At 71.9% G+C, this 55016-nt stretch carries 55 protein-coding genes and 1 tRNA gene (1 of these 56 running past the window's edge); 17 read left to right on the plus strand and 39 right to left on the minus strand.

The genetic code is table 11. The features are described from left to right. Together Q7A36_RS17415 and Q7A36_RS17420 are read right to left on the minus strand one after the other, a co-directional pair. Positions 1–77, minus strand: a tRNA-Arg gene (locus Q7A36_RS17415). A 74-nt stretch (positions 78–151) separates the two neighbouring features. Further along, a complete protein-coding gene (locus Q7A36_RS17420) occupies positions 152–1306 on the minus strand; it encodes a patatin-like phospholipase family protein (protein WP_305105000.1) in 1155 nt (384 codons plus the stop codon). Between the two features lie 117 nt (positions 1307–1423). Here Q7A36_RS17420 and gtdA point away from each other — a divergent pair, with 117 nt between their 5' ends. Both gtdA and Q7A36_RS17430 read left to right on the plus strand, forming a co-directional pair. Next, positions 1424–2491 carry a gentisate 1,2-dioxygenase gene (gtdA, locus tag Q7A36_RS17425; RefSeq protein ID WP_305105001.1) on the plus strand — a complete coding sequence of 356 codons (1068 nt, stop codon included), beginning with the start codon at positions 1424–1426 and terminating at the stop codon, positions 2489–2491. Positions 2492–2545: 54 nt separating this feature from the next. Further along, positions 2546–3118: a cupin domain-containing protein gene (locus Q7A36_RS17430; protein ID WP_305105002.1), complete on the plus strand. Its 573-nt coding sequence runs from the start codon at positions 2546–2548 to the stop codon at positions 3116–3118. A gap of 26 nt (positions 3119–3144) precedes the next feature. Here the strand turns inward: Q7A36_RS17430 and Q7A36_RS17435 are convergent, their stop codons facing one another. The 9 genes from Q7A36_RS17435 to Q7A36_RS17475 all read right to left on the minus strand — a co-directional run bounded on the left by Q7A36_RS17435 (position 3145) and on the right by Q7A36_RS17475 (position 11776). After that, positions 3145–3525: a hypothetical protein gene (locus Q7A36_RS17435; protein WP_305105003.1), complete on the minus strand. Its 381-nt coding sequence runs from the start codon at positions 3523–3525 to the stop codon at positions 3145–3147. Beyond that, positions 3497–4057 carry a GFA family protein gene (locus tag Q7A36_RS17440; protein WP_305105004.1) on the minus strand — a complete coding sequence of 187 codons (561 nt, stop codon included), beginning with the start codon at positions 4055–4057 and terminating at the stop codon, positions 3497–3499. The genes Q7A36_RS17435 and Q7A36_RS17440 overlap by 29 nt, the downstream gene beginning before the upstream one ends. A 286-nt stretch (positions 4058–4343) precedes the next feature. Continuing rightward, positions 4344–5441: an amidohydrolase family protein gene (locus Q7A36_RS17445; protein WP_305105005.1), complete on the minus strand. Its 1098-nt coding sequence runs from the start codon at positions 5439–5441 to the stop codon at positions 4344–4346. After that, positions 5438–6505 (minus strand): amidohydrolase family protein, encoded by a 1068-nt coding sequence (locus tag Q7A36_RS17450; RefSeq protein ID WP_305105006.1) that lies wholly within the window; start codon positions 6503–6505, stop codon positions 5438–5440. Before Q7A36_RS17450 ends, Q7A36_RS17445 begins: the two co-directional genes overlap by 4 nt. Beyond that, on the minus strand, positions 6502–7809 hold the full coding sequence (locus tag Q7A36_RS17455) for an extracellular solute-binding protein (protein WP_305105007.1): 1308 nt from the start codon (positions 7807–7809) through the stop codon (positions 6502–6504). The genes Q7A36_RS17450 and Q7A36_RS17455 overlap by 4 nt, the downstream gene beginning before the upstream one ends. 23 nt (positions 7810–7832) lie before the next feature. Continuing rightward, complete coding sequence (locus tag Q7A36_RS17460) at positions 7833–8681, minus strand: carbohydrate ABC transporter permease (RefSeq protein WP_305105008.1); 849 nt, start codon at positions 8679–8681, stop codon at positions 7833–7835. After that, positions 8681–9619, minus strand: a complete 939-nt coding sequence (locus Q7A36_RS17465) for a carbohydrate ABC transporter permease (RefSeq protein WP_305105009.1) — start codon at positions 9617–9619, stop codon at positions 8681–8683. The genes Q7A36_RS17460 and Q7A36_RS17465 overlap by 1 nt, the downstream gene beginning before the upstream one ends. 186 nt (positions 9620–9805) lie before the next feature. Continuing rightward, positions 9806–10219 carry a Rieske (2Fe-2S) protein gene (locus Q7A36_RS17470; protein ID WP_305105010.1) on the minus strand — a complete coding sequence of 138 codons (414 nt, stop codon included), beginning with the start codon at positions 10217–10219 and terminating at the stop codon, positions 9806–9808. 576 nt (positions 10220–10795) lie between these two features. Beyond that, on the minus strand, positions 10796–11776 hold the full coding sequence (locus tag Q7A36_RS17475) for a Bug family tripartite tricarboxylate transporter substrate binding protein (RefSeq protein WP_305105011.1): 981 nt from the start codon (positions 11774–11776) through the stop codon (positions 10796–10798). Between the two features lie 122 nt (positions 11777–11898). Between Q7A36_RS17475 and Q7A36_RS17480 the strand changes: the two genes are divergently transcribed. Both Q7A36_RS17480 and Q7A36_RS17485 read left to right on the plus strand, forming a co-directional pair. After that, positions 11899–12885 carry a magnesium transporter CorA family protein gene (locus Q7A36_RS17480; RefSeq protein WP_305105012.1) on the plus strand — a complete coding sequence of 329 codons (987 nt, stop codon included), beginning with the start codon at positions 11899–11901 and terminating at the stop codon, positions 12883–12885. Between the two features lie 189 nt (positions 12886–13074). Beyond that, a complete protein-coding gene (locus Q7A36_RS17485) occupies positions 13075–14040 on the plus strand; it encodes an acetamidase/formamidase family protein (protein WP_305105013.1) in 966 nt (321 codons plus the stop codon). 164 nt (positions 14041–14204) lie between these two features. Here the strand turns inward: Q7A36_RS17485 and Q7A36_RS17490 are convergent, their stop codons facing one another. From Q7A36_RS17490 to Q7A36_RS17500, 3 genes are all read right to left on the minus strand, one after another. Next, complete coding sequence (locus Q7A36_RS17490) at positions 14205–15248, minus strand: SDR family oxidoreductase (protein ID WP_305105014.1); 1044 nt, start codon at positions 15246–15248, stop codon at positions 14205–14207. Positions 15249–15445: 197 nt separating this feature from the next. Further along, positions 15446–16189 carry a superoxide dismutase gene (locus Q7A36_RS17495; protein WP_305105015.1) on the minus strand — a complete coding sequence of 248 codons (744 nt, stop codon included), beginning with the start codon at positions 16187–16189 and terminating at the stop codon, positions 15446–15448. A 141-nt stretch (positions 16190–16330) separates the two neighbouring features. Next, the gene (locus Q7A36_RS17500) at positions 16331–17401 is read right to left on the minus strand and encodes an ABC transporter ATP-binding protein (protein ID WP_305105016.1); all 1071 of its coding nucleotides are present in this window, start codon (positions 17399–17401) and stop codon (positions 16331–16333) included. Between the two features lie 121 nt (positions 17402–17522). On the opposite strand from Q7A36_RS17500, the gene Q7A36_RS17505 reads away from it, so the two are divergent. From Q7A36_RS17505 to Q7A36_RS17530, 6 genes are all read left to right on the plus strand, one after another. Next, a complete protein-coding gene (locus Q7A36_RS17505) occupies positions 17523–17870 on the plus strand; it encodes a hypothetical protein (protein WP_305105017.1) in 348 nt (115 codons plus the stop codon). Between the two features lie 20 nt (positions 17871–17890). Beyond that, positions 17891–18325, plus strand: a complete 435-nt coding sequence (locus Q7A36_RS17510; RefSeq protein ID WP_305105018.1) for a phage holin family protein — start codon at positions 17891–17893, stop codon at positions 18323–18325. Positions 18326–18944: 619 nt separating this feature from the next. After that, positions 18945–20741: a histidine kinase famiy protein gene (locus Q7A36_RS17515; RefSeq protein WP_305105019.1), complete on the plus strand. Its 1797-nt coding sequence runs from the start codon at positions 18945–18947 to the stop codon at positions 20739–20741. 72 nt (positions 20742–20813) lie between these two features. Further along, positions 20814–21872 (plus strand): enoyl-CoA hydratase/isomerase family protein, encoded by a 1059-nt coding sequence (locus Q7A36_RS17520; RefSeq protein WP_305105020.1) that lies wholly within the window; start codon positions 20814–20816, stop codon positions 21870–21872. Next, positions 21869–22252: an acyl-CoA thioesterase gene (locus Q7A36_RS17525; RefSeq protein WP_305105021.1), complete on the plus strand. Its 384-nt coding sequence runs from the start codon at positions 21869–21871 to the stop codon at positions 22250–22252. Before Q7A36_RS17520 ends, Q7A36_RS17525 begins: the two co-directional genes overlap by 4 nt. Before the next feature lie 302 nt (positions 22253–22554). Then, the gene (locus tag Q7A36_RS17530; protein WP_305105022.1) at positions 22555–23481 is read left to right on the plus strand and encodes a hypothetical protein; all 927 of its coding nucleotides are present in this window, start codon (positions 22555–22557) and stop codon (positions 23479–23481) included. 142 nt (positions 23482–23623) lie between these two features. Here the strand turns inward: Q7A36_RS17530 and Q7A36_RS17535 are convergent, their stop codons facing one another. The 6 genes from Q7A36_RS17535 to Q7A36_RS17560 form a co-directional block, all read right to left on the minus strand. After that, on the minus strand, positions 23624–24082 hold the full coding sequence (locus Q7A36_RS17535; RefSeq protein WP_305105023.1) for a hypothetical protein: 459 nt from the start codon (positions 24080–24082) through the stop codon (positions 23624–23626). Between the two features lie 211 nt (positions 24083–24293). Continuing rightward, complete coding sequence (locus Q7A36_RS17540) at positions 24294–24743, minus strand: PAS domain-containing protein (RefSeq protein ID WP_305105024.1); 450 nt, start codon at positions 24741–24743, stop codon at positions 24294–24296. 533 nt (positions 24744–25276) lie between these two features. Further along, positions 25277–26191, minus strand: coding sequence for an EamA family transporter (locus Q7A36_RS17545; RefSeq protein ID WP_305105025.1), 915 nt, complete (start codon positions 26189–26191; stop codon positions 25277–25279). Between the two features lie 34 nt (positions 26192–26225). Further along, a complete protein-coding gene (locus Q7A36_RS17550) occupies positions 26226–27209 on the minus strand; it encodes a Bug family tripartite tricarboxylate transporter substrate binding protein (RefSeq protein ID WP_305105026.1) in 984 nt (327 codons plus the stop codon). Further along, positions 27209–28204: a Bug family tripartite tricarboxylate transporter substrate binding protein gene (locus Q7A36_RS17555; protein WP_305105027.1), complete on the minus strand. Its 996-nt coding sequence runs from the start codon at positions 28202–28204 to the stop codon at positions 27209–27211. Before Q7A36_RS17555 ends, Q7A36_RS17550 begins: the two co-directional genes overlap by 1 nt. Positions 28205–28287: 83 nt before the next feature. Next, positions 28288–29364 carry a DUF6817 domain-containing protein gene (locus tag Q7A36_RS17560; RefSeq protein ID WP_305105028.1) on the minus strand — a complete coding sequence of 359 codons (1077 nt, stop codon included), beginning with the start codon at positions 29362–29364 and terminating at the stop codon, positions 28288–28290. Between the two features lie 227 nt (positions 29365–29591). Between Q7A36_RS17560 and hemA the strand changes: the two genes are divergently transcribed. Beyond that, positions 29592–30866 carry a 5-aminolevulinate synthase gene (gene hemA / locus Q7A36_RS17565; RefSeq protein WP_370655675.1) on the plus strand — a complete coding sequence of 425 codons (1275 nt, stop codon included), beginning with the start codon at positions 29592–29594 and terminating at the stop codon, positions 30864–30866. A gap of 5 nt (positions 30867–30871) precedes the next feature. Here hemA and Q7A36_RS17570 read toward each other — a convergent pair whose 3' ends face one another. The 15 genes from Q7A36_RS17570 to Q7A36_RS17640 all read right to left on the minus strand — a co-directional run bounded on the left by Q7A36_RS17570 (position 30872) and on the right by Q7A36_RS17640 (position 45304). Next, a complete protein-coding gene (locus Q7A36_RS17570; RefSeq protein WP_305105029.1) occupies positions 30872–31234 on the minus strand; it encodes a hypothetical protein in 363 nt (120 codons plus the stop codon). 74 nt (positions 31235–31308) lie between these two features. Beyond that, positions 31309–31530 carry a hypothetical protein gene (locus Q7A36_RS17575; protein ID WP_305105030.1) on the minus strand — a complete coding sequence of 74 codons (222 nt, stop codon included), beginning with the start codon at positions 31528–31530 and terminating at the stop codon, positions 31309–31311. 6 nt (positions 31531–31536) lie between these two features. Then, on the minus strand, positions 31537–32706 hold the full coding sequence (locus Q7A36_RS17580; RefSeq protein ID WP_305105031.1) for an acyl-CoA dehydrogenase family protein: 1170 nt from the start codon (positions 32704–32706) through the stop codon (positions 31537–31539). A gap of 1 nt (position 32707) precedes the next feature. Then, a complete protein-coding gene (locus tag Q7A36_RS17585) occupies positions 32708–33556 on the minus strand; it encodes an enoyl-CoA hydratase/isomerase family protein (protein ID WP_305105032.1) in 849 nt (282 codons plus the stop codon). After that, entirely contained in the window at positions 33553–34626 is a 1074-nt protein-coding gene (locus Q7A36_RS17590; protein ID WP_305105033.1) for an acyl-CoA dehydrogenase family protein, read from the minus strand. Before Q7A36_RS17590 ends, Q7A36_RS17585 begins: the two co-directional genes overlap by 4 nt. 142 nt (positions 34627–34768) lie before the next feature. Further along, complete coding sequence (locus Q7A36_RS17595) at positions 34769–35404, minus strand: 3-oxoacid CoA-transferase subunit B (RefSeq protein WP_305105034.1); 636 nt, start codon at positions 35402–35404, stop codon at positions 34769–34771. 79 nt (positions 35405–35483) lie between these two features. After that, positions 35484–36179, minus strand: a complete 696-nt coding sequence (locus tag Q7A36_RS17600) for a 3-oxoacid CoA-transferase subunit A (protein ID WP_305105035.1) — start codon at positions 36177–36179, stop codon at positions 35484–35486. Positions 36180–36240: 61 nt separating this feature from the next. After that, entirely contained in the window at positions 36241–37074 is an 834-nt protein-coding gene (locus Q7A36_RS17605; protein ID WP_305105036.1) for an isocitrate lyase/PEP mutase family protein, read from the minus strand. Further along, positions 37071–37646: a 3'-5' exonuclease gene (locus Q7A36_RS17610; RefSeq protein ID WP_305105037.1), complete on the minus strand. Its 576-nt coding sequence runs from the start codon at positions 37644–37646 to the stop codon at positions 37071–37073. The genes Q7A36_RS17605 and Q7A36_RS17610 overlap by 4 nt, the downstream gene beginning before the upstream one ends. A 4-nt stretch (positions 37647–37650) precedes the next feature. After that, positions 37651–38508 carry a MaoC family dehydratase gene (locus Q7A36_RS17615; protein WP_305105038.1) on the minus strand — a complete coding sequence of 286 codons (858 nt, stop codon included), beginning with the start codon at positions 38506–38508 and terminating at the stop codon, positions 37651–37653. Between the two features lie 2 nt (positions 38509–38510). Next, a complete protein-coding gene (locus Q7A36_RS17620; protein ID WP_305105039.1) occupies positions 38511–40640 on the minus strand; it encodes an acetate--CoA ligase family protein in 2130 nt (709 codons plus the stop codon). 106 nt (positions 40641–40746) lie between these two features. Next, entirely contained in the window at positions 40747–40998 is a 252-nt protein-coding gene (locus Q7A36_RS17625; RefSeq protein ID WP_305105040.1) for a hypothetical protein, read from the minus strand. A gap of 382 nt (positions 40999–41380) precedes the next feature. After that, a complete protein-coding gene (locus Q7A36_RS17630) occupies positions 41381–42862 on the minus strand; it encodes a lytic transglycosylase domain-containing protein (RefSeq protein ID WP_305105041.1) in 1482 nt (493 codons plus the stop codon). A 592-nt stretch (positions 42863–43454) separates the two neighbouring features. Then, on the minus strand, positions 43455–44426 hold the full coding sequence (locus Q7A36_RS17635; RefSeq protein WP_305105042.1) for a tetratricopeptide repeat protein: 972 nt from the start codon (positions 44424–44426) through the stop codon (positions 43455–43457). An 11-nt stretch (positions 44427–44437) separates the two neighbouring features. Further along, positions 44438–45304 carry a hypothetical protein gene (locus tag Q7A36_RS17640; RefSeq protein WP_305105043.1) on the minus strand — a complete coding sequence of 289 codons (867 nt, stop codon included), beginning with the start codon at positions 45302–45304 and terminating at the stop codon, positions 44438–44440. A 233-nt stretch (positions 45305–45537) separates the two neighbouring features. Between Q7A36_RS17640 and Q7A36_RS17645 the strand changes: the two genes are divergently transcribed. Then, positions 45538–46389, plus strand: coding sequence for an ABC transporter permease (locus Q7A36_RS17645; protein WP_305105044.1), 852 nt, complete (start codon positions 45538–45540; stop codon positions 46387–46389). 24 nt (positions 46390–46413) lie between these two features. Continuing rightward, positions 46414–47145 (plus strand): ABC transporter ATP-binding protein, encoded by a 732-nt coding sequence (locus Q7A36_RS17650; RefSeq protein ID WP_305105045.1) that lies wholly within the window; start codon positions 46414–46416, stop codon positions 47143–47145. A 31-nt stretch (positions 47146–47176) separates the two neighbouring features. Here the strand turns inward: Q7A36_RS17650 and bla are convergent, their stop codons facing one another. Then, positions 47177–48052 (minus strand): class A beta-lactamase, encoded by an 876-nt coding sequence (gene bla / locus Q7A36_RS17655; protein ID WP_305105046.1) that lies wholly within the window; start codon positions 48050–48052, stop codon positions 47177–47179. 90 nt (positions 48053–48142) lie between these two features. Then, entirely contained in the window at positions 48143–49408 is a 1266-nt protein-coding gene (gene purD / locus Q7A36_RS17660) for a phosphoribosylamine--glycine ligase (RefSeq protein WP_305105047.1), read from the minus strand. Positions 49409–49480: 72 nt separating this feature from the next. Between purD and xseA the strand changes: the two genes are divergently transcribed. From xseA to Q7A36_RS17675, 3 genes are all read left to right on the plus strand, one after another. Then, positions 49481–50947, plus strand: coding sequence for an exodeoxyribonuclease VII large subunit (gene xseA, locus Q7A36_RS17665; RefSeq protein WP_305105048.1), 1467 nt, complete (start codon positions 49481–49483; stop codon positions 50945–50947). 131 nt (positions 50948–51078) lie between these two features. Beyond that, complete coding sequence (locus Q7A36_RS17670; RefSeq protein ID WP_305105049.1) at positions 51079–51870, plus strand: M23 family metallopeptidase; 792 nt, start codon at positions 51079–51081, stop codon at positions 51868–51870. A 51-nt stretch (positions 51871–51921) separates the two neighbouring features. Then, the gene (locus Q7A36_RS17675; RefSeq protein WP_305105050.1) at positions 51922–52674 is read left to right on the plus strand and encodes an SDR family NAD(P)-dependent oxidoreductase; all 753 of its coding nucleotides are present in this window, start codon (positions 51922–51924) and stop codon (positions 52672–52674) included. 134 nt (positions 52675–52808) lie between these two features. Here Q7A36_RS17675 and Q7A36_RS17680 read toward each other — a convergent pair whose 3' ends face one another. Next, on the minus strand, positions 52809–53399 hold the full coding sequence (locus tag Q7A36_RS17680; protein ID WP_305105051.1) for a TetR/AcrR family transcriptional regulator: 591 nt from the start codon (positions 53397–53399) through the stop codon (positions 52809–52811). A 75-nt stretch (positions 53400–53474) separates the two neighbouring features. Between Q7A36_RS17680 and bdcA the strand changes: the two genes are divergently transcribed. Continuing rightward, the gene (gene bdcA / locus Q7A36_RS17685; protein WP_305105052.1) at positions 53475–54188 is read left to right on the plus strand and encodes an SDR family oxidoreductase; all 714 of its coding nucleotides are present in this window, start codon (positions 53475–53477) and stop codon (positions 54186–54188) included. A 105-nt stretch (positions 54189–54293) separates the two neighbouring features. Here bdcA and Q7A36_RS17690 read toward each other — a convergent pair whose 3' ends face one another. Beyond that, on the minus strand, positions 54294–55016 hold the 3' end of the coding sequence (locus tag Q7A36_RS17690) for a TonB-dependent receptor (RefSeq protein WP_305105053.1). 1302 nt of this gene lie beyond the right edge of the window; only the last 723 of its 2025 coding nucleotides appear in the window; its start codon lies beyond the right edge, outside the window; its stop codon occupies positions 54294–54296.

Below are 55016 nucleotides of genomic sequence, written 5' to 3' on the forward strand. Positions count from 1 at the left end.
TGGCGGACCCGATACGATTCGAACGTACGACCTTTGCCTTCGGAGGGCAACGCTCTATCCAGCTGAGCTACGGGTCCGTTGAGGCGCTCTCTAACCTGGCCGGCGGCGCAAAGGAAGCCCCCCTCGCGCCCCCGATCCCACACCCCCACCCTCACTCCCGGTGGATGTCGTGGCTGACGATGCCGGGATCCTCCGGCGGCAAGGCCCGCCATTCCTCCCGCGCCAGGGTCCGGCGCGTATCCTCGTAGCCGCTCTGCCAGTGCTCGCGCATCGTCTCCGGGCCGAACTCGTAGTCCTTCGCCTGCCCCTCATAGGCCTTGGCCTGGTAGACCATCTGCAGGATGGCGAGGCGCGGCAGCCGCGCCAGCCGCGCCTGCATCGCCCGGTCCTCCTCGGTCAGCAGCGCCTCAGGCACCCGGTCCAGCGCCTGCTTCAGCCGGACCTGCCAGCGCCGCAGCCGGGCATAGGCATCCGTGTTCATGCGGGTGCGGGAGGAGTAGCGGATGTCCTTCTCCCGCCCCAGCACCTCCTCCATGTCGCGCGGCAGCGGGCCGAGGGCGGGGAAGAGGTCCACCTGGAAGACCAGCGCGTCGCGGCGGTCCAGCTCGTCCTCCAGCAGGTATTGCAGCGGCGTGTTGGAGACGAGGCCGCCGTCCCAGAACCACTCGCCCTCGATCCGCACCGGCGGCAGGCCGGGCGGCAGGGCGCCGGAGGCCATGACATGCTCGGGCACCAGCGCCAGCCGGGCGCTGTCGAAATACTGGAAATTGCCCGTCATCACGTTCACGGCACCGACCGCCAGGCGCGGATGCCCGCCGGGGCCGTCCAGCAGCGCCCAGTCCACCAGGTCCTCCAGCGTCGCCCGCAGCGGGGCGGTGTCGTAAAAGGCGATGGCATCGGCCGAGCCGCGCGGCGCCAGCCAGGGATTGACCTTGTTCGGCCGGAAGAAACCGGGCGTGCCCAGCGTCAGCGTCGCCAGCGCGCTCTGGATGTTGCGGGTGCGCCGCAGGTCGTCCCCGTCCGGCGCGAAGGGCCAGAGGCGCCGGTCGGTGATGCGGTCCCAGAAGGCGCGCAGCCGCGGCAGCCGGTCCTCCACCCGGTTGCCGGCGATGATCGCGGCATTCACCGCCCCGATCGAGATGCCCGCCAGCACGTCCGGCTCCAGCCCCGCCTCGTGCAGCGCCTGGTAGACGCCGGTCTGGTAGGAGCCGAGGGCGCCGCCCCCCTGCAGCAGCAGGGCGATACGGCCGAAGGCGCAAGGGGCGGGCGATGGCGCCGGCGGCGGGGCGGGCGGGGTGGCGGCCAAGCGGAACCTCCTCGGCAGGATGGGGGCGGCGCAGGATACCGCAGGCGGCAGCGGCCGCGGACCCTCCCCTGTCCGGCCGCGCCCCCCTATGCTGCACACAACCAGGAGGGACGACCCATGGACGGCAGCGTCAGCGCCACCCGCACGCCGAACGACCCGAAGGCCCTGCTGCAGGCGCTCTATGCGGAGATGCGCCCGCACAGCCTCTACCCGCTCTGGGAGGTGCTGGCGAACCTGGTCACGCCGACGCCGCGCTCGGCGGCGCGGGCGCATCGCTGGTCCTACGGCCCGGCACGGGACTACCTGCTGCGCGCCGGCGACCTGATCAGCGCCGAGCAGGCGGAGCGCCGGGTGCTGATCCTCGAGAATCCCGGCCTCGCCGGCACCTCGGCGGTCATCCCGAGCCTCTATGCCGGGCTGCAACTGATCCTGCCGGGGGAGGTCGCGCCCTGCCACCGCCATACCCAATGCGCGCTGCGCTTCGTGATGGAGGGGGACGGCGCCTTCACCGCGGTGGATGGCGAGAAGGCGGTCATGCGGCCCTTCGACCTCGTCCTCACGCCCAACTGGCAATGGCACGACCACGGCAATGCCAGCGGCGCGCCGATGATCTGGCTGGACGGGCTCGATATCCCGACCGTCCGCTTCTACGAGGCGAGCTTCGCCGAGCGCCTCTCCGAACCCGCGCATTCCGAGACCATCCCGGCCGGCGACAGCCTCCGCCGCTATGGCCGCAACCTCCGCCCGATGCGCGGCACCGCCGCCGACCGCCGGCCGCAGCACCAGCCGCTGTTCCACTACCCCTATGCCGAGTGGCGGGAGAGCCTGCTGGCGCTGGCCGCGGCCGAGGCGCCGGACCCGCATCTCGGCCATGCCATGGAGTTCCTGAACCCCGCCGATGGCGGCCCGGTCATGCCGACCATCGCGGCGCATGTCCGCCACCTGCCGGCGGGGTTCGAGACGAAGCCCCGCCGCAGCACGGACGGCACCATCCTCGTCGTGGTCGAGGGCCGCGGCACTGCCCGCGTGGAGGATCAGGAATTCCGGCTGGAGGAGCGCGACGTGCTCGTCGTGCCCTCCTGGCAGGCGCTGGCGCTGCAGGCGGAGAGCCGCATGCTGCTCTTCGGCTACAGCGACCGCGCGGCGCAGGAGAAGCTCGGCCTGTTCCGGGAGGAAAGGCTCTAGCAACCGCCCGTTCCTCCGCCGCGTTGCCCGCCGGACATCACGGGAGGCACGGGCATGGCGGAGCCGATGAAACTGGCGGCGGAGGGCGTGGCGGCGACGCAGTTCGAGATCCCGGGCGCGCGCGGCGACTTCCGCATCCAGATCCTGAACGAGGACGCGGCGCGCGGCGTCGTCACCAGCATCGTCCACATCCCGGCCGGCGGCTTCATCCCCGCGCATTCCCACAAGGCCGGGTCGGAGATGCACTACGTCCTCTCCGGCGACCTGATCGAACGCGGCGAGCGCCTCGGCCCCGGCGCCTTCCTGACGCAGGCCGCCGGCGTGGTGCATGGCCCGCATGAGAGCCAGGGCGGCGCGCAGGTGCTGACGGTGCAGTCCTGGCAGTCGCGCGACGGCGCCTTCGACTTCCACATCGCCGAGGAAGGAGCGCAGCCGGCCGGTGGCGGGCAGCAGGACAAGGCGCAGCAGGACAAGGCGCAGCAGGACGTCGCAGCCCGCGCCCCGCGCGGGGAGGCCGGCGAGACCGGCGCCGCCATCGCCAGCGAGGGCCTGCCCGGCAACGACGAGGGCGCCCGGCCCGAGGGCCGCAAGGCAACGGAGCAGTCCCTCGGCCGCGGCTACGGCTGAGGGCGCCGCGCCGGCCCGGCGGTGTCCTACCCCGGCACACCGGTGCGCGTCCCCGCCCGCCGCAACACGGCGCAGAGGCGCGAGAAGCCCAGCCAGAAGGCGCCATGGCCCGGCGCCTCCTCCGGGTCCGGGCCGGATCGCGGCTCGCCCCGGCGCAGCAGGCCGAGCCGTGCCTCGAACCGCCCGCGCATGTTCTCGAGGAAGGCATCGGTCGCGCCGAGATACTGCTCCAGCAACTCGGTCGCGATCTCGATCTCGAGGCCCGCGCGGCCGGCCTGGGTGAAACGCTTCAGGCCGCGGCTGTCCTGCGCCAGGGCGAGGTGCAGCCGGTGCAGCTCCGCCAGGTGCCGCGCGATGCGCAGCCGCGTCTCGCGCGCCTCATCGGCCGGGATTTCGCTCTCGGGCATCCTCCGTGACCCTTCCGCGGGTCGCGGCAGCCTGCGCCGGGTCGGGTGAAGCCGCGGTTAACCCGTCCCGCGCCCGCAGCGCGTCCAGCACGAGTTGCCAGGTGAAGCCCTCGGGCTGCGTCGCGTAGCGCAGCGTGTCCGCCGCCAGCCCGACCCAGGGCTGCGCGCTGCGCGTGAAGAAATGCACCCGCGGCCGGACCCAGCCGGTCTCGTCCAGCGTCCCGGCCCGCACCGCCACCAGCGTGCCGGGCGCCGCCGTCCCCGGTCGCGCCCCGCCATTGATCCAGCAGCCGCAGGCGGCGCAGACCCAGCGCGTCGAGACCCGCCCGCTATCCGTCCGCCGCTGGTAGGACAGGACCTCCCCACGCAGCAGCCGGAACCCCTCGGCCGGCACCAGCACGGCCAGGCCGAAGGCGCTGCCGCTCAGCCGCTGGCAGTCGCGGCAATGGCAGGCATAGGCCAGGCGCGGGGCCTCGGTGATCTCGTAGCGCAACAGGCCGCACTGGCAGCCGCCGGACTGCGGGAGCCTCATGGCGCGCATCCTCCTCGGCGCGATCCTGCGCCGGCCGCGGCCGGAAGGCGAGCGGCCTGATCCCCGCCCCGGCGGCGGCGAGCCTGCCGCGCAACGTCCCGGCAGGAACATGCGGCATGCTGCCTCTGCGGGGCATCGAGGTGCCGGAGATCGGCCAGAGCCCGGCCGCGGCCCCTATGCCAGGGAGAGCCTGGCCATGCTCGGCGCCGCGGTGGCGAAGGTCGGGCACCGCCGTTTTTCAGGGGTCGGCGGTGCCCGGGGACATGACGGGACGGATGCCCCGGTTTCAGGCGAGCCGATAGACGGCCTCCGCATTGCCGCGGAAGATCGCGCGCCGTTCCGCGTCGCTGAGACGGCAGGGGAAGGCATAGCGCGGGTCGTCGAAATCCCAGTGCGGGTAGTCCGAGGCATAGAGGATCCGGTCCCAGCCGATCCAGGACAGGATGCGCCGCAGGTCCTCCGGGTTCTCCGGCTCCTCCATTGGCTGGGTGGAGACCCAGAGGTTGCGCTTCATATAGGCCGAGGGCGGCTCCTTCAGCATCGGCACCTCGCTCCGCAGCTTCCGCCAATGCGCGTCCAGCCGCCAGGCGAGGCTGGGCAGCCAGGCGAAGCCGCCTTCGATCATGATCACCTTGAGCGTCGGGAAGCGCTCGAAGACGCCTTCCAGCACCATGCTGGTCGCCTGGCACTGCATGGAATGGATCAGGCCGTGATGATCCTCGATATAGTAGGAAGGCCAGCCGGCCGCGGTCGGAGCATGCCCTGCCTCCCCGCCGATATGCATGCCGATCGGCAGCCCGTAATGCGCCGCCGCCTCGAAGATCGGCCAGTAGCGCTGCCGCCCGATCGGCTCCGTGCTGCGGGAGGTCAGTTGGATCTGCGCGAAGGCGGGGTCCTTCACCCGCTTCTCGATCTCGGCGACCGAGGCCTGCGGATCCTCGAAGGGCACGAGGATGGAGGCGCGCAGGCGCTTCTCCTGCGAGGTGAAGGCCGCCACCTGCCAGTCGTTGATGGCCGAGCAGAGCGCGACCGAAAGCTCGATGTTGCGGACCAGGTTGCTCGGCATCAGCGGCTCGAGGATGCCGACCTCGATATCAAAGAGGTCGAGCAGCTGCGACCGCATGAAGTCGAGGTCGGAGCCCGGCGGCGCACCGCCCGGCGGCCAGGCATCGCGCCGCGCCGTGTTGGGCGCCAGGCGCGGATAGGCGATGCGGCTGGCATAGGGCGCGCGCCCGAGCTTGCCGTATTCGGCGATGTGCCGCCGCCAGCGCTCCGACAGGAAGGGATGCAGGTCGGCCTCCGAGCGCAGGGAGGGATGCACGTCGCTGTCGATGATGCGCAGCTTCGCGTCCTGCGCCGTGGCGCGTTCGAGAACTTCGCTCATGGTTCCTCCCTCAGGCGGGGATAGGTGGCCAGCGGGTTGTCCTGCATGGCCTTCTTCAGCACGGCGGGCGGGATGCCGGCGGGCACCGCCTGCATTCCCTCGAACTGCCAGTGCGGATAGTCGGTGGCGAAGAGCAGCATCTCGTCCGAGCCGATCTGCTCGATCACCTGTGCCACCACCTCCGGGTCGGGCGGCGCGTCGAAGGGCTGCATGGTCAGCCGCACCTGGTTGCGGATGATCTCGGGCGGCGGGCGATCGACCCAGGGCACCTCCGGCCGCACCCCGCGCCAGGTCTTCAGGTGGCGCCAGAGGAAGCCCGGCAGCCAGCTCACCCCGGATTCGATCAGCACCACCTTCAGCGCCGGGAAGCGCCCGAAGGTGCCCTCCGTCACCAGGCTGAGCAACTGGTCCTCGAAGACCTGCGATGCCGCGACATAGTCGTGCAGGTGGTGCGAGGGCCAGCCATTGGAGGTCGGCGCGTAGCGATAGGCCAGCCCGGCATGCAGCCCGACCGGCAGGCCGTGCCGCACCGCCGCTTCCCAGACCGGCCAGTAGTAGCGCTTGCCGTAGAGCAGCTCCGCCGCCGCCGGCAGCAGGATCTGGACGAAGCGCCGGTCATGGGCCAGGCGCTCGATCTCCTCCACCGCCAGGTCCGGCGCCTGGGCCGGCACGACGATGGAGGCGCGCAGCCGCTGGTCGCGCGCCAGCCATTCCGCCGCGATCCAGTCGTTCATGGCGCGGCAGATGGCCGCCCCCATGGCATCGCTGAGCGCGACCGCGCCGCCATAGAGCGGGTTGCAGATGGCGTAGCGCAGGCCGAAGGCATCCAGCGCCTGGCGCTGCAGCAGGTCGAGGCTCGTCCCCGCCTTGCCCTGGGGCGGCCGCCAGTCCTCCCGGCAGACCAGCGGGGAACGCGGCGGATAGCTCGCCAGGTCGAAATCGTCGGCACCGCGGCGGGTGAAATGGTCGCGCCAATGCTCGTCCATATAGGGCAGCAGGGTCCTGATCCCCTGCACGCCGGGATGGATGTCGCAGTCCACCGCGCCGGGAGAGATCGCGTTCATCGGCCGATCCCCGCCCGCCGCAAGCCGCGCCGCCAATCGGAGGCCACCTCGTCCAGCGCCTCCTTCGCCGTCTTCTGCCCGAGCAGCGCGGCGGAGACGCCGGCGCGCAGCGGCATGTCCAGCGTGTCCCAGGCGGGATGCGCCGGCGTCGGGATGCCGGTCTCGATCGCCTGCGCCGCCACCGGCGTCCAGCCCAGCTTCGCCGCGAGGTCCGCGTCCCGCAGCACGGAACCGCGCGGCGGCGCATTGGCCCGCTCGGCCGAGCGGCGCAGCCATTCCTTGCTGCAGGCCATGCGGATGAACTCGATGGCCCAGTCCGCATTCTTCGTGTAGCGCGGCACCGACAGGAAATGGCCGTCGATCCAGGTGCGGCTCTGCTCGCGGTCGGTATGGCCGGGGACCACGTCCCAGGCCCAGCGGCCGGCGGTCTTCGAACTCGCGGGGTCGTTGATCAGCGTGCCATAAGGCGCGAAGGTCTGCGCCATGGCGTAGCGGTCCCGCTGGCCGCCGCCGATGATCTCGTCGTATTCCCAGGTCGTCGCCTCCGGCGGCACGACCCGGTGCTTCGCCATCAGGTCGGCGTAGAACTGCAGCGCCTCCACCGCCTTGGGCTGGTTGATGAAGATCTCGCCGGTCCGAAAGTCGCAGAGCTGCCCGCCGGCCGAGTAGAGCCAGGAGGCGAAGCTGGTGTAGCTGCCGGAGCCCTGCTTGCCCATGATCCCGACCGCATAGCGCTCGGGCGGTGCGTTCACCGCCAGGGCGGCCTTGAGGAACTCGGCGAAGGTGCCGGGCGCCCGGGCGAACCCGGCCTGTTCCAGCAGGGCCTTCTGGTAGTGCAGGATGCCGGTGGTGATGCGGTAGGGGATGCCGCAGAGCTTGCCGTCATAGCTCGCGGCACGCTTGCTGCCGCCGAGGAAGTCGTCCCAGTCGAAGCCCGGGTCGCGCGCCTTGATCTTCGCCAGCACCTCCTCGTGGTCCAGGACGTGCGGCGCCATCCACCCGGCCATCTGCACGGACCACTGCGCGACGTCCACGGCGGAGGAGCGGGCGCCGAGCTCCGCCTTCAGCCGGGCGCGCCAGGGATCGGTCGGCAGCAGGGTGAACTCCACCTTGATGCCGGTCTCCTTCTCGAAGGCCGGCGCCACCTCCTCCACCAGGGCGCGCTTCCAGCCGCCCTGGTTGTCGCCGATATAGACCAGCTTCTCCGGCTTGCCCTGGGCGCGCAGCGCCGGCGCCGGCAGGGCAGAGAGCGCCCCGGCCGCCAGCCCGGCGCCCAGGACCTGCCTGCGATTCACGGTGGTCATGGACCTTCCTCCCGAATTGTCCGTCATCCCTTGACCGCGCCCGAGGAAAGCCCGGCGACGAGATGCTTCTGCGCCATGAAGGAGAAGACGATCACCGGCAGGATGACGAGCACGCCGGAGGCCGTCATCGGCCCCCAGTCCACGCCGGAATCGCCGCCGGTGAAGCCCGCCATCAGCACCGGCAGGGTCTGGGTGTCGTTGTTGGTCAGCACCGCGGCGAAGAGGAAATCGTTCCAGGCAAGCTGCAGGCAGAGGATGGCGGAGGCGACCATGCCAGGCCTGGCCAGCGGCAGCACCACGCGCTGGAAGGCCTGCCGGCGGGTTGCGCCATCGATCCAGGCGCATTCCTCCACCTCGGCCGGCAGGTCGTCGAAGAAGCCGCGCATCACCCAGACCACCAGCGGCAGGCTGAAGGTGGTGTAGGCCAGCACCACGCTGAGATGCGTGGTCGTCAGCCCGATATCGCTGAGGATGACATACATCGGCACCAGCACCGCCACGGGCGGCAGCATGCGCATGACCAGAAGGGAGAAGAACAGGGCGCTGCTGCCGCGGAAGGGAAAGCGGGCGAAGGCATAGGCCGCCGGCACTCCGACGCCGAGCGAGAGCAGCACGGCGCTGCCCGAGACGATGAGGGTGTTCAGGAAGGCCTTCAGGAAGTCCTTGCGGAACAGGACATCGGCATAGTTCTCGAAGGTCGGCCACCACAGCCATACCGGCGCGTCCGCGAAAGTCTGCGCCCGGGTCTTGAGCGACAGGCCGAGGATCCAGAGCAGGGGGAAGAGGAAGAAGGCGACCAGCGCCGTAAGCGCCAGGTAGGCCAGCGCGGCGCGGATGCGGCGGGCGCGGCGGGAGCCGGTGACGGCGGCCATCAGCGCGGCCCCCTGCGCCGCAGCACGGCGATGAAGAGCAGGCACATCGCCATGGACATCAGCAGCATCAGCCAGGCCGCGGCGGCACCGAGACCGAAATCGAAGCGGACGAAGCTGGTGAGGTAGGTGTACATGGACAGCAGCATGGTGGCATTGGCGGGACCGCCGCCGGTCATGGCATAGACATTGTCGAAGGCGCGGAACTCGAAGATCGTCCGCAGCAGCAGCGCCACCAGCAGGAAGGGCTGCAGCAGCGGCAGGGTGACGTGGCGGAAGACCTGCCAGCGGCTGGCGCCGTCGATCTCCGCCGCCTCGTGCGGCTCATGCGGGAGGGAGCGGAGGCCGGCGAGCAGGATCAGCGCGACATAGGGCGTGCTGTGCCAGACATTGACCAGCCAGACCGCGACCAGCGCCGTTTCCGGCCTGCCCAGCCAGACGATGTGCGTGCCGAGCCAGTGGTTCACCACGCCATGGTTCGGGTCGAGCAGCAGCTTCCAGCACAGCGCGCCGACGATCGGCGTGACCATCATCGGCAGCACCAGCGCGGTGCGGAAGCCGCGCATGCCCGGCAGGTCGAGGTTCAGCAGCAGCGCGATGCCGAGGCCAAGGCCGAGCTGCGCCGCGACCGCGGCCGCCGTGAAGCCGAAGGTGACGCCGAGGCTGCCCATGAAGATGCGGTCGGACAGCAGGTCCTCGAAATTCGCCAGGCCCACATAGGCGCCATCGAACATGCCCTGCTGCGGCGACCAGCCGGTCAGGCTGAGCCAGAGCGAGAAGAGCAGCGGCAAGCCGAAGACCGCCAGCATCACCAGGAATGTCGGCCCGACCGCGAGCGGCAGGAAGGCGCGGTCGAGCGGCGCACGCCGCAACCCGCGCGCCGCCGGCGCTTCGGACAGGCCGACGAGGGGCCGCGGCGCGGCCCCGCTGATCTCGCTCATGCCTCCTCCCGTCCGGTCACCGGTTGGTCCGGCGCCGTCTGTTTCCGCGACCTGCGGGGACGTTGCTCCCGCGCCCCGCGGGGGCATTGCTCCCGCGTCCTGCGGGGATGTTGCTCCCGCGCCCTGCGGGGGCATTGCTCCCGCGCCCTGCGGGGGCATTGCTCCCGCGCCCTGCGGGCGACGCCCTCAGACCTCCACGACGACGTAGTCCTCCTCGACCGTGACGGAGAGCGTCTCGGCGACATAGGGTCCCTTCACCACGGTCGCACCGGGCGCGACCTCCACCTTGTATTGCCGCGCGTGGATGCGGGCAGGATCGCACCAGGACTGGCCGGTGCGGATGTCGAATTCCCAGCCATGCCAGGGGCAGCGGATGATCTCCCCGGGGCGGTCCAGGCGATAGCGGCCGGGACCATCGGCAGTGACCAGGCCCGTGATCTCACCCTCGCACAGGCCGGCACCTTGGTGTGGGCAGCGGTTGACCAGGGCGAAGAACTCGCCGTCCAGGTTGAAGATGGCGATGGGGCGGCCGCGCACCGTGGTGAGCCGGCGACTGCCAGGCGGCAATTCGGACACGGCGGCCACCACATGCTTGCCCATGCGGATCCTCCCCAGGCGTCTCGTTGCCATCGACCCTAGCGAGCCCTACCGCCCCCCAACAACACGATCCCGTCATGCCCGTCGGCCGCATCACCGGGTCAACGGCCAAGACGCAGCATTGCGCCGGCGCGCCCACCTGCCCGGGGCACTCGGCCTCGACCGCTTCGCGTTGCGACCGGCCTCCGCCACCGGCCCGCTGATGAGGACCTGGTGGCATCCCTCGGCCGCATCCTCGGCGACAGACGCCCTCGCAGGCTGCGGGGTCACCATTGCGCTGCCATACTACGACGCCGGGAGCACGCTCCGGGCAGCCGGGCGGCAAGCGCTCTGCAACCGCCTTCCAAGCCGGCGGGCCGCGCCGTCGAAGGGCACGCCCCCAGGCCGGCCCCCGACAGGCCGGGGATGGGACCGGGGATCCGATCGCCTGGCCTTGAGAGATTCCGTCCCAGGCCCCTGGCTCGGCCGGGACCAAGGCCAGTACAACCGCACCCGGCCGCCGGGCATGGATCGGCTTCCAGACGGTATTCCTGTACCCCACCCCCGGCCCATGCCGCGAGCCGAGGGTCCGATGTCGGATCAATCGTTGCGGATGCCCATGGCCTTCACCATGCCGCCCACCGTGTCGATCTGCCCGGCGACGAAGCGCTCGAACTCCGGCTGCGTCATCTCGCCCGGGACGATGCCGACCGTCGCCAGCCGCTCCTGCACCGCCGGCGTCCTCACTGCCGCCGCGACGACCTCGGCATGCAGCCGCGCCACCACCGGCGCCGGCAGCCCGGCCGGCCCCGACAGGCCGAGCCAGTTCTGCGCCAGGAGGTCCGGCAGCCCCGCCTCGGCGACCGTCGGCACCTCCGGTACGCTGGCCGAGCGCTGCGGCGCGGTGATGGCATGGGCGCGCAGCCGTCCGGCCCGGATGTTCTCGACATTCTCCGGCAGCGTGTCGAAGGAGAGCAGGATGGAGCCGCCGAGCAGATCCGCCTGCATGGGCTGGCTGCCGCGATAGGGCGCGTGGTTCAGCGGAATGCCGGTCTGCTGCGTGAACATGCTGCCGACCACATGCCCGACCGAGCCGGCGCCCGAGGTGCCGTAGGTGACCGGCGCCGGCTGCGACTTCATCCAGGCCATCAGCGACCTGAGGTCGGTGGCGGGCACCGAGGTATTGGTGACAACGACCATATAGGTCGCGCCGATATAGGCGATGTGGGTGAAGGAGGATTGCGGGTCGTAGCCCGGCTTGGCGTAGAGCGGCGGGGAGGTGACGATCGGCGCGGTATTCGAGAGCATGAGGGTGTAACCGTCCGCCGGCTGCTGCGCGACATGCAGTGCCGCCAGCGTCCCGCCGGCGCCGGGCCGGTTGTCCACCACCACCCGCTGGCCGAGCTTCGGCGTCATCGCCTCGGCCAGCACCCGCGCCACGATGTCGGAGGAGCCGCCGGGCGGGAAGACGACGACGATGCGGATCGGCTTCGCCGGCCAGGCATCGGCCGCCGCCGCCGGATGGGCCTGCCCAAGGGCGAGGCAGAGCATTGCCCCGAAACACTGCAGCAGGCGTCGCATGGGCGGCCCTCCTTCCGTCAAAGCTGAACCGGGGGGCGGGGCAGCAAGCCCCGGGCCAGGGGTGACTTGCCCCCGGCGCGCGGCTAGAAGCGCCGGGCCCGTCCGGCCGGGAGGCGCCAGGGATGCTGACCACCTACACCGTCGAGAACGGCCATCTGCTGGTGCGCGAAGGACCACAGGAGGAGGAGGCCCTGCGTCGGGCCGTCTGGATCGACCTGCTGACCCCGACGCCGGCGGAGGAGCAGATGGTCCAGGGCGCCCTCCGGCTCGAGATCCCGACGCGGGAGGAGATGCAGGAGATTGAGAGCTCCTCCCGCCTCTACCGGGAGGACGACGCGCTCTTCCTGACCGCGCCCTTCCTCTACGGCATCGAGGGCGGCGAGATGGGCTCGACCGCCATCACCTTCGTCCTCGCCAATGCCGCGCTGGTGACGGTCCGCTACGCCACGCCCAAAGCCTTCGCGGTCTTCAGCGCGCGCTGCCAGCGCACCCCGATGCTGCTGCTGGCGACGCCGGACGGCGTGATGCTGCACCTCTTCGAGCAGATCGTCGACCGGCTCGCCGATATCCTCGAGCGCATCGCGGCCGAGATGGACCGCGCCAGCCAGGCCGCCTTCCGCACCGCGCGGGCCAAGGTGAAGGCGACCGCCAAGGATGCCGATCTGAAGGACGCGCTGATCACGCTCGGCCAGGTGGGAGAGGTCACGTCGCGGGCGACCGAGACGCTGCTCGGCCTCTCGCGCATCTTCACCTTCCTGACCGCCGAGAAGTCGACGGCGCTGCGCAAGGAGAACCAGCCGCTGGTCAAGTCCCTGGTGCGGGACGTGCGGTCGCTGGTCGAATACGCGAACTTCCTCAACAATAAGGCCAATTTCTTGCTCGACGCGGTGCTCGGCATCATCAATGTCGAGCAGAACGCCATCATCAAGACCTTCACCGTGGCGAGCGTGGCGCTGATGCCGCCGACGCTGATCGCCAGCATCTACGGCATGAATTTCGAGGTCATGCCGGAGCTGAAGCTCGGCCTCGGCTATCCCCTGGCGCTCGTGATGATGGTGATCTCGGCCCTGCTGCCCATCGTCTACTTCAAGCGGAAGGGGTGGCTCTAAGCAGACTTTCGCGGGTTGGGCCACACTTCGTGCGGCCCAATCCTTTGAAGCGAAAGCCTGCTTAGGGTTTTGTTGCAGCGCAAACCCCGAGAGGTTTGCTTAGGGGCACCGCCGCCCGGGACCGCCCCCTTGCGGCCCCGGCCGCCGCCTTGCATGCATGCGTGCGGAACCATCACCGGGGAGCACCGCATGCCCGCGACGCATCGCATCGAGCCGACACTGCAGAACATCCGCTGGGGCGCCTTCGACGCCACCTTCGCCCCGGTGCAGGAGGTCGCGCCGGGCGACCTCGTCATCCTCGAATGCCTCTCCGGCGCGCGGGAGGTGATGCCGCCGGCGGGCAGCGGCCTCAAGGTGCCGGAGAAGCTGCAGGCGGTCCATGCCGGCAACGTCCCGCGCCTCGGCCCGCATATCCTGACGGGGCCGGTGGCGGTGAAGGGCGCCGAGCCGGGCGATTGCCTGCGCATCGACATCGAGCGGATCGAGCTCGGCGCCGATTGGGGCTTCTGCGCCTTCCGCCCGCTGGTCGGCACCCTGCCGGAGGATTTTCCCTATGCCCGCGTCCTCCATATCCCGGTCGACCGCGAGGCGATGACCTGCAAGGTGCCGGTCGGCCCCGGCATCACCCTGCCGCTCTCGCCCTTCTTCGGCGTCATGGGCGTGGCGCCGCCGCCGGAATGGGGGACGATCTCCACGAAGGAGCCGCGGGCGCATGGCGGCAACCTCGACAACAAGGAATGCGGGGAGGGCGCGACGCTCTTCCTGCCGGTCTTCGTCCCCGGCGCCAATTTCTCCGCTGGCGATGGCCATGGCGTGCAGGGCGACGGCGAGGTCTGCATCAACGCGCTCGAGATGTGCCTGACCGGGCATTTCCGCCTGGGCCTGGAGAAGGGCGGCGGCGCGAAGGACCCGGTGCTGAAGTATCCCCGCGCCGAGACCAAGACCCACTACATCAGCATGGGGATGCACGAGGATCTCGACATCGCCATGAAGACGGCGCTGCGCGAGATGATCGCCTTCATCGTCTCGCGCTCCAACCTCTCGGCGGCGGATGCCTACCAGCTCTGCAGCCTGGCGGTGGACTTCCACGTGACGCAGACCGTGAACGGCGAGAAGGGCGTGCACGGCATGCTGCGGAAGGGCCTGTTGTTCTGAAGGAGTGACGGGGGAGGACGCCTCCTCCCCCGTGCGCCTTGCATGTGGGGCGGGCCGATTCAGACCTCCGGGCCATCCGGCCCTTCGGTCATCGGGCCGCCTTGCATGTGGGGCGGGCCGATTCAGACCTCCGCGCCATACGGCGCTGCGGTCATCGGGCCGCGTCAGAACAGGCGGGGGCGCGGCGACCCCATGCGCCGCGCCGCGCTCGCCCCCAGCACCAGCGCGCCGAGGCCGGCCAGCACCGTCGCGGTCAGCGCCGGATGCAGTTGCGCCTCGAGGAAGAGGCTGGTCTTGCGGACCGGCGCCACCGGCCGCGTCAGGCTCTTCTCCGTCCCGTCCTCGCGCGCCGCGTAGAGGTTGTCGGCGCGCTCGCGGCGCGGCGCCTTGTCCGAGACCTGCGCGGGATAGCCCACCGCCTCCATGATCAGGTCGGTCGCGCGGGGGAAGAGGTTGCCCATCAGCGCGATGGCATGGCCGCCGAAGCCGACGACGATCTCGCGCTTGCGGTGCTCGCAGGCATGCAGGATGGCGCGCGCCACCAGGCGCGGGTCATAGGCCGGAGGCGGCACGCGCATGCCGGGGCTGTCGAGCAGGTTGCGGCCATGCTCCTGGAAGGCGGTCTCGATGCCCGAGGGCTTGATGAGCGTGACGCTGACCGGCGCGCCGTCGCGCTCGAGCTCCATCCGCAGCGCATCGGTGAAGGCGCGCACGGCGTGCTTGGTGGCGCTGTAGGTGCCCTGCAGCATCATGGCGCGGTCGGACAGCACGCTGCCGATATTGACGATGGCGCCGCCGCGGCCGCGCAGCGCCTTGGCCGCAATCAGCGAGCCATGCACCACGCCCCAGTAATTGGTGTCGAAGAGCCTGCGCTGGTCCTCGACCGGTGTCCTCTCGATCTCGCCGTAGATCGAGGTGCCGGCGTCGTTCACCCAGGAATCGAAGCCGCCGAAGACCTGCTCGCATTTCGCGGCCGCTGCCTCCAGCGCTGCGCGGTCGCCGACATCGGCGGCGGCGAAATCGGCCTGGGCGCCGCGGCCGCGCAGTTCCTCGGCGACCTTGCGCAGCGCCTCCTCGTTGCGGGAGACGAGGAAGACCCGGGCGCCGGCGCGGGCGGCATTGCGGGCGGTTGCGAGTCCTATGCCGGAACTCGCGCCGGTGATGAGGATGGTCTGCTGCGACAGCGGCTTCAGCCGGATGGACGGCATCGGAGGGACCTCGGGGATGGGGGATGCGGGCTCCAACCCCCGCCCCCCGCCGCCGGTTCCCCTCCGCCTTTGGTCGCCCAGGGCCGTCTCGCGCCGGCCCCGCCGCCTGCGGTGCTCCCGCGGACGGCGTCACGCCCCCGGGTGTTCCCACCCTGCGGCGATCGTCTCCGGAGCAGGCACTCCCAGCAACCGAGAGGCTAGACCTTGAGGGTGCCGGCCTTCGCCGCGGCGTAGCGCTGGCCGATGGCGTCCCAGTTCAGCACGCCCCACCAGGCACGGGTGTATTCCGGCCGGCGGTTCTGGTAGCGCAGGTAGTAGGCATGCTCCCAGACATCGTTGCCGAGCAGCACGCGCTGGCCTTCCATCAGCGGCGTGTCCTGGTTCGGCTTCTGCGCGATGGCGAGCTTGCCGTCCTTCGCCACGGTCACGAAGGCCCAGCCGGAGCCGAACTGGGTATTCGCCGCGCGCTCGAAGGCGGAGCGGAAGGCGTCCCAGCCGCCGAGGTCGCGGTCGATCGCGGCCTTCACCTCGCCCGTCGGCTCGCCGCCCTTCCCGCCCATGATGGTCCAGAACATGGTGTGGTTGGCATGGCCGCCGCCGTTGTTGCGGACGGCGGTGCGGATCCCCTCCGGCACCTCGCCGATCTTCGCCAGCAGCTCCTCGATCGGCATGCGGTGCAGGGCGCTGTGGTCCTTCACCGCGGCATTCAGGTTGTTCACATAGGCCGCGTGGTGCAGGTCGTGGTGGATCTGCATGGTGCGGGCATCGATCGCGGCCTCGTTCGCCTCCGGCGCATAGGGCAGCGGCGGCAGGGTGAAGGGGCCGGTCGGCGCCGCGGGCGCGGCGGCCTGGGCGAAGACGCGGCGCGGGGCGGCGGCCAAGGGGGCGGCAATCGCGGCGGCGCCCAGCAGCAGGCCGCGGCGGCGGGTCGTCAGGGACATGGCGTTCTCCTCTGGCAGGCCGGCAGGCGGCAGCGGTGCAACAAGGGCCGCATGTCGGCGGGCACGGCGAATCACGATCAGGTCGGGGTGGGCAGGTCCGGGCGGGCAGCTCCACTTCAGGGTCGCATTCCGCCTGCGCGCCTAGCGGAATACACGAAAGGCGAAGCCCGCATAGGGGTCCCAGGCAACCGCGGCAGGGCCGCCGGGCCGCGGCACCCGGCTGCCCGCCGGCCGCTTGGCGATCAGGCTGCCGCCGCGGCCGAGCTCGAGCTCCAGCCGCCAGTGGTCGCCGCGGAAGATGATGTCGCGGAGCGCGGCGGGCAGCGCTCCCTCCCCCATCTCCTCGGCGCGCATGGCCGCGACCGCCACGCGCTCCGGCCGGACCGCCACGACGCAGCGGCTGCCCGGCCCGGCGACGTCGCCGCGCCGCGTCCAGAGCTCCGGCCCGCAATCGAGGCGCACCTGGCACTCCGCCTCCTCCAGCGCGAGGACGGTGCCGGGCAGGCGGTTGCACTCGCCGGTCAGGGCGGCGACCGCGGCGCTCGCCGGCTCGTCATAGAGCTGCTGCGGCGTGCCTTCCTGCGCCACCTGCCCGTCTTCCAGCACCGCGAGATGGGCGGCGAGCAGCAGCGCCTCCTCCCGCTCGCGCGTCGCCAGCACCGCCGTCATGCCGGCCTCGCGCAGCACCGCGCGGAGCTCGAGCGCGAGGCGCTCCCGCAGCGCCTGGTCGAGCCCGGCGAAGGGCTCGTCCAGCAGCAGCAGGGAGGGCAGCGGCGCGATGGCGCGGGCGAGCGCGAGGCGGCGCTGCGGCAGCTCGCCCAGGCGGTCGACCCGCTGCGCCTCCTGCCCGTCCAGCCCGAAGGCGGTCAGCGCGCGCGCGACATGCGCCGCCCGCTCGCGCGGCGGCAGGCCGAGCACGGGGGCGGTGACCACCTGCTCCACCGTGCGCAGCCGGCCCGGCGTGCCGAGCGGCTGCCACAACCCGGCGCCGCGCCAGCCCGGCGGCGGCCGGTCGAAGGGCGCCCCGTCCAGCAGCAGGCGGCCGGTATCCGGCGAGGCGAGGCCGGCCAGCAGCCGCAGCACGCCGGTCCTGCCGCTGCCCGCGGCGCCGAGCAGCACCGTGGTCGCGCCCATCGGTATCGCGAGCGATACGCCGTGCAGGCCGAGCGAGGGCTTGCTGACCGAGTCCAGGCGCAGCAGCGGTGCCCCCATGCGATTCCCCCTTCCCGCGGCACCGGCAGAGAGCCCCCGCCAGCGTGTCGATGCAAGGTGGAACCAGCAGCGGCGCGGCGACGTTCCCTGGCCAAGTTTCCGGAGTGGAAAGGAGCACGCCATGAGCGCCGCGAACGATTTCTCGAATGACGCCCGCAACCTCGGCAACCAGGCCCAGGCCTCCGCGCAGCGCGTCGGCGACGACGCCCGCGAGGAGCTCGCGCGGCTGCGCGCGCAGGTGGAGCGGCTGATGCAGGAGCGCGTGACGCCGGCGCTGGCCGGCGCCGCCGACCAGGTGCAGGACTACGCGTCGCGCGCCCGCGAGACCATCGAGGATCAGGCGGATGCGATCTCCGACACGGTGCGGGAGCGGCCGCTGACCGCAGTCGCGATCGCCGCCGCCGCGGGCTACCTGATCGGCCGGTTGATGGGCGGCAATACCTACGTCTATCCGCGCGACCGGCACTGAGCCCGGGGAGGGCGTAGCGCATGCGCATGTTCCAGCTTCTCCGCCTGGCCGCCCAGGCGGAAGCGCTGCGCTGGAAGCGGACGGGCCGGGGCTACGCCATCCAGGCGGTGCTCGGCGCCGTCGCGGCCGTCTTCGCCCTGATGCTGGTGATCATGCTGCATGTCGCGGCGCTGATCTGGCTGGCGCGCGGGCGTGACCCGGCGGTTGCCGCGGTCATCGTCGCCGCGGTCGACCTGGTGCTGGCCGGCATCCTCGGCTGGCTGGCGGCGCGGCATGCGGAGGATCCGGTGGCGCTCGAGGCGCAGCGGGTCCGCGACGACGCGCTGCGGCAGGTGGGCGACACCACCGCGCGCGCCGCGATGGTGCTGCCGCTGCTGCGCAGCCAGTCGGCGAAGAAGGGGCTGGTCGGCGCTGCGCTGACCGCCGCCGTGGTCGGGTTGATGGCCCGGCGGTGACGCCGCGGTTCCGGAGGTCGCCGTCCGTCGCGGCGCCCTCCGGATCGCGCCATACCGCATTCTCGCCAGTGGTCTTCCGCCCTGCGCCGCCCTCAGCCGACGGCTCCGCGCGGGGCGGGCAGGAGATGCGAGCAGACGGCACCCCAGCGTCTGCCTAAGGCGACCCGATGACCGATGGGCCGGACGGCCCGGAGGTCTGAATCGGTTCGCCCAACATACAAGGGCGGCCTGGCCCGCTCGCATGTCTCTCCCGCTTGAGGCAGAACCGGCCCCGGCCGCGCGAAGCGGCCCGCCTGGCCGTCCTGCGGTCCGCACACGCGGTTCCCAAAGCGACCTGCCCAGGGTCCTGGCAGTGCCGCGGCGCGGCGCCATGTCAGCCGCCCTTCCAAGTCCCTTCCGCCATCACCTGGGCGCGCCGTATCGCGGCGCGGATCCCGACCATCGGCCGTGCGGGCGTCGCGCCGCTCATCGCCACGGCACCCGCACCGACATGGTCACGACCCAGATTTAGAGTCCCAGAATACATATTCCATAGAAACTTTTTCCAGCGCTAGCGGTTGTGCTGGCGTGCGGGCGGCCGCGACCTGCCCTCGCAATCTCTGGCAGCGGAGAGGCTGGGATGCCCGACGATCGAGACCCGGGGCGCGATGCTGCAATCCAAGGCCAGGCGCAGCGGTCCGGGCAGGACGCCGAAGCCCTGCTCCGTGGCGCCGAGGACGCCGCCCGCACGGTCGGCCGGCGCCAGAGCCGCGGCGTTCCCGCCGAGGGGCGGCACGAGGGGATCGGCACCAGCCCCACGGGGGGGCCGGGCGTCAATCACTGGCAGGAAGCCCGGATCGCGCATTCCGGTCTCGACGACCGCGGCAACGTCTTCTTCGCCGCCGTCGCAATGACGCGCATGCCGATGATCGTCACCGATCCCAACCTGCCGGACAACCCGGTCGTCTTCGCCAATGGCGCCTTTCTCGACCTCACCGGCTATGACCTGGACGAGATCCACGGCCTGAATTGCCGCTTCCTGCAGGGCGTGCTCACCAGCCAGACCACCGTCCAGCAGGTGCGCGAGGCCATCCAGGAGCACCGGCCCTTCGCAGCCGAGATCCTCAACTACCGCAAGGACGGCACCGCCTTCTGGAACGCCCTCTTCATCGGGCCGATCTTCGACGAGGATGGCAAGCTGCTCTATTTCTTCGCCTCCCAGCTCGACGTCACGCGGCGGCGCAATTCCGAGGACGCCTTCCGCCAGTCGCAGAAGATGGAGGCCATCGGCCAGCTCACCGCCGGCCTGGCGCATGATTTCAACAACGCGCTGCAGGTCATCCTCGGCAATCTCAAGCGCCTGCAGTCGCATGCCGCGGATCCGGCGCAGGTGCTGCGCGCCGCCGAGCGGGCCTCGCGCGCTGGCGAGCAGGCGGCGAAGCTGACCAAGCAGCTCGTCACCTTCGCCCGCAAGACGCGGCTGGAGCCGCGGGCGGTGCAGCTCGACGAGGTGGTCGCCGAGTTCGCCGAGATGCTGTCGCGGACGCTCGGCGGCGACATCAGCATCGGTTTTGACACCGCGCCCGACCTGCCGCCCTGCATCCTCGATCCAGTGCATGCGGAAATGGCGTTGCTGAACATCCTGGCGAATGCGCGTGACGCCATGCCCGGCGGCGGCCGCGCCCTTGTCCGCACCGGCACGGCCGATCTCGACGAGGCGGCGATCCTCGCCGGCGGGGATGGGCTGAAGCCCGGCCGCTACGTGGTGCTCTCGATCGAGGACAATGGCCCGGGCATGTCGCCCGAGGTGCTGAGCCGCGCCGCCGAGCCCTTCTTCACCACGCGCAAGGGCCAGGGCACCGGGCTTGGTCTCGCCATGGTGCACGGCTTCGTGCGGCAATCCGGCGGGCGGCTCGAGATCAGCAGCGAGCCCGGCGCCGGCACCACCGTCTCCATGCTCTTCCCGGTCGCCGCGGAGGGCGCCGCGCCGCCCCGCCCGGTGGCGACCGAGCCGGTGCTGGACCCGCGGGGCGGCGCCGAGACGATTCTGGTCGTCGAGGACAATGACGACGTGCTCGACCTCGCCGTCCACCACCTGTCGGGGCGCGGCTACCACGTCCTCGCGGCCCGCAGCGGGGAGGAGGCGCTGCGCATCCTGGGCGAGTCGGGCACGCGCGTCGACCTGCTGTTCAGCGACATCGTCATGCCTGGCGGGATCAACGGCCTGGTGCTGGCGGAGCGGGCCCGCGCCATGATCCCCGGCCTGCGGGTCCTGCTGACCACCGGCTACAACGAGGACCTGGTGCAGGCGCGCGGCGCCGGCCGGGAATCGGTGCTGGGCAAGCCCTACCGGGATACCGAGCTGGCCGCCCGGGTCCGGCTGGCACTGAACCGCCCGACGGGGCGGGCGGCGGCCGGAAGCACGCATGAGGGGTGAGGCGCGTCGGGTTGATGGCCCGGCAGCAACGGGGTAGGCGACGCTCCGAGGCCATCACCCGAGGAGCATCGCGTGTCCGATACGTCACAGGGGGTCCCCGCGAAGCCGGGCATCGCGGGGGAGGGCGAACCGACCGTGCTGGCCCGCCGGGAGGGCGCCGCCGGCACGCTGCTTATGAACCGTCCGAAGACGCTCAACGCCCTCGACATCGAGATGATCCGCGGCTTCCAGGCGGCGATCGATGCCTGGAAGGACGATGCCTCGGTCCGGCTGGTGGTGCTGGAGGGCGCCGGCGGCAAGGCCTTCTGCGCCGGCGGCGATGTCCGCCGCATCCGGCAGCTCGCGATCGATGGCGAGGCGGCGGCGATCGAGGCCTTCTTCGCCGAGGAATACGCCGTCAACCGCGGCATCGCGACCTTCGGCAAGCCCTGGGTCTCGCTGATCGACGGCGTCTGCATGGGCGGCGGCATCGGCCTCTCGGTCCATGGCCGGCCCATCGTGGTCAGCGAGGCCGCCCTGCTGGCCATGCCGGAGACGGCGATCGCCCTCTTCCCCGATGTCGGCACCTCCTATGTCCTGCCGCGGCTGCCGGGGGCGGTCGGCACCTGGCTGGCGCTGACCGGCGCGCGGCTCCGGGGCGCGGAGGCGGTGCATGCCGGCCTCGCCACCCACTACGTCCCGAAGGCGAAGCTGCCCGGGCTGCGTGCGGCGCTGCTGGAGGGCGATGCCGCCGTCGTCGAGGGTTTTTCCGAGACGCCGCCCGAGCCGGGTTTCGCGCCGCACCGCGCCACCATCGACCGCTGCTTCGGGCGGGACAGCCTGCCGGAGATCCTGGCCGCGCTGGAGGCGGAGGGCACGGACTGGGCGCGCGAGCAGTTGGCCATCCTGCGCCGCATGTCGCCCACCTCGCTCTGCGTCTCGCTCGAATTGATCCGCCGCGGCGCCGGCGCGAGCCTCGATGAGTGCCTGGCGATGGAGCTGGCGCTGACCCGCAGCGTGGTGAACCGGCATCCGGACTTCCGCGAGGGCGTGCGCAGCGTGCTGGTGGACAAGGACGGCAAGCCGGCCTGGACGCCGAAGAGCCTCGAGGCGGTGGACCCGGCCGCGATCCGCGCCATGTTCGCGGGATGAGCGCGGCACCCCGCGGCGAGCTCGCGATCCGCACCCTCGCCATGCCGGCCGACACCAACCCGGCCGGCGACATCTTCGGCGGCTGGATCATGTCGCAGATGGACGTCGCGGGGGGCATCTCCGCCGCGGCCCGGGCGCAGGGACGGGTGGTCACCGTCTCCTGCACCGACATGGCCTTCCTCAAGCCGGTGAAGGTGGGGGACGTGGTCTGCGTCTATTGCGACCTCGCCCGCATCGGCCGCACCTCGCTGACCCTGCATGTCGAGGCCTGGGTGCTCCGCCAGGGCCAGGGCGAGCGCATCAAGGTGACCGAGGCCGACTTCACCTATGTGGCGCTGGACGCGGCGGGGCAGCCGCGGCCGGTGCTGGCCGGCCCCTGAGATCGGCCGGCAGACGTCTCGACGTTTGCCAGCCGGCATGGGGAGTTGCGGAAGGAGCCCGCCAGCCTCCGAAGAGGCAGGACAGGCGGGTAGTGCCAGCGCAGATGCCTTCGCAGCCCCAATGGTTTCATGCACTTGGTTGTTCTTGACTATTAGTTGATAGATGGAAAGGCTAACATAACGGACCTGTCAGCCGCATCGATGCACAAAGGCAGCAATTCTCCCCAGGCCGTACCACCCAGCGACCGGCCCCGCATACGACCGGGCTTCGCGCTCGCGCCTTTGCACAGGCCAAGGACGCCATGCTGCCCTATGCCCGCCTCACGCTCGGTCCAGGCTTCCGCCCGCTGCGGGCTGCCCTCTACTACGCGCAGCGGCTGGCAGTCGCGCCCAGCCTCCGCCGTGGGGTCGGTGCCGGGCTTGCGGCGCTCGTGAACCTGCGGACCGGGCGCGCCGGGCGGCGCCCCGCCTTGCCGCCGGAGGCGGCGATGCACCTGACGGCGCTGCGGCAGGACGGGATCGTGTCGCTCCCGCCGTTGTTGTCCGGGACCGCATTGCGGGAGACGATGGACTGGCTCGCCTCCCGTCCCGTGCTCGGCCCGCAGGGCCCGGTGCCCCTCGCGGCGCTGCCGCCCGGTACGGCGAGCGCCTCCTATCCGCTGGAGACCGTGCTGCGCTGCCCGCATGTCCTCGAGGTGGCGAACGACCCCGCCATCCTGGCCCTGGCGGAGGCCTATCTCGGCTGCCGTCCGACCCTCTCGAGCATCGGGCTGCGCTGGTCCCTGCCACGGCCGGACCGGCCGACCGATGTGCAGTTCTTCCATCGCGATCCCGATGACTGGCGGTTCCTCAAGCTCTTCATCTACCTGACCGAGGTGGACAGCGGATCGGGCCCGCATGTCTTCGTCCGCGGCTCGCACCGGACGGTCGGGCGGCTGCGGGCGCAACCCTACCACCCGGAGGCGCTGGCGCGGCGCTATGGGACGGCGGCGATGAGCGCCGTGACCGGCGCGGCAGGAACGAGCTTCCTGGCCGATACCTGGGGCATCCATGCCGGCGCCGTGCCGCTGGCGCGACCGCGGCTGATGCTGCAGGTGCAGTATTCGGTCCTGCCGGTCTACGCACTGGACTACCGGCCATTGCCGGTGCGGCCGGCGCGGCCGCTGGACCGCTATGTCAACCGGTTGCTGCTCGCAGCGGCAGAGCGCGGGGCCGTGCAGGCGGCCTGACCGCGCACCGGCAACAGCCTGCCGGATGCCAGGCGCCTGCCGTTCGGAGCGCGGGAGGCATGGGCCGCCCGCCCTGGTGCGGACCGCGGGCGGCGGCCAAGCTGCTGACGCTCCAGGCATCCTTCCCGGATCGACGCCAGCTTCAGCGAAGCTGCGCCAGGACCTGGTCCGTCTCGCGCAGCGCCTCGGCGGTCCGGCCGGCCTGCAGGTCCTGCCGCGCCTGGTTCAGCGCGCCCATGGCCTGCGACGGCACGGGCCGGCCGGCCGAACTCGCCTGCACCAGCGCGGTCTGCGCTCCGGAGAGGTCGGCATCCGCCTCCCGCAGGCGATTGGCCGATATCTCGGTCTCGGCGCGGCGGAGCAGCCCGCCCAGATCCGCCACCTGCCCGCCCGGCGCCGCGGCCGGCCGGGCCGGCGCGGCGCTCATGAAGGGCTTCATGTCGGGGTTCTCCGCCATCGGCCGCTGCATGGCCTCGCCGGTGCGCCTGGCACCGGGGATGGTGGCGCTGTCGGCGCTCTCCTGGGCGCGGGAGGCAACAGGCGGCAGGCCGAAGGCCAGCAGCCCGGTGGCGAGCAGGGTGGCTCGGATGGCAGGACGCATTCTCGTCTCCCTCCTGGCTTGGACGGCCGCCCGAGCGGCGGCGCGCCCAGAACGCGCAGGGTACCGACGGAGGCTGGACGGCGCCCTCCCACGGGGTGAAGACGAGGCCAGGGAAGGACACGCAGTCGCGAGTACTCGGATTCCATTTGCGATGCATGCGGTGGGAAGCCAGCCGCCCCCACCACCGCACAGCGTCAAACAATCCTGGCGCCTACCCTGCCGGCCTGTCTGTCGGACCGACATCTCTCGCCGTGAGTATTGCGAATATGTTGTCCTCAATCTCTTGCGCTGAGGTGATGTCATTCTGCAAGCCAATATAGTAGATAAGAAGCCCCGTATGATCAAAAACAGGCCTCAGGGAAAGCCGGTTACGAAAATAGGAGCCGTCTTTTCTGAAATTATCAAGATCCACAATACAGGACTTCTGCCCCGCTATTGCGTCACGAATGGCAAGCATGCCTGTCTGATTTTGCCGCTTGCCTTGCAAGAAACGGCAGTTCTGGCCAAGCACTTCATGCCGGGAATAACCAGTAAATTTCTCAAAGCCGGGATTGACATAAACCAAAGGCATGCCCGGCATCGTCGCGGAAGCGATGGTGATGGCATGCGACAAGCTGTCAAAGGAACCAGAAATGCTTTTGAGAAGGCGATTGTGCGGCATGGGTTCTCGACCTCCACATTTCTCGTAACCTTTCTTCCTTGCTGCACTGAAGTGGCAGTGTGCCTCCTTTTCCGCGCGCCCGGACTGCGTTGGTTCGAAGAGAAGCCCGACATGCAGTCGATCGGATGAAAGACGTCGTGACCAGGTTGGTGTCGTCCCGCCGGCGCTTCGACTTCCCTCCCGCCGACATGCCGCGCGCCGTCCAGAACAAATTCTGGCCATGACAGCCGGCGATTGCCTGCCGTCGCTGCCGTCGTCGCCAATCCTCAAGGCCGCAATCGGAGAGGAGCGGATCGGGGATTGCCCTGAAATTCGTAAGCCTTCACCGACGGCTGCGGGCGTGGTGGCCTGACGCGGCTCAGTGCCCGCTTTCGACGTCGTGACGGGGCTGCCGTGAGGGGCTGATTCTGGCCCTTCAGACGGCGTTGCAGGCAGTCTCCTGGCCGCAGGCCGCCATGTGGAAGCCTGCTGATCGCGCGCTGGTTGGGGATTTCGGCTCCGGCCAGGCGCTGACGGATGACCAGTTCCGGCTCTCAGCGCCCGATCAGCACGAGGACGACGCCCAGCACGACCGTCAGGGCGCCGGCGATCTCGGCCGGCTTCGCGCTCTCGCGCAGGTAGAAGCGGCCGAAGAGCAGGGTGAAGATGATCTCCACCTGCCCCACCGCCCGCACCAGGGCGACGGGCGCGAGCGCGAAGGCGGTGAACCAGCAGGCGGAGCCGCAGGCCGAGAGCGCGCCGACCTGCGCGCTGGTCCGCCAGGTCGTCAGCACGGCGCGGGCCTGGTCGGGCTCGCGCGCCAGCAGCCAGCCGCCCTGCATGGCGGTCTGCAGGATATTGGCCGTCACCAGCACGACGAGGGCGCGCAGGATCGGGTCGTCGCCCGGCAGCGCCTGGTTCGCCGCCTTGATCAGCACGCTGGTCAGCGCGAAGAAGAAGCCGCTGGCCAGGCCGCAGAGCGCCGCCGGCTGCACCGTCGCCCGCAGCAACTCCCCCGCATTGCGCGCCTTGCCGGCGAGCGACAGCCAGAGCACGCCGCAGACGCCGATGCCGATGCCGACCCAGGCGAGTGCCGAGATGCGCTCGCCGAGCAGCAGCAGCGCCAGGATCGCGCCCTGCACCGCCTCGGTCTTCGCATAGGCCGTGCCGACCGCGAAGCCGCGATGGCCGAAGGCCATGATCAGCAGGTTGGTGCCGAGGATCTGGCCGAGCCCGCCCGCGGCGGCGAGCGCGACGAAGGCGAGGCTTGGCGCCGGCAGCGACCCGCCGATGACGAGCAAATAGAGGCCGAGCAGCAGCGCGCCGACCGGCACGCCGTAGAGGTAGCGCACCACGGCAGCGGCATTGACGGAAAGCTGGCCCCGCAGCTTCTGCTGCATGGCCGTGCGCCAGGTCTGGAAGAGCGCGGCGGCCAGGGTCACCGGCAGCCAGAGGGGCGAGAGGATCATCCGGGCGGCAGGCTGCGGTGGGGCCGCGCGCGCGTCAACTCGCGTCGAGCTGCAGGCCCTCCTTGCGGATGACCTCGCCCCACTTGCGGGTCTCCGCGCCGACCCAGTCGGCGAAGCCTTCCGGCGAGAGCTTCAGCGGCACGCCGCCGAGCTGGGCGAAGCGCTGCGCCGTCTCCGGCAGGTCGAGCATGGCGTTGATCTCGGCATTCACCGACCGGACGACCGCGGGCGGCAGGCCGGCCGGGCCAAACAGGCCGAACCAGGTATTCACCTCGAAGCGCGCGAGCTCGGGCAGCGTCTCCCGCGCCGCCGGCACCTCCGGCAGCTCGGCATTGCGCTCGGCGCTGCTGACGCAGAGGGCGCGCAGCCGTCCCGCGCGGATATGCTCGATGACGCCGGTCAGGTTGTCGAAGAGGAAGCCGACATTGCCGGCGATCAGCTCGATCTGCGCCGGGGCGGAGCCGCGGAAGGCGACGTGGATCGCCTCGACGCCGAGGAGCTGCAGCATCCAGACCGGCGTCAGGTGGGTGGACTGGCCGACGCCGGTGGAGGCGTAGCTGACCTTCCCGGGATTGGCGCGCAGCCAGGCGGCGAAGCCGGCCATGTCGCGCACCGGCGAATCCGCGTTCACCACCAGCACGTTCGGGCCGCGGATCTGCCCGGCAATGGGCGTGAGCTGCTGCGGCGCATAGGGCAGGTTGCGGAACAGCGTATAGGCGATCGCCTGCGGCCCGACATTGCCCGAGAGCAGCGTGGTGCCGTCCGGCCGCGCCCGCACGGCTTCCAGCGTGCCGATGGTGCCGCCGGCGCCGGTGCGGTTCTCGACCACCACGGGCGTGCCCCAGCGCGCCTGCAGGTATTGGGCACAGAGGCGGCCCATGATGTCGGTGGTGCCGCCGGCGGCGGCGGGGACGATGATCCGCACCTGCTGGCCGGGCCGCCAGGACTGCGCCCGGGCGCGCGGCGCGAGCAGCAGGGCGGGCGCGGCGAGCGCCGCGCGGCGCGTGACGGCAGCCATCACCCGATCTCCAGTTGCAGGCCTTCCTTGCGGATGACCTCGCCCCACTTCTCGATCTCGGCATTGACGAAGGCCGCGTAGTCCTCCGGCGTGCCGGCGAGGGCGACGCCGCCCATCTCCCGCCAGCGGGCCTTCACCTCCTCCGTGCCGTGCCACTGCATCATCGCGGCATTGATGCTGTCCACCACCGGCCGCGGCGTCGCCGCGGGGACGAAGATGCCGAACCAGGTGTTGACGTCGAACTTCGCCAGTTCCGGCAGCGTCTCCCGCGCCGCGGGAAGGTCGGGAAGCTGGTGGTTGCGGTCGGCCGAGGAGACCGCCAGCGCCCGCACCCGGCCGGCGCGGATCTGGCTGATGCCGCTGGTGAGGTTGTCCCACATGAACTGGATATTGCCCGCGACCAGTTCCAGCGCCGCCGGGCCGGCGCCGCGGAAGGGGACGTGCACAGCCTCCGTCCCCGTCGCCTGGCAGAACCAGACGCCGGTCAGATGCGGGCTCTGCCCGACGCCGGGCGAGCCGAAGCTGAGCCTGCCAGGGTTCTTCTTCAGATGCGCGACCAGTTCCGGCAGGGTAGTGGCGGGGACGGAGGGGTGCACCACCAGCACGTTCGGCCCGCGCACGGTGCCGCAGACCGGGGTCAGGTCCTCCCGCCGGTAAGGGAGCGAGCGGTAGAGCGAGAGGCCGATGGCCTGCGGCCCGATATTGCCGAGCAGCAGGGTATGCCCGTCCGGCGCCGCCCGCACCACCTCCTGCGTGCCGATCACGCCGCCGGCGCCGGAGCGGTTCTCCACCACGCAGTTCTGGCCGTAATGGGCCTGCAGGAAGGGGGCGAGGAGGCGGGCGCTGATATCGGCGGTGCCGCCCGGCGCGGCGGGGACGACGATGCGGATGGCCTGGCTCGGCCGCCAGGAGGAGGACCCACCCTGGGCGCGGGCCACCAGGGGGAGGGCAAGCAGCGGCAGGGCGAGCGCGGCGCGGCGCGTGGCGAGAGGCATGGCGTTTCCCGGTTGGTCTTGCCGCGCAACATGGCGCCGAAGGCCGCGGCGGGAAAGGGGCGGCGCGGCCGGCGCGCCGGTCCTCAGGACGGCGCCGCCACCAGCCCCAGCCCGTTCAGGCCGGTCAGCGTCTCCGGCCAGCGCCTTGCCTCGGCCGATTGCAGCAGGATGCGCGCCCAGGCGACCCAGCCGGACCAGGCGATGCGCTTGTCCCAGGCCACGCCCCAGTCCTGCAGCAGGTCGAGACCCGCCCGCGCCTGCCCCGCCGCCATGTCCCAGTCGCCGGCGATAAGGGCGAGTTGCGCCAGCATCAGCCGCGGCTCACCGACATAGGGGTTCTGGGCGATGCAGGCCTCGAGCGCCCGGTGGGTCGGGCCCATCCCGCCCATCGGCAGGCCGCGGGTGACCGCCTGCCAATAGAGGGCGCAGGCCGCCATCTCCTCGGCCGGATCCAGCACCGCGGTGCAGCGGGCGAAGACCGGCGGGGTCGGCAGCCCCCATTCCTCCGGCAGGTCGGAGAGGACGCGGCCGAGGCGCGAGAGCATCGAGAGCGCCGTCGCGGTCGGCTTCAGCGGCCCGGGCCAGAGCGAGGCGGCCCAGTTCTCCCGGGTCGGGCGTGGCCTCTGGAAGGGAAAGCCCGCGAAGATCTCGTCCTGCCAGGAATGCCACTGCTCCGCCACGTCTGCCATGGTGGCGATGGCGAAGACCGCGACGTCGCGGGCCGAGAGGAGGACGGGCGGCGCCCCGTCCCGTTCCAGCGCCATCCCCTCCTCGGGCAGGTCCTCCTCGTCAAGCAGGCGCTGCGTGAAGAGGCTGCGCGGCATGATGCAGAAGGTGTGGATCAGCCGCTCCGCCTCGGTGCCCAGGGCCTCGGCCAGTTCCGCCCGGTTGCCGGCGCCGTCGAAGAGCTTCAGGTCCACGTATTCGTTGGAATAGACGCTGTGGAAGAGGCCGAGGAGGCGCACCTCCCGCGGCTGGTCCCAGAGGGTCAGGGTGCGGAGCACGCCGAGCAGGTGGTCCCGGAAGGTACCGGCCTTGTGCCAGTCCTCCCCGGCGCTGCGGGCGAGGAGCAGGTCGAGCAGCCGCGGCATCTCCGGATCGACGCGGGCCCAGTCATCGGCGAGCAGGGCCCGGAGATGCGGATGCAGGCGCTCAGGCATCGGACACCCTAGCGGCGCCGACCTGTTCTCGTTGCAGGAGCCCGATCTTCGTCATGCCCTCGCCCTCCCCGGCCTGCGCCAGCCTACCGGCCCGACCGTTGCCGGCAAGCGCCCGCGCCGCTTGATCTGGATCATGGCGCCGGGCCGCCCCGCGCGGTCCCGTGAGCCGGAGCATCGTCACCGCCGCGGCACAGGGTTGCGGCCGATTCATCGGGTTTTTCCGGCCAATGCCGCTCCCTTCCGCCACGCCCGTGCTACATCTGCGCGCCATCATGCAGACCCGCGCCACCCTCCTCGCCCATGCCCGCGACACGCTCGGCGCCATGCGCCGGGAGGGCCGCTACCGCGAATTCGCGCATCTGGAGAAGCTGGCCGGCCGCTTCCCGGTCTATCGCTGGCACCGGCCGGAGGGCGTGCGGGAGGTGACCGTCTGGTCCTCCAACGACTATCTCGGCATGGGCAACCACCCCGCGGTGCTCGAGGCAGCAGCGCGGGCGGTGGCGGAGCATGGCGCGGGCGCGGGCGGGACGCGCAACATCTCCGGCACCTCGCCGATCCATGCGGCGCTCGAGGCCGAGCTTGCCTCGCTGCACGGCAAGTCGGGGGCGCTGCTCTTCGGCAGCGGCTACATCGCCAACGACGCCGCGATCTCCACGGTGCTCGAGGCGCTGCCGGGCTTCATCGTCTTCTCCGACGCCAAGAACCACGCCTCCATGATCGCCGGCATGCGCCACGCCAAGGGCGTGACCCGGGTGATCTGGAAGCACAACGACCTTGCCGACCTCGAAGCGAAGCTCGCCGCCGCCCCGGCGGAGGCGCCGAAGCTGATCGCCTTCGAGAGCGTCTATTCCATGGACGGCGACATCGCCCCGATCCACGCCATCTGCGACCTCGCCGAGCGCTACGGCGCCCTGACCTATCTGGACGAGGTGCATGCCGTCGGCCTCTACGGCGCGGGCGGCGGCGGCATCAGCGAGCGCGATGCGGCGGCCCATCGCATCGACCTGATCGAGGGCACGCTGGCCAAGGGCTTCGGCGTCTTCGGCGGCTATGTCGCGGGGGAGGCCGATCTGGTCGACTTCATCCGCAGCGTCGCGGGCGGGCTGATCTTCACCACCGCCCTGCCGCCTTCCGTCTCCGCCGCGGCGCTGGCCAGCGTCCGGGCCCTGAAGCAGGACCCGGCCCGGCGCGAGGCGCTGGCCGGGCGGGCGGCGGCGCTGAAGGCGGCGCTGGACGCGGCCGGCCTGCCCCGCATCCCGGGGCCGAGCCACATCGTCCCCGTCATGGTCGGCGAGGCCGAGCTCTGCCGGCAGGTCGCGCGGCGGCTGCTGGAGGAGCACAACCTCTACGCCACACCGATCAACTACCCGACGGTGCCGCGGGGGACGGAGCGGCTCCGGCTCTGCGCCACGCCCTTCCACACCGATGCGATGATCGCCGACCTCGTGCGGGCGCTGAAGGCGGTGCTGCCGGCGCGCGCCGTGCCGCTGGCGGCGGAGTAGCGCGCCTACTCCATCCGCAGCGCGGTATCGCGGATGGTGACGCGGGTGATGCGGCAGGCCTCGACCCCCTGCGTCTCCACCGCGCGGCCATCGGTCCAGACGGCACGGATGCCGTAGCGGCCCTTGCCCGGGACGCGGAAGGGCAGCGTGCCGCCGGGCGGCAATTCCCCGGCCGCGAGCAGGTCGGCGCCCCAGGCCCCGGCGCCCGGTGGCGCCAGGAAGAACTGCTCGATCGGCTGGCCGGAGGCATTGGCCAGCACCGCCCCGCAGGACCGGTCGCCGGCGCATGCGGCGAGCAGCGGCAGCAGCGAGAGAAGGCGCAACGCCGCCACCCCGCACCGGGCGGACAGGCGCCGGAATTCGGACATGTCAGGGATCCCGTTCGGCCGGGCGCATGGTCGGGTGCGGCGCCGCAGGGGTCAATCCGCGGCGGCCGCCCCGGTCATGACGCTACGCCGGCGGCACGGGCCGCGAGGACCTCGGCCAGCACGCGCTGCAGGTCGGCATGTTCCGGGCTGCCGCGGCGGACCGTCCAGGACCGGTCATGGACATGCCAGGGCAGCTTCGCCCGCCGCAGCTTGCGCTCGAAATGCCGGGGCTCGATGCCGGCCTCGTTCGCCATCTGGGCGGCGGTGACGAGGTCGGCGCGGTCGGGCTTGGCCATGGCTCCTCAGCCCGGCATCCCGAGCACGTTCTTGCTCAGGATGTTGCGCTGGATCTCGTTCGACCCGCCATAGATCGTCGCCGGCCGCGCCTGGATGTAGAGGCCGCCGATATTGAGGTCGCGGTTGCCCTCCATCGGCTCCATCAGCCCGGCATTCTCCCCGGCGATCTCCAGCATGGTGTCGGTGATCTTCTGGAAGAGCTCGGTCTGGATGATCTTCAGCATGGAGACGTCGGGACCGAGCGACTGGCCGCGCTTGAGACGGTCGACGAAGGTGCCGTAGAGCGCCTTCAGGTCCTCGAATTCCAGCCGCAGCTTCGCGTAGCTGTCCTGGAACTGCGGGTCCTCGGCGACGCCCATGCGCTCGGCGAGGATCTTCAGGCGCGAGAGGGCATAGCCCGACTGCCGCGGGGAGCCCAGGAAGATGCGCTCGAAGCCGAGCAGCGCCTTGGCCATGTCCCAGCCCTTGTTGAGCTGGCCGACCAGGTTCTCCTTCGGCACCCGGACATTGTCGAAGAAGGTCTCGCAGAACTCGTCATGCATCTCGAGGTTGATGATGGGACGCACGGTGATGCCGGGCGTCTTCATGTCCACCAGGAGGAAGCTGATCCCTTCCTGCTTCTTGGCATTCTTGTCCGTGCGGACGAGCAGGAAGATCCAGTTCGCGTCCATCGCCAGCGTGGTCCAGATCTTCTGGCCGTTGACGACGTAGTGGTCGCCGTCCAGCACCGCCTCGGTCCGCAGCGCCGCGAGATCGGAGCCCGCGCCCGGCTCGGAATAGCCCTGGCACCAGATATGCTCGCCGGTCAGGATCTTCGGCAGGAAGCGCTGCTTCTGCTCCTCCGTCCCGTACTTGATGACGAGCGGCCCGAGCATGACGATGCCGTGGTCGTTGGTCCGCGCCACGCCGTGGCGCTCGTATTCCTCGGTCAGGATGATCTGCTTCGCGGGCGAGAGGCCGAGGCCGCCATGCGCCGATGGCCAGCCGGGGCAGAGCCAGCCCTTCTCGGCCAACTTGAAGTACCATTCCTTGTTCTCGTCCCAGTGCAGGCGCTTCGGCGGGTTGCGCAGGTGCTCCGGGTAGTTCTCGTGCAGGAAGGCGCGTACGACCTGGCGGAAATGCTCGTCCTCCAGCCCGTCGAGCTCCGCGGGCGGCGGGATGCGGATGGCGTCCATCTCAGGCTCCCCTGAATTGCGGCTTGCGCTTGCCGAGGAAGGCGGCGCGGCCCTCGGCGAAATCCTCTGTCAGGAACAGGGTGGACTGGAAATGCCGCTCCTGCTCCAGGGCGCGGTCCAGCCCCTCCCCCAGCATCTGCTTGGTCAGCGCCATGGGCGCCGGCGCCTGCTCGGCGAGGAAGCGCGCCTTCTCCAGCGCCACCTGCAGGGCATGGCCCTGCGGCACGACCTGGTCGATGAGGCCGATGCGCTCCGCCTCCGGCGCGCTCAGCATGGTGTGGTAGAGCATGATCTGCCGCGCCCGGCCCTGCCCGACGCGCAGCGGCAGGGTATGCGGCAGGCCGAGATCGGGCATCAGCCCGATCTTGCCGAAGCCGGCGGCGAAGCGCGCATCCTCCGCCGCCACGATCGTGTCGCAGGCGCAGGCCAGCGACAGGCCACCGCCGACGCAGACGCCCTCCACCGCGGCGACCACCGGCAGGCTGCCGAGGACCATGAGGCGGATGAGCTGGTGCGTCAGCCGCATCCGCTCCCGGCCGCTCAGCGCATCCTTCACGTCCATGCCGGAGATGTCGCCGCCCGAGCAGAAATGGCCGCCCGCGCCGGTCAGCACCACGGCGCGGATGGCCTTGTCGGCCTGCGCCTGCTCCAGCGCCGAGATCAGCGCGATGCGGATCGGCATGGCCAGTGCATTGCGCCGCGCCGGCTGGTCCATGGTGAGGATGAGGACGGGGCCGTCCCGCTCCTCGATGACGCGGATCGCGGAGGCCTGGGCTTCAGCGGCCTCCGGCCCATGCCCCGCGGGCCCTCCGCGCAGCGCGGCGGCCCGGTCCATCCCCGACCCGCTCATTCCTCGACCTCCGGGCTGACGGCCATGAAGCGGCGGCGGTGCAGCGCGGCGCTGCCATACTGGTTGGCCATCACCATCGCCTTCCGCAGGTAGAGGCCGACATCGTAGTCGTCGGTATAACCGATGCCGCCATGGAGCTGGATGCATTCGCGCTGCAGGCGGAGGCTGGCCTCGGCAGCCCGCGCCTTGGCCCGCGACACGGCGGCGCGCCGCGCATCGCCGACCGCACCCGCATCCAGCGCGGCCGCGGCGGATTCGATGCTGGCGCGGGTCAGCGCGAGCTGCATCCGGAGGTCCGCCGCGCGGTGCTGCAGCGCCTGGAAGCCGCCGATGACCTTGCCGAATTGCTGGCGGGTCTTCAGGTAGTCCAGCGTCATGCCGAAGGCCCGCTCCATGCCGCCGAGGAGATAGGCGCCGGTGACCAGCGCCGCCTCGTCCAGCGCCACCGCCAGCGCCTCGCCCACATCGTCAGCGAGCTTCGTCGCTTCGTGCATGTTGGGCTGCAGCGTGCCGAGATTGCCGCCATCCTGCGTGCGCTCGATCGTCGGGACGCAGCGTGCGGCCGGCAACTCATACAGGGCGAGCTTGCCGCCCTCCCGCACCGGCAGCAGGAAGAAGTCGGCGCCCGAGGCCATGGGCAGGAAGCGCCGCGGCGCGTCGGCGCTGCCCGGCACCTCCAGCGTGTCGGCGCGCTCCTGCCAGGCGGTCAGCACCACCACCTCACCCGCCAGCAGCACCGGCAGCGGGCCCTTGCCGCCGGTCGCGGCCAGCAATTGGGCGGAAAGGGTACAGGGAATCAGCGGCTCCGGCACCAGCCCGGCGCCGAGCTCCTCGGCGAGCGCGCACATCTCCGAGACGCCGAGGCCGGCGCCGCCCAGCGCCTCCGGCACCCGCAGGCCGATCCAGCCCATCTCGCCCATCTGTCGGAACAGCCCGGCATCGAAGCCGGGATCCTGCCAGCGCAGGTCGCGCACGCGCTTCAGGTCGCCGCCCGGCGGGGCGACGGCCGCGGCGCTGTCGCGGATCATGCGGATGGATTCGGCGCGGTCGTCGTCGAGCGCGGCACTCATTGGATGCGTCTCCCCAGTATCCAGGGAGGGCTTTGCCCTCCCTGGACCCACCCACCAAGGGCTTAAGGCCCTTGGAACCCTTGAGCAGATCGCCGGAGGGCGGATGCCCGGAGGCGTAAATCTGCTCGGAAAGCCATGTCGTTCAGTTCGTGTGGATCGTCGCGCCGCTCTTCGCGCGCAGCTCATCCAGCGTCACGCCGGGGGCGAGGTCGACGAGAACGAAGCCCTTCTCCGGCAGCACGTCGATGACCGCCAGGTTGGTATAGACCCGGCGCACGCAGGCGAGGCCGGTCAGCGGATAGCCGCAGCGCTCCACCAGCTTCGGGCGGCCGTCCTTCGTCGTGTGCTCCATGATGACCCAGAGCCGCTTCGCACCGGCCGCGAGGTCCATCGCGCCGCCGACCGCCGGCGCCGTGTCGTTCTCGCTGGTCGCCCAGTTCGCCAGGTCGCCGTTCTCCGCCACCTCGAAGGCGCCGAGGACGCAGAGGTCGATATGGCCGCCGCGGATCATGGCGAAGCTGTCGGCATGGCCGACGAAGCTCGCGCCCTTGGCGAGCGTGATGAGCTGCTTGCCGGCATTGATCAGCCAGGGATCCTCCGCGCCCTTCGCCGGCGCCGGGCCCATGCCGATGACGCCGTTCTCGGACTGGAAGATCACCTCCTTCCCCTGCACATGGTTCGCCACCATGGTCGGGATGCCGATGCCGAGATTGACGCACCACCCCTCCGGCACGTCGGCGCCGAGGCGCGCGGCCATCTGGTCACGGGTGAAGGGCATGTCCGGTCCTCCTCTCACATGCTGATCGCACGATCGGCTTCACGCCTCCGGGCCAGCCGGCCCTCCAGCGATCCGATCGTCAGGCGTTCTCGGGCTTCAGCCAGTCGCCGCCGCGATCCACCTGGACCACGCGGTTCACATAGACGCCGGGGGTCATGATCATGTGCGGATGCAGCTCGCCGAGCTCGCGGATGTGCTGCACCTGCGCGATGGTCAGGTCCGCCGCCATGGCCATGACAGGATTGAAATTGGCGCCGGACCCCCGGTAGACGAGGTTGCCCCAGCGATCCGCCTCCCAGGCCTCGATCAGCGCGACATCGCCGCGCAGCGCCCGCTCCATGACATAGCGCTTGCCGTCGAACTCGCGCGCCTCCTTGCCCTGCTCCAGCAGCGTCCCCGCCGCCGTCGCGGTGTAGAAGGCCGGGATGCCGGCGCCGGCTGCGCGGATGCGCTCGGCAAGCGTCCCCTGCGGGACGATCTCCAGCTCGATCTTCCCCTCCCGGTACAGCGTCTCGAACACCACCGGGTCGCTGCTGCGCGGGAAGGAGCAGACGATCCTGCGCACGCGGCCAAGCTCCATCAGCCGCGCCACGCCGACGCGCCCGACGCCCGCATTGTTCAGCACGGCGACGAGGTCCTTGGCGCCCTGCTCGATCAGTCCCTCGATCAGCACGTCCGGCTGGCCGACGCTGCCGAAGCCGCCGATCAGCACCGTCGAGCCATCCTTGATGCCGGCCAGCGCATCGGCCACCGACTGCACGATCTTGTTGATCATCCGATCCCTCCCGGGCCTTGGGGATCAGGTAAACCGCGGCGTCCGGGCGGTCCAGCCCCCGTCACCCCGGCGGGCGCATCGCCCCGTTCACCGCCGCATGCGGCATGACCGCGGCCATCCGCGGCAGGTCGCCGCCGAGCAGCGCCCGGGTCAGGTCCAGCGCTTGGCCATAGGCCGCGCGGGCCAGGGCGCCGCCGAGGCTCACGCGCCGGACGCCCGCGGCGGCGAGGTCCGCCATCGGCACCAGCCCGGCGCGCGGGCCGATCAGCACGTTCACCGGCTTCGGCGCGACTGCCGCCACCACGCGGCGGATGGCCTCCAGGTCCGGCAGCGCCGGGGCATAGAGGCAATCCGCCCCGGCCTCGGCGAAGGCGACCAGGCGGCGGATCGTGTCCTCGAGGTCCGGGCGGCCATGCAGGAAATTCTCGGCCCGCGCGGTCAGCACGAAGGGCCGGCCCTTCTCCCGCACGGCCGCGACCGCCGCCCGCACCCGCGCGACCGCCGCGTCGAAGCCGTGGATCGGGGCGGCGGCGTCACGCGTCGTGTCCTCGATGGTGCAGCCGGCGAGCCCGGCCTCGATCGCCGCGCGCACCGTCGCGGCGCAGGCCTCCGGCGCCGGGCCGAAGCCGTCCTCGAAATCGGCCGAGACCGGCAGGTCGGTCTCCACCAGGATCGCGCGCGCATTGGCGAGCGCCTCCGCCCGGTCCATGGCGCTGTCCTGCTTCCCGAGCGTCCAGGCGGCGCCGGCCGAGGTCGTCGCCAGCGCCGCCGGCCCGAGCGAAGCGAGGAGCCGCGCGCTGCCGGCGTCCCAGGCATTGGGCAGCAGGAAGCAGCCGGATCGGTGCAGGGCCGCGAAGCGCTCGCCGCGCGCGGCGGCATCGGTGGTGGTGGTCATGCCAGGACCTCCAGATCCGCCGGGCTGTTGGTGATGCCATGCAGCCGCATCGGCGCCGGCGGCATTCCGTGCAGCACGCGGAGCAACTGGGCGGCGAGCCAGGCATCCTCCAGCGCGCCGTGCAGCGCCGTCTCCCGCCCCAGGCCGCAGGCCGCCGCGGCATGGGCGAGGCCGGCGCGCTGCCCGGGATGCGCCCGGCGCCAGAGTTGCAGGGTGCAGACGGCCCCGCCCCAGGGGTGCGGCAGGCCCAGCCGCTCGAACTCCCCGCCCAGCATGCGGCGGTCGAAGGGCATGTTGTGCGCCGCCGCCATCTGCCCGCCGAAGAAGTCCGCGACCTCCGCGGCATGCGCCGCGAAGGGCGGGTGCCGCGCGAGGAAGGCGTCGCTCATGCCATGCACCCGGGTGGCGCCCCAGTGGCAGGGGATGCCGGGGGCGAAGGCCAGGTGCAGCGTCGCCTCCGGCTCCAGCGCCGCGTCCAGCCGCACGGCGCCGAGCGAGACGACGCGGTCGCCCGTGGCGGCCCCGGTGGTCTCGGTGTCGAAGACGGTGATCGGTCCGCCCTGCCAGTGCATGCCCTCAGGCGTAGCGGAACAGCCCGTTCGAGACCACCACCTTGTCGCGCTCCACGACCCGCGCCCGGAAGGCCGCCCCGCCCTCCTCCTTCCAGATCTCCGTCCGGATCGTCTCCCCCGGATAGACCGGGGAGGAGAAGCGCAGGTCCATCCGCCCGAAACGCGCGGTGTCGTAGTCGCAGAGGCTGCGCAGCAGCGCGTGGCAGACCACCCCGAAGCTGCAGAGGCCGTGCAGGATCGGCCGCTCGAACCCCGCCTGCCGCGCCACGGCGGGGTCGATGTGCAGCGGGTTGAGGTCGGCATTCAGCCGGTAGACCAGCGCCTGCTCCGGCCGCGTCGCCAGGTCGAGCGTGACGTCGGGTGCGCGCTGCGGCTCCGGATGCGGCTGCTTCACCGGGCCGCTCGGGCCGCCGAAGCCGCCATTGCCGCGCATGAAGCTCGTGGAGGTGCTGGTGGCCAGCACCTCGCCGGTCTTCGCGTCGAGGATCTCGCGCTCGGAATACATCAGCGCGCCCTTGCCCTCGCCGCGATCGACCAGGCCGGTGATGCGGGAGCGTCCGATCACCTCGCCCTCGGTCGGCAGCGGCTTGTGCAGCACCAGGCCCTGCTCGCCATGCAGGATCTGCTGCCAGACGATGCCGGTATCCGGGTTGCGCGACCAGAAGCCGGGCGAGGCGAGCACGACAGGCATCGACGGCATGACCTTCAGCCGCGGCTCATAGAGGAAGTCGAGCTGCTTCTCGTCCATCGGGTCCTGGCCGAGGCCGACGGAGAAGTTGTAGAGCGCGACATCCTGCCAGCGCAGCGCCTGCCGCACCTCCGGGATCGGGTAGTTCAGCAGCTTCTCGTAGACGATGCCCATGGTCAGTGACCTCCCCCATCCAGCTCGATCACCGCGTCGGCGGCGTAGCAGCCCTGCCCCTCCGGCAGCACCAGCATCGGGTTGACGTCGATGCTGGCCAGCCGCGGCCCGGCCGCCGCGGCGAAGGCCGAGAGGGCGGAGAGCGCCCCGGCCAGCGCCGCCACATCGGCCTTCGGCCGCCCGCGCGCGCCGTCGAGCAAGGGGAAGCCCTTCAGGCTGCGGATCATCCGCTCCGCCTCCGCCGCGTCGAAGGGGCAGCGGCGGAAGGACACGTCCTTCAGCACCTCGATGAAGATGCCGCCCAGGCCGACCATCGCCACCGGCCCGAAGACCGGGTCGCGGAAGACGCCGAGCGCCATCTCGACGGCGCCCTTGATCTGCTTGGCGACCAGCACGCCCTCGATCCGCGCCGCCGGCGCGTGGTGCCGCGCGCGCTCGAGCAGCGTGGCAAAGCCATGCTTCACCGCGTCGGCATTCGTCACGTCCAGCAGCACGCCGCCGATCTCGCTCTTGTGCAGGATGTCGGGCGACAGGATCTTCAGCACCACGGGATAGCCGATCTTCTCGGCCGCCATGACAGCGGCCTCGGAATCGCTGCAGGCATGCTCCGGCACCGCCGGCACGCCGGCCTCGGCCAGCAGCGCCTTGGCCACCGCCTCGGAGGGCGTCGCCTCGGGCAGCGCCACCCGCGGCAGCGGCACCTCGGCAGCGGGCTGCTCCGCCCGCGCGAAGGCGGCGCCGAAGACCCCCATGGCGGCGATGGCGTTCACCGCGCGCGAGGGATCCTCGAAGCAGACCCAGCCATCCCCCTCGTATTCCCGCACCTTGTTGGGCGCGAGCATGGACATGACCCAGAGCCGGTCCGGGAAGGCAGCGCGGACCTTCCTCATCTGCTCCTGCAGGCTCGGCCCGACGCTCCGCCCCGCCGCGGTCTGCGACCAGAAGGACAGGATGGAGGCATAGCCGCCGTCCCGCGCCACGCTCTCGGCGAACTCGGAAATCAGCGGCAGGTTGTTCGTCACCTGCGCGGTGCAGTCCACCGGGTTGCGCGGCGCGCAGAAGGGCACGAGCGAGCGCAGACGCTCCTGCGCCGCCTCCGGCATCGGCGGCATCGCGACCCCCGCCTGCTCCGCGGCGTCCGAGATCAGCACGCCCGCGCCGCCCGAGACGGTGAGCACGCCGAGGGTATTGCGCGCAGGATAGATCCGCTTCGTCGCGGCATAGGCGATGTCGAGCATCTCCTCCGTCGTGCGCGCCCGCACCACGCCGAACTCCTCGAGCACCGCCTGGGTCACCGTGTCGTCGCCGGCGATGGAGGCGGTGTGCGACTTCGCCGCCGCGCCGCCGAGCTGCGACCGGCCGACCTTCATCATCACGATCGGCTTGCGGTTGCGTCGGGCGAGGTCGAGCGCGGCGATGAACTGCGTGCTCTCGCGGATCCCTTCGGCATAGGCGCAGATCACCTCCACCTCGGGCGCCTGCGCCATCCACCCGATGACATCGCCGAGCGCGACCTCGGCCTCGTTGCCGGTGGTGATGACGACGGGCGCGCCGAGGCCGCGGTCGAGCGCCGCCGAGAAGACATGCGTGCCATAGGCGCCGGACTGGGAGGCGATGCCGATCCGCCCCGCAATCGGAAAGCCCTTCTCGAAGCTCGCGGTGAAGGTGCCGTAGAAGCGGATGCTGTCGTTGAAGAGGCCGAGGCAGTTCGGCCCGAGCATGCGGATACCGTGGCCGCGGGCGACGGCCGCCAGCTTCTCCTGCTGCGCCTCGCCGGCCGCGTCCATCTCGGCGAAGCCGGCGGAGAAGACGATGACGGCGCGGCAGCCCTTGCGTCCCAATGAGTCGAGGGTCGGGATCACCTGCTCGGCCGGCACCGCGATGATGGCGACATCGGGCGCGGCGGGCAGCGCCTCCACGGATGCATAGGCCGTGAGACCCTGGACGGTCGCGCGGCGCGGGTTCACGGGCCAGAGGTCGCCCGCGAAGCCGCGCTCCTTCATATAGGCGATCGGCCTGCCGCCGATGCGGGCCGGCTCGTCGGAGGCGCCGATGACGGCGACGGAGCGCGGCCGCACCAGCGCGTCGAGCGACGCGAATCCGGCGGCGGCCGGCGCGGCTTCGGCAGTCATGGACTTCTCCCCCAAGGCTTTGTCTGTCCTGCCGCAGCCTGCGGGACCGGCGGCAGGACAGCAAGGGGGGCCGCGCGCTCAGCCGCCGGCGCGCGGCGCGGAGGGGCTACTCCTCCTCGTCCTCCTCCTCGTCGAGGTCGTCGAGATCCTCGTCGTCCTCATCCTCGTCCTCGTCGAATTCCTCGTCCTCGTCGTCCTCGAACTCCTCGTCGTCATCCTCGAGGTCGTCGTCCTCGTCCTCGTCGAACTCCTCGTCCTCGTCCTCGCCCTCGCCGCCCAGCGAGAGCGCCGGGGCGATGGCCTGCGGCGGGACGGGCAACAGGCCGGCGAGGCCAGGCACCAGAATGGGGTCGGACATGCGTTCTCCTCCGATCCGATCGACGTGCGACCCGCCGCACGCGTCCCCGCCAGGGACCCTGCCGGGTGACGGAACGTGTTCGCCAGGCGCAGCGTCGCGGGCCACGACCGGCGCGGCAAGGTCTAACCCCGGGCCGGCAGGTCCGACAGGGGGGCGGCGTGACATGTTTCGGAAACGACGCCGGGATGGACCCGCCCGCACGCGCCGGGCTGCAGGCGCGTCCCGCCCTTGCGTGGCGGGCGGACCGATCCAGGCCGCCGCACCCAAGGCGCGGCGGTCATCGGCCTGGGTCGCATGCCGGGCGGGCCGATCAGGCCGCCGGGCCATGCGGGGCGCCCCGGGAAGCGGCGCTTCGTCGGGACCCCTTCGGCCGGCGGGTCGCTCAGCCCTGCGCGTCGGGCGAGAGGACCATGCAGGCGCCCTTGCGCTTCAGCCGGTCGCAGGCGGCCTGGGCCGCCGGCTGGGACAGGCCGGTGACCCGCGCACGGTAGAGCGTGGACTTGCCGGCGGCGACGGGCTGCACCGCGGAGCGGCCGCCGGCGACGTCCTGCGCCGATGCCGCCGCGTCGCGGGCCTGGGCCTGGCTGGCGAAGGCGCCGACCTGCACCGCCCAGGCGGCCGGGGCGGGTGCCGGCGCGGGACCGCGGGCAACGGCCGGCCGTATCCCGGCGGAGAGGGTCGCGGCCTGCGCCGTGCCGAGCAGGGCGAAGCCGCGGGCCGGGCCGGACTGCACCACCGGCATCGCCCGCGTGGGCGCGGCGGCGGCCGGCGGCGCAACCAGCGCGACCTGGGTCCGGGCCGGGGCGGCGGGCTGGCGGGCGGCGAGCACCGGTGCGGCAGGTCGCGGCGGCGGCGCGAAGGCGAGGGCCGGCGATTCGGGCCGCGCGGCTGGGCGCGGGGCGGCCTCCGGCGCCGGCTCGGGTGGGTTCGGGATGGGATCCATCCGCACCACCTCGCGCGGCGGCGGGGCGGCATAGGTGCTGCCATCCGGGATCGGATCCATCCGGATCACCGGGCCGCCGCCAAGGGCCGCGACCTGCACCCGTTCCGGCACCTGGTCCTCCGGCGGGTTCGGGATGGGATCCATCCGCACCACCGGCCCCGGCGGCAGCTGCGCCACCTGGATGCCGGGCATCTGCGCCTCCCGCTGCTCCTTGAGCGCGAGCATGGTCGCGGTGTCCATGCGCCGGGGCCCGGGCGGGATGTCGAGCGGGATCTCGGCCGCCGCATAGATCTCCGGCGCGACCCGGCGGTTCGGGTGGTGGGCGATGATGTTCGGCCCGATCCGGCGGACGTAGTTGCGCGTCTCGTTCGGCAGGCCGCGGTTGTTCCAGAGATAGTCCTCGAGCCGCCGCGGCCCCGCATTGTAGGCCGCGAGGAAGGCCGGCGAGCCGTAGAGGTCGTACATCTCCCGGATATAGGCCGCGCCCGCCATGATGCTGTCATAGGGGTGGTAGGGGTCGTCGCCGAGCCCGTAGCGCCCCTGCATCTCCCGGTAGGTGCCGGGCATGACCTGCATCAGGCCCATGGCGCCGACCGGGCTGGTGGCGCCGATGCGGCCGCCGGATTCCTGGCGCATCACCTCGCGGATCCAGCGCTCCGGCACGTCGAAGCGGCGCGAGGCCTCGCGGATATAGGGTCCCCAGGGATCGGACGGCGATCCCGGCGGGTCGTAGCTGCTGGGCCGGTTGTAATGGCCGTAGGTCGCCGCGACATGCTTGCCGGGCGCGGTCGTCTGAGTCGATTGGCCGCAGGCGGCCAGCAACGCGAGGACCGACAGCGCGACGGCGGGCCTGAGCACCCGGGCATTGCGCCCAGGCGACATCCGGCCGGTCTCGACTGTCGTCCACTTCCCCTGGGGCATCCCCTTGGCTCCGTCGGGTGTTGGACCACCGGGACTCCGAAGCCTGCCCCCCCAGGGCACCCATCGTCCCCACGATGCGTGCCCCCAGGCTGCCCCGAAGACCTGGCGGACGTCTGGCGTCCGTAAGGCTCAAAGCCCTACACGCAGGCAGGCCCGTTCGGCAAGGCCGAGTTGAAGGCGCAATACTTTGTATACTAAATAATCTCGATACGCTTGCCCGTGGCAGCGCGGTGACAGGCGGCCGGCAGGCCGACTTCCGGAGCCTCGGGCTGCCGGCCAGGCCGCGGCAAACCGCCGGTTCGCGGCGCAGCCACCGGGCGCGGGGCAGGGCCTTCGGCCTGCCGTGGCGATGTTCTCATTGGCAAGCATCGTTGCTGCGGATATCGGCGCGGACCTCGGTGCACCGGATCGTCTCGCCATCCCGTCGCCGAGTCCCGTGGCCCGCATCGGGCAGGCGCGACGTCCGATGCGCGCTCCTCGGGCGCCGGGCGTCCTCACGGGCCGCGCGGCGGCCCCGGGGATCGCAGGGCACCGGGACCGGGACCAGGTCCGGCGCCGCGGCCGGCAGGGCCGGGCGGCGACGGGCCGGCCGTCAGTACGGCAGGTAGTAGACCACCGGCGGCGTCAGGATCGCCGCCAGCGTGACGGCATAGAGCATCGCCCGCGTCTGCTCGGCCTGCAGGGCGAGGGCACGGCGGTAATCGCGCTCCTCCCGCTCGGCCCGGGCGATCTCCTGCAGCCAGCGCTGCGCCTCGCGGTCGCCGCGCCCGGCGGCGAGGCCGAGCCAGGTGCGCGCCTCCTGCAGGTCCTGGCCCATGGTGTCGAGCCCGGTCATGTAGATCCGCCCGACCGCCTTCTGCGCCGGCGGATAGCCGCCCTGCGCCGCCTGCCGCATCCAGGTCAGGCCTTCGTAGAGGCGCAGCGGCACGCCGTCGCCGCGCAGGTAGAGCGTGCCGAGCGTGTACTGCGCCTCGACCACGCCACCCTCGGCGGCGAGGGTCAGCCAGCGCGCGGCCTCGTTCGGGTCGCGCGGCACGCCCTGGCCACGCAGCGCCATCATGCCGAGGTTGTAGGCCGCGAGCGGATGCCCGGCGCCCGCCGCCTGCGCAGTCAGCGCCGTGGCGCGGGCCGGGTCGCGCCGGGCGCCCCTGCCCTCCGCGAGCAGGTTGGCGAGGCGGAACTGCGCCCAAGGATTCCCCGCCTCCGCCGCCCGGTCGTACCAGGCGGCGGCCTCGGCCGGGCGGCGCGGCCGGCCGCCCAGGCCGAACTCCTCGACCTGGCCGAGCAGATAGGCCGCCCGCGCGTCGCCGCCCGCGGCGGCCGCGCGCAGCGCCGCCGGATCCTCACCCTTGTAGGCATCGGGGTCGGTAGGCGGCGTGGCGCGCCGGTCGCCGAGTTCGGCCGTGACCATGCCCGTCGGCTGCTCCCGGCAGCCGCCGCCGTCGCAGACGCGTACGGTCGGGCCGAAGCCGCTGCGGCCCGGCTCGGGCGGCGCGCAGGACGCGACCGCCGCCAGCAGGGCCAGGGCCGGCCAGATGGCAGGCCGGTGGGCGGGCGGGCGCATGCCGGGCCGGCTCAGCGCGGGGCGCGCAGCAGGCCGCCGGTGCCGGCGCCGCCGCGGATCTCCTGCGCCTTGTAGTTGCGCAGCGCGACGACGAGCTTGTTGTAGGCATCGACGAAGGCGGCGACCGTCGCCTGGCCCTGCGGCGTCTGCTGATAGGCCGAGAGGCCGCCGAAGCCGCCGCCCCCGGTGCCGAGGCCGAGGCCGGCGAAGGTCGCGCCCAGGTCGGTGGTGGTGGAGGACCCCTCCGAGGCGCCGACCTGCGCGCTGCTGCGGATGTCGAAGAGCGACATCGTCACGGTGGTGGCGCTCGTGCGCATGGCGGCACCCAGGACGCCGGCCGCGAGCCCGCCCCAGCCGCCGCCGAAGCCGCCCAGGCCGCCGCCGATCCCGCCGGTCGGCGAGCCCGCGAAGAGGATCGCCGGCTCGAGGAAGTAGTCAGCGGCGATGCGCTGGCCGCGCTGCTGGTTGGAACCGGCCCGGAACTCGCCGCTGTTGCGCTGGAACTGGGTGATCCGGCCCAGCTTGTCCTCCAGCCGGTCATTGCCGATGGAGGTGATGACGAAGCAATTGGACTGCTGCACCACCAGCCGGACCATGGGCTCGATCGTCGTCACGCGGGTCGCCTGGGTGAAGGGCCCCCACCAGGCCTGCTGCCGGCCGTCATCGACCGCGATGGTGCCGAGCGGCTCCGAGCAGCGCTGCAGGCTGTCCTGCGCGCCGACGCTGCTGGCACCGCCCGCGGCGCCGGTCACCGCGCCGCCGCCCGTGCCCTGGGTCACGCCCGGCGTGCAGCCGGCCAGCGCCAGGGCGAGGGCCGCCGGCAATGCGGCGATGCGCCAGCGCACGAATCCGTCACGCCCGGAGTCCGAATGCTTCACGGTGTCATCCTACCCTTGCTGCCGCTGGCCCGACCGCGGCTTGCGCCTACGGTAGCCCTGGTACAACCGATAGTCCTGCCCGTATCGCTGGCGCAAGCTTGAGGCACCGGGACAGTGTGACGGAACGCACGCAGCGCGGCGGCGGCGCCACAGCGGGGGCCGTCCCGGGGGCGCAGGGCGTCGCGGCACCGCCCCGCTGGCAGCCTCGCGCGGTCCGGTCTATAGCGCCGGCCATGCTGGATGCGACCCTGGCCCCCAAGGCGGCCCCGCCGGTCTATGTGAGCGACGCCGCGCGGCCCAACCGGCGCGCCGCGGCGCTGCAGGACCTCGCGACCGGCCTGCGCCGCTGGCGGCTGCCGGCGGCGCTCGCCAGGCTCGACATCCGCAACCGCTATCGCGGCTCGGTGCTCGGCCCCTTCTGGCTGACCATCTCGACGGCGGTGATGGTGATCGGCCTCGGGCTGCTCTACTCCTCGCTGTTCAAGCTGACCCTCGCCGATTACCTGCCCTTCATCGCGGTCAGCCTGATCGTCTGGAACATGGTTTCCCAGACGATCGGCGATGCCTGCACCAGCCTGACCAGCGCCGAGGGCATCATCCGGCAGATGCCCCTGCCCTATTCGGTGCACGTGCTCCGCACCGTGTTCCGCAATGCGCTGGTCACGGCGCACAGCCTGCCGCTGGTCCTCGTCATCTTCCTCGCCACCGGCACCGTGCCGGGGCCAGAGGCGCTGCTGCTGCTCCCCGGCCTCGCGCTGGTCACGGTCAATGCCTTCTTCATCTCCCTCTTCCTCGGCATGCTCTGCGCCCGCTTCCGCGACATAGCGCCGATCGTCGGCAGCGTCATGCAGCTCGCCTTCTTCATGTCGCCGGTGTTGTGGAAGCCGGAGCTGCTGGGCGAGAACGCCGTCTGGCTGCCGCTGAACCCCTTCTACGCGCTGATGGAGACGGTCCGCGGGCCGCTGGTCGAGGGCGGGGTGCCGGCCGTCATCTGGCTGTCCGCCATCGCCTACACGCTGCTGGCCGGCGCGGTCGCGCTGGCCTTCTTCGTCCGCTTCCGCGGGCGCATCGCCTTCTGGGTCTAGCCGGCTCGGAGAAAGGATCCCGCCATGCCGCACATCCTGGCGGACAGCCTGACCATCGAGTTCCCGCTCTACCACATGGCCGCCCGGTCCCTGAAGAAGCGGATCCTGTCCAGGTCGCCGCTTCGCCTGCGGGAGGACGAGTCGCACCGCGTCGTCGTCTCCGCGCTCCGCGACCTCAACTTCCGGATCGACCGCGGCGAGCGCGTGGCGCTGGTCGGCCACAACGGCGCGGGCAAGACGACGCTGCTGCGCACGCTCGCCGGGGTCTATGAGCCGGTCGGCGGCCGGCTGGAGGTGGCGGGGCTGATCGGGTCGCTGATCGATCCCTCGGCCGGGATGGACCAGGAATCGACGGGGCGGGAGAACATCGTCCTGCGCGGCCTCTACCGCGGCCTGTCGGAGGCGGAGAGCGAGGCCATGGCCGAGGAGGTCGGCGCCTTCTCGGGCCTCGGCGAGTTCCTCGACGTGCCGGTGCGGACCTACTCGGCCGGCATGCAGGTGCGGCTGTCCTTCGCCATGGCGACGATGATAGAGCCCGAGGTCCTGCTGATGGACGAGTGGTTCCTGGCCGGCGATGCCGCCTTCATGGAGAAGGCGCGGGAGAAGCTGGCGCGGCTGGTGGGCAGCGCCGACATCCTGGTGCTGGCGACCCACGACATGGCCGTGGTGCGGGAATGGTGCACCCGCGCCATCCGGCTGGAGGCCGGGCGGGTGGTGGCGGACGGGCCGGTGGAGGAGGTGCTGGAGGAGGCCTAGGGGCGGGTCCGCCCCGGGCCGCCGAGCCTCCCTAGCCCAACGCCGCGGCCAGCGCGCGGCCGATCGCGGCGTGGGTGGCATTGCGCCGTTCCATCGGCGCCTCCGTCTCCGTCAGGTAGGCCGCGAAGAGGACGGGCGGGCGGCCCGGCGGCCAGAACAGCCCGACATCGTTGGCGGTGCCGCGCTCGCCCGAGCCGGTCTTGTCGCCGAAGCGCCAGCCCGCGGGCAGGCCGGCCTTGATGCGGGTGTCGCCGGTGCGGGTGCCGACCAGCCAGGCGATGAGCTGCGCCCGCCCGCCGGGCGAGAGCGCATCGCCGAGCGCGAGGGCCTGCAAATCGGCCACCATCGCCTCCGGCGTCGTGGTGTCGCGCGGGTCGCCGGGCAGCGCCTCGTTCAGCGCGGTCTCGACGCGGTCGAGCCGCGTGACCGGGTCGCCCAGCCGGCGCGCGAAGCCGGTCAGCCCCGCCGGGCCGCCGATGGCCGAGAGCAGCAGGTTGCCCGCGGTGTTGTCGCTCAGCGTCATCGCCGCCTCGCAAAGCTCGGCCAGCGTCATCCCCTCCCCGCCCGCGCGCGGCCCGGTCGCGGGCGAGTAGGTGACGAGGTCCTCCGGCCGGAAGCGGATCCGGCGGTCGAGGCTCTCCTGACCCGCATCCGCGCGCGCCAGCACCGCGCCGGCGGCGAGCAGCTTGAAGGTGCTGCAGAGCGGGAAGCGCTCGTCGGCGCGATGCAGGATGCGGGCGCCCGAGCCGGTGTCGAGCGCGGCAAGGCCGAGCCGGCCGCCGCTCGCAGACTCGATCTGCGCGAGGTCCTCGGCGAGCGTCCCGGGCTTGCCGCTGGCCGCGCGGGCGGCAGGCGGGCCCGCCAGCACCGCCATCGCGATCGCTGCGCCCTGGCGCCTGGTGATCATGCCGGCTCCTCTCCCTGTCCCCGTCGCGGCGGACCCTGGCGGTGGTCGGCCGGCATCGCTTGCGCCGGCGCGGTGCCGCTACGCGCCGTCCTACAGCGCCCGGTGGGCGATGTCGCGGCGGCAGAAGCCTTCCGGCCAGTCGATGGCGTCCACCGCCGCATAGGCCGCGTCGCGCGCCGCCTGCAGCGTCCCGCCGGTCGCGGCGATGCCGAGTACGCGGCCGCCGGTCGCCACCACCTCGCCCTCCCGCCGCGCGGTGCCGGCATGGAAGACCTGCACGCCCGGGACGGCGGCGGCGGCATCGAGGCCGCGGATCGCCGTGCCCTTCGCGTAGGTGCCCGGGTAGCCCCGGGCCGCCATGACCACGACCAGGCTCGGCCGCGGGTCCCAGCGCAGGTCGAAGTCGTGCAACTCGCCGTCGCAGGCGGCGAGCAACGCGGCCAGCAGGTCGGAGCGGAGCCGCAGCATCAACGCCTGGCATTCCGGATCGCCGAAGCGGACGTTGAACTCGATCAGCCTCGGCCCCGCATCCGTGACCATGAGCCCGGCGAAGAGCACGCCGCGGAAAGGCGTGCCGCGCTTCGCCATCTCGGCCAGGGTCGGGCGGATGATCTCCGCCATCACCCGGTCGCGCATGGCATCGTCGAAGACCGGCGGCGGCGAATAGGCGCCCATGCCGCCGGTGTTCGGGCCGGTATCGCCCTCCCCGACCCGCTTGTGGTCCTGCGCCGCCGCCATGGGCAGCGCCGTCCCGCCGTCGCAGAGGGCGAAGAACGAGACCTCCTGGCCGACCAGGCATTCCTCGATCACCACCGAGGCGCCGGCCGCGCCATGCACCCGGTCCTCCATGATGTCGGCGATGGCGGCCTCGGCCTCCGCGACGCTCTGCGCCACCACCACGCCCTTACCGGCGGCGAGGCCATCGGCCTTGACCACGATCGGCGCGCCCTGGGCGCGGATATAGGCGCGGGCGGCGGCGGGGTCCTCGAAGCGGGCCCAGGCGGCGGTGGGCACGCCGGCGGCGTCCGCCACCTCCTTGGTGAAGCTCTTGCTGCCCTCGAGCCGTGCCGCGGCGGCGCTCGGCCCAAAGCAGCGCAGTCCGGCCGCGGCGCAGGCATCTGCCAAGCCCAGCGTGAGTGGCGCCTCCGGCCCCGCCACCACCAGGTCGATGGCCTTCTCGCGCGCGAAGGCGACCAGGGCGGGGATGTCCTCGGGGCCGATCGGAACGCATTCCGCAACGTCGAAAATGCCGGCATTGCCCGGGGCGCACCAGAGCTTCGTCAGCAGCGGCGAGCCCGAGAGGGCCCAGCACAGCGCATGCTCCCGCCCGCCGCCGCCGACCACCAGGACCTTCATCCGCCGCACCCCTGACCGAAACATCCGGGGAACGCCCTCCCCGGCCGGGCGCCCCTAGCATATCCTCCGGCGATGGACACGACTCCGCCGCGAACCGCGCCCAACATCCCCGAATTCGCCGTCTCCGAGATCGCCGGCGCTATCCGCCGCACCCTCGAGGACGCCTTCGGCCGGGTGCGGGTGCGCGGCGAGATCACCGAGCTCAAGCGCTACCCCTCCGGGCATATCTACCTCTCGCTCAAGGACGAGAACGCCAAGCTCGAATCGGTCATCTGGAAGACCTCGGTCCCGCGGCTCTCGATCAAGCCGGAGAACGGGGTGGAGGTGATCGCCACCGGCAAGATCGGCACCTATGCCGACCGCTCGAAATACCAGCTCGTCATCGACCGGCTGGAATATGCCGGCGAGGGCGCGCTGCTGGCGCGGATCGAGAAGCTGCGCCTCCGGCTGCTGGAGGAAGGCCTCTTCGCGCCGGAGCGGAAGCGCCGCCTGCCGCTGCTGCCGCGGGTGATCGGCGTGGTGACCTCCGAGCGCGGGGCGGTGATCCAGGACATCCGCACCACCATCGCCCGTCGCTTCCCGCGCCGGCTGATCCTCTGGCCCGTGCCGGTGCAGGGCACGGGCTCGGCCGAGCAGATCGCCGCCGCCATCCGCGGCTTCGGCGCGCTGCCGCCGGACGGCCCGGTGCCCCGCCCCGACGTGCTGATCGTGGCCCGCGGCGGCGGCAGCCTCGAGGACCTGATGGCCTTCAACGAGGAGATCGTGGTCCGCGCCGCCGCCGACAGCCCGATCCCGCTGATCTCAGCCGTCGGGCACGAGACGGACACGACGCTGATCGACTTCGCCTCCGACCGCCGCGCCCCGACGCCGACGGCCGCGGCCGAGATGGCGATCCCGGCCCGCGCCGACCTGCTGGCCGACCTGGCGCAGACCGGGGCGCGGCTGCTGCAGGCCGGCCGCGCCCTGCTCGACCGCGCCCGGCGCCGGCTGATGATGGCCGAGCGCGGCCTGCCCGACCTGCCCGGCATTCTCGGCGCCATGCGGCAGCGGCTGGAGGACCGGGGCGAGCGCCTGACGGTGGCGCTGCCGGCGCTGGTCGAGCGCAAGCGCGGCGCGCTGGCCCGCATCGCCCCGCGCCTGCCGCATCCGCGCGAGGGGATCGCAGCGCGGCGCGCGGTGCTCGGCCTGTTGCGGCAGCGCGCCGACGCGGCGATGCGGCGGCAGATGGCCCGTGCCCAGGCGGCGCCGGCCATCGCGCGGCTCTCCCCGGCGCCCGTTTCGGCGCTGGTGCGGGAGAAGCGGGCGCGGCTGGAGGGGCTGGTCGCGCGGTTGGAGGGCGTGTCCTACCAGGCGGTGCTGGCGCGCGGCTTCGCCTTGGTATCGGACGCCGAGGGCGCGCCGCTGACCAGCGCCGCGGCGGTGCCGCCGGGGGAGCGGCTGGTGCTGACCTTCGGGGATGGCGCGGTGAACGCGACGGCGGAGGGGGCGAAGGCGGGACGGAAGAAGCGGGAGAGCGGGGACCAGGGGGCTTTGCTGTGACGGAAAGGAAGGAAGAGCGGGGGAGTGAACTCCCCCGGGCCCCCTCCTTCTTCTGTCAGTTTTCGGCGCGACAGTTCAGCCTGCAGACTCAGAGAAATAGATGGGGGTGCGGGGGAATACCTTCCCCCGCATTGCCACGCCGCAGCCTGCTGGCGCTCGCCGGCCTGGCCGCCCTGCCCGCCCATGCCAACGGCTATGAGCAGGGCGCGCTCGTGGTCGGCCGCGTCGCGCCGGGCACGCGCCTCGCGCTGGACGGACGTCCACTGCGCGTCGGCCCCGGCGGCGAATACGCCTTCGGCCTCGGCCGCGACCACGGGCCCGAGGCCGTGCTGACCGTCACCCCGCCCGGCGGCACGCCGAGACAGGAACGCCTTGCCGTGGCGAAGCGCCAGTGGCCGGTCCAGTCCATCACCGGCCTGCCCCCGGCGCAGGTGACGCCCGACCCGGAGGCGCTGCGGCGCATCGCCGCCGAGCGCGAGCGCCTGGCCGCGGTGCGCGGCACCGACAGCGCGCTGACCCATTTCGCCGAGGGCTTCGTGCTGCCCGCGCATGGCCGCGTCAGCGGCGTCTTCGGCAGCCAGCGCATCCTGAACGGCGAGCCGCGGCAGCCCCATTTCGGCTTCGACATCGCCGCCCCCACCGGCACGCCGATCCAGGCCGCCTGCGGCGGCACCGTCACGCTCGCCGCGGAGTTCTTCTTCTTCGGCCGCCTGATCGTGCTGGACCACGGGCATGGCGTGAACACGCTCTACGCCCATTGCTCGGCGGTGGAGGTGACGGAAGGGCAGAAGGTCGCGGCGGGACAGCGCATCGGCGCCATCGGCGCCACGGGCCGCGTCACCGGCCCGCACCTGCATTTCGGCCTGTCCTGGTTGCAGACCTGGCTGGACGCGCAACCGGTGCTGCCGCCGGTCACAGGCTGAAACCCCGGCCTGCCGCGCCGGTTGAACAACCCTACACCTCCGGAGGACGCGATGAGCGACGCTTTCGCCCGCTACCCCAGCCTGAAGGACCGCGTGGTGCTGATCACCGGCGGCGCCAGCGGCATCGGCGCCAGCATGGTCGAGCATTTCGCCGCGCAGGGGTCGCGCGTCGCCTTCCTCGACTTCGACGACAGGGCCGGGCCGGAGGTCGCGGGGCGGACCGGCGCTAGCTTCGTGCATTGCGACCTGCGCGACATCCCGGCGCTGCGCGCCGCCATCGCCCAGGTGAAGGCGCAGCTCGGCCCCGTTTCCGTGCTGGTCAACAATGCCGCGCGCGACGACCGGCATGGCTGGGAGACGGTGGAGCCCGACTACTGGGACGAGCGCTTCCAGTCCAACCTGCGCCACGCCTTCTTCTGCACCCAGGCGGTGGCGCCGATGATGCAGGAACGGCGCCAGGGCTCCATCATCTTCTTCGGCAGCGTGTCCTGGATGATGTCGCAGGGCGGCATGCCGGCCTACACCGCGGCCAAGTCGGCGGCGCATGGCCTGGCGCGCGGCCTGGCGCGGGACCTGGGCCCGCAGGGCATCCGCTGCAACGTGGTCGTGCCCGGCTGGATCTTCACCGAACGGCAGGAACAGCTCTGGGCGACGCCGGAGGCGGTGGCGAAGCACCTGGAGCGGCAATGCCTGAAGGAGAAGCTTTACGCGCCGGACATTGCGCGCATGGTGCTGTGGCTGGCGGCCGATGACAGCCGCATGGTGACGGCGCAGAGCTTCGTGGTGGATGGCGGCGGGATCTGAGGGCCGGTCAGGTCTTTCGAAGACCCCTGACGCGAGGTCGGGGAGGGAAAGGCATTCCCTCCCCGAGCCCCACCCTTCCTTTCTCCGAGTCGGCCGCCGCCATGCGGCGCGTGCCGTCTCCGCCGATGCGGCGCTCAGGCGCGGAGCGCCGCGGCCAGGCCCAGGCCGGCGATGCGGGCGGTGGCGAGCAGGCGATCCAGGCCGTGCCCCTCCCGGGCCATGGTGGAGAGGCCGGTCATCACCGTGACGACGTAGTCGGCCAGCCGCTCCGCCGCCTCCGGATGGGTGGCGGCGACGAAGCGGCGGATGGTTTCCGCGCCGGCGGCGGTCAGGGCGCGGGCGGCCTGCCGTGCCTCGGGGTCGTTGCACCGCGCCCCCTCGATGGCAAGGCAGCCGGCGGCGGCCGGGTCGGCGGCATAGCGGCGGGCGGACTCCTCGAGCACCTCGGCCAGCGCCTCCGCCACCGGCCGGCCGGGCCGCAGGATCTCGTCCAGGGGCAGGCCATCGCCGGCGCTGTAGCGGCCGAGGATGCGGGCATAGAGCCCCGCCTTGCTGCCGAAGGCGGCATAGAAACTGGGCGGGTTGATGCCGATCGCCTCGGTGAGGTCGGCGACGCTGACGGCGTCGTAGCCGCGCGCATGGAAGAGGCGCTGGGCGATCGCGACGGCCTGGTCCAGATCGAATCGGCGGGGGCGGCCGCGGGGCCGCGGAAAATTTGTAGTCATTGCTATAAAATACCTTGACGAGGCCTGCGAGGGATTTATGTAGCGCTCACTAGGTTGAAACTCAAGGAGGGCCTGATGGCCGGTTTTCAGGGTAAGTCCGTTCTGGTGCTCGGCGGCAGCCGGGGGATCGGGGCGGCGACCGTGCGGCGCTTCGCCGCCGAGGGCGCGGCGGTGACCTTCACCTATGCCGGCTCGAAGGATGCCGCGGAGCGGCTGGCGGCCGAGACCGGCGCCACGGCCGTGGTGACGGACAGCGCCGACCGGGATGCGGTGATCGCGCGGGTGCGCGACAGCGGGCCGCTGGACGTGCTGGTGGTGAATGCCGGCGTCGTCGTCTTCGGCGACCCGCTGGAGATCGACCCCGACGCAGTGGACCGGCTGATCCGCATCAACGTGGCCGCGCCCTATCATGCGGCGGTGGAGGCGGCGCGGCGGATGCCGGAGGGTGGGCGGATCATCGTCATCGGCTCCGTCAACGGCGACCGCGTCCCCTTCCCCGGCGTCTCGGCCTATTCGATGAGCAAGTCGGCGCTGCAGGGCATGGCGCGGGGGCTGGCGCGGGATTTCGGGCCGCGCGGGATCACGGTGAACATCGTGCAGCCCGGGCCGATCGACACCGACATGAACCCGGCGGACGGACCGTTCAAGGACCTCGTCTACCCGTCCATGGCCTTCAAGCGGTATGGCCGGCCGGAGGAGGTGGCGGGGATGGTGGCCTGGCTGGCAGGGCCGGAGGCAGGCTTCGTCACCGGCGCGATGCACACCATCGACGGCGGCTTCGGCGCCTGATCCTGCGGGACACACCAACCCTGCCAGAGCATGGCGCGTCATGCCGGGGCGACGCCGTTCCTTCGGACGGTGAGGCGCGGGCCGCCCGGCCCCGCGCCGGTCGCGCTACAGCGCCATCGCCAGCGTGACGCGCACCGCCAGCGGCTCGACCGGATGGAAATGCCGGTCGGCGACGCCCGCGGCCGGCTCGCCCGGCAGGCGCGAGGTGTAGAAATAGTCGATCTGGCTCGCCTTGGTGTTGAAGAGGTTGAAGGCATCGAGCTGCAGGGTGATCCCGCGCTCGAACCGGTAGCCGAGGCGGGCATTGACCAGTGCCGTGCTGCGCGAGGTCTCCTTGCCGTCCTCGGTCAGCGGCCGCGGCCCGAACAGCCGCAGCCTTGCCGCACCGAACCAGCCGAGGCCCTCGTCCCAGGTCGCGCCCGCGGCCAGCACCAGGTTGGGCGCGCCGGGGATGCGGTTGCCCGCCGGGTCGTCCTGGGTGAAGCGGGCCCGCGTCGCGGCCAGGTCCAGGTCGAGGGCCAGTTCGGGCCGCACCTGCCAGCGGTTGGTCCATTCCACGCCGATGCGGCGGCTCGCGCGGCTCGCCTCCGTCGTGCCGGCATCGCCGAGGAAGACGATCTCCGAGCCGAGCTCGAGCACGAAGAAGGCGAGGCGGCTGTCCAGCCCCGCGATGGCGCGCGTCGCCACGCCGATCTCGGCGCCGCGCGCGCGCACCAGCAGCGGCACGCGGGAGAGCGGCACCAGCGGATCCGTCGGATCGACGCGGATGGTCGCGCCGCGCAGGTCGTTGCTGTGGAAGCCGCTGCCGGCATTGAGGAAGAACTCCGT

This window comes from Paracraurococcus lichenis, from assembly GCF_030657435.1.
GTDB classification, from domain to species: domain Bacteria; phylum Pseudomonadota; class Alphaproteobacteria; order Acetobacterales; family Acetobacteraceae; genus Paracraurococcus; species Paracraurococcus lichenis.

Coding starts and splice junctions, on each gene's coding strand:
- gtdA (WP_305105001.1), top strand. CDS start 1,424: ATGGACGGCAGCGTCAGCGCCACCCGCACGCCGAACGACCCGAAGGCC.
- Q7A36_RS17430 (WP_305105002.1), top strand. CDS start 2,546: ATGGCGGAGCCGATGAAACTGGCGGCGGAGGGCGTGGCGGCGACGCAG.
- Q7A36_RS17435 (WP_305105003.1), bottom strand. CDS start 3,525: ATGCCCGAGAGCGAAATCCCGGCCGATGAGGCGCGCGAGACGCGGCTG.
- Q7A36_RS17440 (WP_305105004.1), bottom strand. CDS start 4,057: ATGAGGCTCCCGCAGTCCGGCGGCTGCCAGTGCGGCCTGTTGCGCTAC.
- Q7A36_RS17445 (WP_305105005.1), bottom strand. CDS start 5,441: ATGAGCGAAGTTCTCGAACGCGCCACGGCGCAGGACGCGAAGCTGCGC.
- Q7A36_RS17450 (WP_305105006.1), bottom strand. CDS start 6,505: ATGAACGCGATCTCTCCCGGCGCGGTGGACTGCGACATCCATCCCGGC.
- Q7A36_RS17455 (WP_305105007.1), bottom strand. CDS start 7,809: ATGACCACCGTGAATCGCAGGCAGGTCCTGGGCGCCGGGCTGGCGGCC.
- Q7A36_RS17460 (WP_305105008.1), bottom strand. CDS start 8,681: ATGGCCGCCGTCACCGGCTCCCGCCGCGCCCGCCGCATCCGCGCCGCG.
- Q7A36_RS17465 (WP_305105009.1), bottom strand. CDS start 9,619: ATGAGCGAGATCAGCGGGGCCGCGCCGCGGCCCCTCGTCGGCCTGTCC.
- Q7A36_RS17470 (WP_305105010.1), bottom strand. CDS start 10,219: ATGGGCAAGCATGTGGTGGCCGCCGTGTCCGAATTGCCGCCTGGCAGT.
- Q7A36_RS17475 (WP_305105011.1), bottom strand. CDS start 11,776: ATGCGACGCCTGCTGCAGTGTTTCGGGGCAATGCTCTGCCTCGCCCTT.
- Q7A36_RS17480 (WP_305105012.1), top strand. CDS start 11,899: ATGCTGACCACCTACACCGTCGAGAACGGCCATCTGCTGGTGCGCGAA.
- Q7A36_RS17485 (WP_305105013.1), top strand. CDS start 13,075: ATGCCCGCGACGCATCGCATCGAGCCGACACTGCAGAACATCCGCTGG.
- Q7A36_RS17490 (WP_305105014.1), bottom strand. CDS start 15,248: ATGCCGTCCATCCGGCTGAAGCCGCTGTCGCAGCAGACCATCCTCATC.
- Q7A36_RS17495 (WP_305105015.1), bottom strand. CDS start 16,189: ATGTCCCTGACGACCCGCCGCCGCGGCCTGCTGCTGGGCGCCGCCGCG.
- Q7A36_RS17500 (WP_305105016.1), bottom strand. CDS start 17,401: ATGGGGGCACCGCTGCTGCGCCTGGACTCGGTCAGCAAGCCCTCGCTC.
- Q7A36_RS17505 (WP_305105017.1), top strand. CDS start 17,523: ATGAGCGCCGCGAACGATTTCTCGAATGACGCCCGCAACCTCGGCAAC.
- Q7A36_RS17510 (WP_305105018.1), top strand. CDS start 17,891: ATGCGCATGTTCCAGCTTCTCCGCCTGGCCGCCCAGGCGGAAGCGCTG.
- Q7A36_RS17515 (WP_305105019.1), top strand. CDS start 18,945: ATGCCCGACGATCGAGACCCGGGGCGCGATGCTGCAATCCAAGGCCAG.
- Q7A36_RS17525 (WP_305105021.1), top strand. CDS start 21,869: ATGAGCGCGGCACCCCGCGGCGAGCTCGCGATCCGCACCCTCGCCATG.
- Q7A36_RS17530 (WP_305105022.1), top strand. CDS start 22,555: ATGCTGCCCTATGCCCGCCTCACGCTCGGTCCAGGCTTCCGCCCGCTG.
- Q7A36_RS17535 (WP_305105023.1), bottom strand. CDS start 24,082: ATGCGTCCTGCCATCCGAGCCACCCTGCTCGCCACCGGGCTGCTGGCC.
- Q7A36_RS17540 (WP_305105024.1), bottom strand. CDS start 24,743: ATGCCGCACAATCGCCTTCTCAAAAGCATTTCTGGTTCCTTTGACAGC.
- Q7A36_RS17545 (WP_305105025.1), bottom strand. CDS start 26,191: ATGATCCTCTCGCCCCTCTGGCTGCCGGTGACCCTGGCCGCCGCGCTC.
- Q7A36_RS17550 (WP_305105026.1), bottom strand. CDS start 27,209: ATGGCTGCCGTCACGCGCCGCGCGGCGCTCGCCGCGCCCGCCCTGCTG.
- Q7A36_RS17555 (WP_305105027.1), bottom strand. CDS start 28,204: ATGCCTCTCGCCACGCGCCGCGCCGCGCTCGCCCTGCCGCTGCTTGCC.
- Q7A36_RS17560 (WP_305105028.1), bottom strand. CDS start 29,364: ATGCCTGAGCGCCTGCATCCGCATCTCCGGGCCCTGCTCGCCGATGAC.
- hemA (WP_370655675.1), top strand. CDS start 29,592: ATGCCGCTCCCTTCCGCCACGCCCGTGCTACATCTGCGCGCCATCATG.
- Q7A36_RS17570 (WP_305105029.1), bottom strand. CDS start 31,234: ATGTCCGAATTCCGGCGCCTGTCCGCCCGGTGCGGGGTGGCGGCGTTG.
- Q7A36_RS17575 (WP_305105030.1), bottom strand. CDS start 31,530: ATGGCCAAGCCCGACCGCGCCGACCTCGTCACCGCCGCCCAGATGGCG.
- Q7A36_RS17580 (WP_305105031.1), bottom strand. CDS start 32,706: ATGGACGCCATCCGCATCCCGCCGCCCGCGGAGCTCGACGGGCTGGAG.
- Q7A36_RS17585 (WP_305105032.1), bottom strand. CDS start 33,556: ATGAGCGGGTCGGGGATGGACCGGGCCGCCGCGCTGCGCGGAGGGCCC.
- Q7A36_RS17590 (WP_305105033.1), bottom strand. CDS start 34,626: ATGAGTGCCGCGCTCGACGACGACCGCGCCGAATCCATCCGCATGATC.
- Q7A36_RS17595 (WP_305105034.1), bottom strand. CDS start 35,404: ATGCCCTTCACCCGTGACCAGATGGCCGCGCGCCTCGGCGCCGACGTG.
- Q7A36_RS17600 (WP_305105035.1), bottom strand. CDS start 36,179: ATGATCAACAAGATCGTGCAGTCGGTGGCCGATGCGCTGGCCGGCATC.
- Q7A36_RS17605 (WP_305105036.1), bottom strand. CDS start 37,074: ATGACCACCACCACCGATGCCGCCGCGCGCGGCGAGCGCTTCGCGGCC.
- Q7A36_RS17610 (WP_305105037.1), bottom strand. CDS start 37,646: ATGCACTGGCAGGGCGGACCGATCACCGTCTTCGACACCGAGACCACC.
- Q7A36_RS17615 (WP_305105038.1), bottom strand. CDS start 38,508: ATGGGCATCGTCTACGAGAAGCTGCTGAACTACCCGATCCCGGAGGTG.
- Q7A36_RS17620 (WP_305105039.1), bottom strand. CDS start 40,640: ATGACTGCCGAAGCCGCGCCGGCCGCCGCCGGATTCGCGTCGCTCGAC.
- Q7A36_RS17625 (WP_305105040.1), bottom strand. CDS start 40,998: ATGTCCGACCCCATTCTGGTGCCTGGCCTCGCCGGCCTGTTGCCCGTC.
- Q7A36_RS17630 (WP_305105041.1), bottom strand. CDS start 42,862: ATGCCCCAGGGGAAGTGGACGACAGTCGAGACCGGCCGGATGTCGCCT.
- Q7A36_RS17635 (WP_305105042.1), bottom strand. CDS start 44,426: ATGCGCCCGCCCGCCCACCGGCCTGCCATCTGGCCGGCCCTGGCCCTG.
- Q7A36_RS17645 (WP_305105044.1), top strand. CDS start 45,538: ATGCTGGATGCGACCCTGGCCCCCAAGGCGGCCCCGCCGGTCTATGTG.
- Q7A36_RS17650 (WP_305105045.1), top strand. CDS start 46,414: ATGCCGCACATCCTGGCGGACAGCCTGACCATCGAGTTCCCGCTCTAC.
- bla (WP_305105046.1), bottom strand. CDS start 48,052: ATGATCACCAGGCGCCAGGGCGCAGCGATCGCGATGGCGGTGCTGGCG.
- purD (WP_305105047.1), bottom strand. CDS start 49,408: ATGAAGGTCCTGGTGGTCGGCGGCGGCGGGCGGGAGCATGCGCTGTGC.
- xseA (WP_305105048.1), top strand. CDS start 49,481: ATGGACACGACTCCGCCGCGAACCGCGCCCAACATCCCCGAATTCGCC.
- Q7A36_RS17675 (WP_305105050.1), top strand. CDS start 51,922: ATGAGCGACGCTTTCGCCCGCTACCCCAGCCTGAAGGACCGCGTGGTG.
- Q7A36_RS17680 (WP_305105051.1), bottom strand. CDS start 53,399: ATGACTACAAATTTTCCGCGGCCCCGCGGCCGCCCCCGCCGATTCGAT.
- bdcA (WP_305105052.1), top strand. CDS start 53,475: ATGGCCGGTTTTCAGGGTAAGTCCGTTCTGGTGCTCGGCGGCAGCCGG.